Annotated in this window: 30 protein-coding genes (1 of these 30 only partly in view); 5 read left to right on the top strand and 25 right to left on the bottom strand. The window is 53.3% G+C overall.

What is annotated here, in order from left to right:
- From JAO32_RS08160 to JAO32_RS08180, 5 genes are all read left to right on the top strand, one after another.
- A protein-coding gene (locus tag JAO32_RS08160; protein ID WP_334239307.1) for a multicopper oxidase family protein crosses the window boundary here: on the top strand, nucleotides 1-15 show its end. It extends 1,407 nt beyond the left edge of the window; only the last 15 of its 1,422 coding nucleotides appear in the window; the start codon falls outside the window, past its left edge; it ends in the stop codon at nucleotides 13-15.
- A 13-nt stretch (nucleotides 16-28) separates the two neighbouring features.
- Nucleotides 29-1,501 (top strand): metallophosphoesterase, encoded by a 1,473-nt coding sequence (locus JAO32_RS08165; RefSeq protein WP_334239309.1) that lies wholly within the window; start codon nucleotides 29-31, stop codon nucleotides 1,499-1,501.
- 838 nt (nucleotides 1,502-2,339) lie between these two features.
- Nucleotides 2,340-3,974, top strand: coding sequence for a CehA/McbA family metallohydrolase (locus JAO32_RS08170; RefSeq protein ID WP_334239311.1), 1,635 nt, complete (start codon nucleotides 2,340-2,342; stop codon nucleotides 3,972-3,974).
- A 596-nt stretch (nucleotides 3,975-4,570) separates the two neighbouring features.
- On the top strand, nucleotides 4,571-6,817 hold the full coding sequence (locus tag JAO32_RS08175) for a tetratricopeptide repeat protein (RefSeq protein WP_334239314.1): 2,247 nt from the start codon (nucleotides 4,571-4,573) through the stop codon (nucleotides 6,815-6,817).
- Complete coding sequence (locus JAO32_RS08180) at nucleotides 6,814-8,040, top strand: hypothetical protein (RefSeq protein ID WP_334239316.1); 1,227 nt, start codon at nucleotides 6,814-6,816, stop codon at nucleotides 8,038-8,040. Before JAO32_RS08175 ends, JAO32_RS08180 begins: the two co-directional genes overlap by 4 nt.
- Here JAO32_RS08180 and JAO32_RS08185 read toward each other — a convergent pair.
- The 25 genes from JAO32_RS08185 to JAO32_RS08305 form a co-directional block, all read right to left on the bottom strand.
- The gene (locus JAO32_RS08185; protein WP_334239317.1) at nucleotides 8,024-9,076 is read right to left on the bottom strand and encodes a bifunctional glycosyltransferase family 2/GtrA family protein; all 1,053 of its coding nucleotides are present in this window, start codon (nucleotides 9,074-9,076) and stop codon (nucleotides 8,024-8,026) included. The genes JAO32_RS08180 and JAO32_RS08185 overlap by 17 nt on opposite strands.
- Nucleotides 9,077-9,088: 12 nt before the next feature.
- Nucleotides 9,089-9,658 (bottom strand): outer membrane beta-barrel protein, encoded by a 570-nt coding sequence (locus JAO32_RS08190; protein WP_334239319.1) that lies wholly within the window; start codon nucleotides 9,656-9,658, stop codon nucleotides 9,089-9,091.
- A 17-nt stretch (nucleotides 9,659-9,675) separates the two neighbouring features.
- Entirely contained in the window at nucleotides 9,676-12,021 is a 2,346-nt protein-coding gene (locus JAO32_RS08195) for an NHL domain-containing protein (RefSeq protein ID WP_334239320.1), read from the bottom strand.
- A gap of 212 nt (nucleotides 12,022-12,233) precedes the next feature.
- Complete coding sequence (locus JAO32_RS08200; protein ID WP_334239322.1) at nucleotides 12,234-14,471, bottom strand: DNRLRE domain-containing protein; 2,238 nt, start codon at nucleotides 14,469-14,471, stop codon at nucleotides 12,234-12,236.
- Between the two features lie 463 nt (nucleotides 14,472-14,934).
- Entirely contained in the window at nucleotides 14,935-16,383 is a 1,449-nt protein-coding gene (locus tag JAO32_RS08205) for an eCIS core domain-containing protein (RefSeq protein ID WP_334239323.1), read from the bottom strand.
- 11 nt (nucleotides 16,384-16,394) lie between these two features.
- Entirely contained in the window at nucleotides 16,395-17,306 is a 912-nt protein-coding gene (locus tag JAO32_RS08210) for a DUF6734 family protein (RefSeq protein ID WP_334239324.1), read from the bottom strand.
- Between the two features lie 21 nt (nucleotides 17,307-17,327).
- Nucleotides 17,328-19,580, bottom strand: coding sequence for a DUF6519 domain-containing protein (locus tag JAO32_RS08215; RefSeq protein ID WP_334239325.1), 2,253 nt, complete (start codon nucleotides 19,578-19,580; stop codon nucleotides 17,328-17,330).
- Nucleotides 19,581-19,608: 28 nt separating this feature from the next.
- Nucleotides 19,609-21,876 carry a hypothetical protein gene (locus JAO32_RS08220; RefSeq protein WP_334239327.1) on the bottom strand — a complete coding sequence of 756 codons (2,268 nt, stop codon included), beginning with the start codon at nucleotides 21,874-21,876 and terminating at the stop codon, nucleotides 19,609-19,611.
- Nucleotides 21,867-24,536, bottom strand: coding sequence for a hypothetical protein (locus JAO32_RS08225; RefSeq protein ID WP_334239329.1), 2,670 nt, complete (start codon nucleotides 24,534-24,536; stop codon nucleotides 21,867-21,869). The genes JAO32_RS08220 and JAO32_RS08225 overlap by 10 nt, the downstream gene beginning before the upstream one ends.
- A gap of 140 nt (nucleotides 24,537-24,676) precedes the next feature.
- Complete coding sequence (locus tag JAO32_RS08230; RefSeq protein WP_334239331.1) at nucleotides 24,677-26,974, bottom strand: hypothetical protein; 2,298 nt, start codon at nucleotides 26,972-26,974, stop codon at nucleotides 24,677-24,679.
- Between the two features lie 149 nt (nucleotides 26,975-27,123).
- The gene (locus tag JAO32_RS08235) at nucleotides 27,124-27,489 is read right to left on the bottom strand and encodes a GPW/gp25 family protein (protein ID WP_334239333.1); all 366 of its coding nucleotides are present in this window, start codon (nucleotides 27,487-27,489) and stop codon (nucleotides 27,124-27,126) included.
- A gap of 33 nt (nucleotides 27,490-27,522) precedes the next feature.
- Nucleotides 27,523-27,840 (bottom strand): hypothetical protein, encoded by a 318-nt coding sequence (locus JAO32_RS08240; RefSeq protein ID WP_334239335.1) that lies wholly within the window; start codon nucleotides 27,838-27,840, stop codon nucleotides 27,523-27,525.
- A gap of 23 nt (nucleotides 27,841-27,863) precedes the next feature.
- A complete protein-coding gene (locus JAO32_RS08245; RefSeq protein ID WP_334239337.1) occupies nucleotides 27,864-28,370 on the bottom strand; it encodes a phage baseplate assembly protein V in 507 nt (168 codons plus the stop codon).
- A 14-nt stretch (nucleotides 28,371-28,384) separates the two neighbouring features.
- Nucleotides 28,385-29,518 carry a hypothetical protein gene (locus JAO32_RS08250; protein ID WP_334239339.1) on the bottom strand — a complete coding sequence of 378 codons (1,134 nt, stop codon included), beginning with the start codon at nucleotides 29,516-29,518 and terminating at the stop codon, nucleotides 28,385-28,387.
- On the bottom strand, nucleotides 29,511-29,876 hold the full coding sequence (locus tag JAO32_RS08255; protein ID WP_334239342.1) for a LysM domain-containing protein: 366 nt from the start codon (nucleotides 29,874-29,876) through the stop codon (nucleotides 29,511-29,513). Before JAO32_RS08255 ends, JAO32_RS08250 begins: the two co-directional genes overlap by 8 nt.
- Before the next feature lie 13 nt (nucleotides 29,877-29,889).
- Nucleotides 29,890-30,492, bottom strand: a complete 603-nt coding sequence (locus JAO32_RS08260; protein ID WP_334239344.1) for a hypothetical protein — start codon at nucleotides 30,490-30,492, stop codon at nucleotides 29,890-29,892.
- Nucleotides 30,485-30,769 carry a hypothetical protein gene (locus JAO32_RS08265; RefSeq protein ID WP_334239346.1) on the bottom strand — a complete coding sequence of 95 codons (285 nt, stop codon included), beginning with the start codon at nucleotides 30,767-30,769 and terminating at the stop codon, nucleotides 30,485-30,487. The genes JAO32_RS08260 and JAO32_RS08265 overlap by 8 nt, the downstream gene beginning before the upstream one ends.
- An 83-nt stretch (nucleotides 30,770-30,852) precedes the next feature.
- A complete protein-coding gene (locus JAO32_RS08270) occupies nucleotides 30,853-32,766 on the bottom strand; it encodes an ATP-binding protein (protein WP_334239348.1) in 1,914 nt (637 codons plus the stop codon).
- Complete coding sequence (locus JAO32_RS08275; protein ID WP_334239350.1) at nucleotides 32,763-34,031, bottom strand: Pvc16 family protein; 1,269 nt, start codon at nucleotides 34,029-34,031, stop codon at nucleotides 32,763-32,765. The genes JAO32_RS08270 and JAO32_RS08275 overlap by 4 nt, the downstream gene beginning before the upstream one ends.
- Complete coding sequence (locus tag JAO32_RS08280; RefSeq protein WP_334239353.1) at nucleotides 34,028-34,576, bottom strand: hypothetical protein; 549 nt, start codon at nucleotides 34,574-34,576, stop codon at nucleotides 34,028-34,030. The genes JAO32_RS08275 and JAO32_RS08280 overlap by 4 nt, the downstream gene beginning before the upstream one ends.
- Nucleotides 34,577-34,695: 119 nt before the next feature.
- Entirely contained in the window at nucleotides 34,696-35,406 is a 711-nt protein-coding gene (locus JAO32_RS08285) for a hypothetical protein (protein ID WP_334239355.1), read from the bottom strand.
- Nucleotides 35,407-35,514: 108 nt separating this feature from the next.
- Nucleotides 35,515-36,042 carry a phage tail protein gene (locus JAO32_RS08290; protein WP_334239356.1) on the bottom strand — a complete coding sequence of 176 codons (528 nt, stop codon included), beginning with the start codon at nucleotides 36,040-36,042 and terminating at the stop codon, nucleotides 35,515-35,517.
- Between the two features lie 15 nt (nucleotides 36,043-36,057).
- Entirely contained in the window at nucleotides 36,058-38,265 is a 2,208-nt protein-coding gene (locus JAO32_RS08295; RefSeq protein WP_334239359.1) for a phage tail sheath family protein, read from the bottom strand.
- A gap of 344 nt (nucleotides 38,266-38,609) precedes the next feature.
- Nucleotides 38,610-41,876, bottom strand: a complete 3,267-nt coding sequence (locus JAO32_RS08300) for a hypothetical protein (protein ID WP_334239361.1) — start codon at nucleotides 41,874-41,876, stop codon at nucleotides 38,610-38,612.
- Between the two features lie 168 nt (nucleotides 41,877-42,044).
- On the bottom strand, nucleotides 42,045-42,487 hold a 443-nt coding region (locus JAO32_RS08305; protein ID WP_443082581.1), incomplete at its 5' end, for a DinB/UmuC family translesion DNA polymerase.

Here is a 42,487-nt window from a genome sequence, read left to right on the forward strand (position 1 = left end):
CTCTCCATCTCTTAGAAAGCACGCTCTGATGAATTCATTACGCACAACATTGCTCTTTACGCTAGCTGCCTGTTCCGTTTGTGCCTCAGCGCAACAAAATAAGGCTCTCCTTCCGGAACTCGTACCTACGATCCCTACGCCGTATCTCAATGAACTCAACAATCTCCACATCACTATCCCTGTGGAAGAACAGCAGGCAGCGCTAAAGAAGATTGCCGCCCAACCAGAAGCGGGATTCATCCTTGCACTAAAGTACATTGGGCAACAACCGCAGGCCTTTGATTTTCTGACGACACAGCTTGAAAAAGATACGGATGCGCAAGACCGACTGCTTATCCTCACGCAAAGTCTGCGTGGCCAGGTTCACTCCATGCAAGCTTCCTATCGTCCTCTCCATTCGCCCGCCGCTGTTCATAGCGAAATTACAGAGCAGCCCACAAAGCGACGCCAGCTTCAAGCGGTTCTGGAACATCTGGTTGCAACTGACACAAATGCAGATGTCGCTCTTGAAGCAGCGCGCGATCTCCGCAAGCTGAACTGGGGTCTCAATGGGCAGTTTCTTCTGGAAGCTGCAGAAAATGCGCATCAGCGGAAGGATTCTGCCGGAGAAGCTGCGCTGCGCAAGGAGGCCTACGATTGGCTCACCTACGACGAGCAGGTTAATCTCCCTTCATTCCTTCGCACACCACCACCTGTTTTTGCAGCAGCACCAGATGGCAAAGCCATCCGTGTTCTCGCCTTCGGTGATTTCGGCAACGGTTCTCCCGCGCAGAAACAACTTGCTGTGACGATGATCGCTTACAGCAAGCAACATCCCTTTGACTTCGGTATTACGGTTGGCGACAATTTCTATCCGCGTGGAGTGACCAGTCCCAATGATCCTCATTGGGACAATGATTGGGAAAAGGTTTACGGGCCACTTGGAATTCCGTTTTATCCCACTCTTGGTAATCACGATTATCTGCCCGCCGACGGCCCCGCTGCCGAAGTGATCTACACATTCAAAAGCAAGACATGGCGGATGCCAGCCACGTTCTACACGTATACCGCTGGTCCGGTTCAGTTTTTTGCAATCGACACCATGGAGATGTCGGATACCGCCCTGTACCAGCAACAACTCGCATGGCTTGATGCTGAAATTGCCAAAAGCAAGGCGCGTTGGAAGATCGTCTACGGCCACTACCAGGTCTATTCCGCTTCACGTGGCGACGAACAAAACTTGATTGATCGTCTTATGCCCGTGCTGCGCAACCGCGTCAATCTGTTCCTGTGCGGCCATGACCATAACCTGCAGGAGTTGAAGTCAGACGGCGGTGTGAATTTTTTGGTAAGTGGAGCAGCAGGTGCCTCTCTGTACGACTTCACCCAAAAGAACTACGCTCGTTCGACATTTCAAGCAAAGCAGAATGGCTTCAACGTTATCGAAGCGGATCAAAACACGCTGAAGCTCTCGATTGTTGGTCTTGATGGAAGCATCCTGAAGAGCGTGGATATTCATTAGCAAATGAGATGCCTGCGAAGTTGCACTCTTCAACTTGCAGGCCTTCTTACGTTTGTTCACTAAAAGATGAGTTGAGGATCGAATGGCTACCTTCCAAACAGGTCTTACGCGTCGGCGTTTTTTGGTTATAGGGAGTGCCTTTGCCAGTGGGCGTTTTTGCAACGCGCTTGAACCTATCTCTGAACGAGTTGCCCCTCAGCCCTATTTCGCAGCCGTAAATCGGGCAATTCAAGCCCTGAAGCATCTCGGGGCTCCCATTAGCGTCGCCGACGCGAATACAATCGCAGACCTGACACAGCACAAAGATGCCGCAGCCGTTGCGAAGGCGGAAGAGATACTCAGTTACTACACACTAGCCCAACTGTCCCTTGGACCTGACGGAGCGCCGCAAATCACAGGTGGCAATGCTTCACGGCAACTTGTCGAACAGGGATGGCGAATGTTTCTTGTCCGGGTCGAGAATACTAAGAACCAGAAAGGCTCACTGCTCTTTACAAGTGGGACACGAACAATAGGTAACCTGGAAATTGTCAGCAAGGGAGCAGCGCAACGTACAGCCCTTGCAGACGTTTTATATAAAGGGCCGATGATCGAAAAAATGTGGTTCGTCATGGAGCTGTACGAACCGACACCGATCCTCAGCGGAGGCGTTGACGTTCAGACGATACCACTCCCAGAGATCCCTATTCAGTATCACGTTGTACAACTGTTCAGTCGCGATCACGGGCAACGCACAACGAGTTTTTCTTTGAATGTTTTGCCAACATCAGACGGGCATTCGTTTCACCCGGCACGCCTCCAGGTCGATTTCGAGTGTCTGCCCTCTCACGAAGTCCCCTTGCACATTCTCGACACAGATGGCCGTACCTGCTTCGCATCTCTGACCATTAAGGACAGGCTCAATCGCCTCTATCCTCCGAAGGCGATGCGCCTCGCTCCAGATTTGTTCTTCCAAGAACAGATCTACCGTGCCGATGGCGAAACCGTACGCTTGCCAGAAGGCGAATACATCGTACAGAGCGGACGTGGCCCGGAGTATCTGCCTGTCATGCAAGCTGTGAAGATTGATGCTCAATCATCCATTCGTGTGAAGCTGGCGAGATGGATTGATCCTTCGAAGTGGGGGTTCTACTCAGGCGACACACATATCCACGCTGCAGGTTGCTCGCACTATGAGAGACCAACAGAAGGCGTCGGCCCTGAGACATTAATTCGCCACATCCGGGGTGAAGCTCTGACCATCGGAGATGCTCTCAACTGGGGACCAAGCTGGTATTACCAAAAGCAATTCTTTTCAGGTACCGCAGAAAGCCCTACCGCGATGCTGGAACATCCTGAACTGCAGAAGGCATACGGTGTCACGCTTCAGCCACAAACGACCCGCGAAGATACAGAAAGCATCATTCGCTATGACGTCGAGGTGTCTCAATTCCCTTCTAGCCATGCGGGTCACCTGCTGCTGTTGCAACTCAAAGAGCAAGACTATCCTGGTACGCAGCTCATTGAAGATTGGCCTTCATGGAATCTACCGATTCTGAAGTGGGTTAAGTCTCAGGGAGCCTACGGCGGCTACGCGCATTGCGGGCTGGGAATGGAGGTGGAATCTAAAGAGCTGCCAAATTACGAAATTCCTCCCATGGATAGCATTGGTACTCAGGAAGCCATCATCGACGTAACTCATGGACTCGTCGACTTTCTTTCTGGATGCGACAGTCTTCCTGTTGCGGAACTGAACGCCTGGTACCACATGCTCAACTGTGGCTTCCGCATGGCCATGCTCGGCGAGACAGATTTTCCCTGCATGAGCGATGGACGCGTGGGAGCAGGTCGTAGTTATGTAAAGCTCCCAACTCGTCCCAGCGGTAATCCAGGCTACACATCCTGGATTGAAGGCCTCTTTAAGGCTTATCAATACTGCGGCGATGGACGCAGCCATATTCTGGAATGCAAAGTGAACGGCCAACCACTCACAGATTCCGACCTTGCCTTAGAATCCGGCACAAGTATCAGCGTTGAAGTATTAGTGGCTGCACGGCTGGAACCAGAACTTACGCCAGAGACGAAGGCACGTCGAACAACTGAATCCGGATACGACATCGAAAAAGCCCGTATCGGCAATACGCGGGAAGTTCCACTCGAACTGATCGTCAACGGATTGTCCGCTGCAACTGTGAACATCGTGGCGGACGGAGTACCGCGCGTCGTTACGCTAAAGGCAAACATCACTCGCAGTTCCTGGTGGGCTCTTCGCATTCTTCCCTCCCTGCACACTCATCCCAATTTCGTACAGGTGGACCACAAGCCCATTCGAGCTTCAAAAAAGAGCGCGGAATGGGGCCGTGCATGCGTCGACAAAGTATGGGAAGTAAAGTCGCCGTTCATGCGCGAAAGTGAACGTACGGAAGCGGCCGCGGCATTTGAACATGCTCGCAAAACCTATGAGAAGATCGCTGCGGAGTGCGAGGTGGCATGATGCGCTTCGCACAGTTCGTCACAATATTCTTTCTAATAACGCCACTCTGGAGCGACGCTCAGAATCACCTCAGCCATGGCGGAAAGCCTGAGGATACGGCACCGATCACGATCACCATCAATCCAGAATCGCGAGTTAGTGTCGTCCTTTCCGGCCCCCTCCCAGCGCCAACGAAATGTGGTGTCTCCACAGCCATTCCAGTCAAAATCATCAACCAAAGCTTTTCTACCCTTCGACTGGAGGCGAGTCTCATCGGCGACTCGCCATCTTCAGAAGTCGCAATCGACTTTCATCCAAAGCCCTTAGGTGGAACACCAGAAGAATCCCGAAGCCTGAGCGTCAGACTTTCGCACCCAGGCCCGGTGGACATCACACTCTCCTTTGGAGCGCGACACGTCGCCCACGACTTGGGCGGGCGAGATCAAATTCACTTTATGATGGATTGTTTGCCGCCAATCTGAACGCGCACATGAAAATCCAGCCCTGAGCGGCACAAAACCTATTGGCTCATGGAGCAGAAACAATGGCGGATAGCGACGCATCGTTTTACCATGAAGCTATCGGAACTGTGAATGTTGGGACGGTGCGTGTTCGCCTTGAAGCGAAAACAGATCATTGCTTTTTTATGTTGTGTGATTGCCGTTTGCATCGTGTATGCGAACCACTGGCATAACGGATTTCATTTCGACGACTTCCATACCGTCATAGATAATCCCCACATTCGCAGCCTCGATAACCTGCCAAAGTTCTTTACAGACACAGCCACCTTCAGCGTGCTCCCCGCAAACCAGACCTACCGCCCGTTGGTATCGGCATCGCTTGCGCTGGACTATTCTCTGGGCAACGGATATGTGCCCGTGTGGTTTCATCTGAGCACGTTTCTAATCTTCCTCATTCTACTTGCAAACATGTTTGTCCTTTGCAAGGAAGTTCTGAGGCGAGCGGGTGGCGGCGAATATAGCTGGATTCCCGCCTTGCTGGCAACGGCATGGTTTGGTCTTCACCCTGCTATGGCTGAGACCGTCAACTACATTATTCAGCGCGGCGATCTGTACAGCACCTGCGGCGTGGTGGCAGCTTTGGCCATATATGCGCGCTGGCCCAATCTTCGGCGCACTGGCCTTTACCTGCTGCCCTTTGCGCTGGCCATGCTCAGCAAACCGCCAGCGGTGGTATTCCCTGTTCTTCTACTCTCATATTCCCTGCTCTTTGAAAACCAGAAGAAGGCTACCCCGAAGACTCGACTGCTGGCATTACTACCCTCAATCTTAGTTGCCGCAGCAGCATTGATTTTGCAATCGGCGATGACGCCAAAATCTTACGCGCCGACTTCTATTCCCAGCTTTTCCTATCGCATCACGCAACCGTTTGTTCTACTGCGATATTTCGGATCGCTGTTCCTGCCCGTTCATCTCAATGTAGATACAGACCTGGCCGCAATCGATCATGTGAGCTCAGATGTTCTTTGGGGGTTCCTGTTCTTAGCGGTCGTGATCGCCGCAATTATTGCATGCACACGTCGCACAACGCTGCGCCCCATAGCATTCGGACTGATTTGGTTTCTGATCGGCTCGTTCCCGACATCGTTCTATGTGCTTTCCGAAGTGGAGAACGACCATCGGATGTTCCTGCCCTTCGTGGGGTTGATGCTGGCTGTCGTTTGGGCCATATGGCTTGCAGTGGTACTGCTTGCTGTGCGCAGACAAGACCTGCCAGTGTGGAAGATCGCGGCTGCCTGCACTGCCACCTTGCTCTGCGTCTATGGGTATGGAACCTGGCAGCGCAACAAGGTTTGGCACAATGAGGATTCGCTCTGGCTGGATGATGTTGAGAAAAGTCCACGGAATGGCCGCGGCCTGATGATCTATGGGCTGTCGCAGATGTCGCATGGTAACTATCCTGTAGCGCTTGCTTACTTCGATCGAGCCGCGATCTACACGCCGAATTACCCTTCACTGGAAATCAATCTCGGTGTAGTGAATGGCGCGATGTTCCGTACAGTGCCTGCAGAGCAGCACTTCCAGCGCGCTATCGCACTAGCCCCTGCTGACGACCAAACACACTTCTTTTACGGTCGTTGGCTTCACACACAAATGCGCTTGCAGGAAGCGCTACAACAGCTGAGTGAGGCAGTACGACTGAACCCGGCACGGTTGGCACAGCGAGAAGAGCTAATGCAAACCCTCGCCATCAGCGGTGACCCAACCGCAGCTCACGCTGCAGCAGATGCGATCCTGGCGATGAATCCTGGCGATGTACAGGCTCAGGTATATCTTGCTCACCCGACTGTTGCCAACGCAGACACATGGCTGAATGCGTCACTGGCGCGCTATCAGGCGAAGGATTATCCCGGAACCATTGAAGCAGCAGACAAGGTGCTGGCCATAAATCCAAGATCGGCTCCTGCATACAACAATATCGGTGCCGCATATGCCGGTATGGGCCAGTGGAAACAGGCCGTGGATAACGTGCGACACGCGTTGGAGATCGATCCCAACTTCCAGCTTGCACGCAATAACCTTACGACTTACTCAGCCGCCGCAAGCCAACACAACACATCAGATAAAACGCCGGAAGCGCTTGTGAACGATTCGCTGGAGATGTATCGCGAACGTAACTTCACTGGAAGCATTGCGGCGGCAAAAGCTGCATTGGCTATGCGCCCAAACATGGCGGAAGCATGGAACAACATTGCCGCCAGTGAAGCCGAGTTAAAACACTGGGATGCAGCAGTGAATGCCGCAAAGCAAGCTGTTGTATTGAAGCCGGATTTCCAATTGGCAAAAAACAATCTCGCATGGGCGCTTGCAGAGCAGGCAAAAGCTGCCGGGGAAGCACGATGAAAACAAACTCGCGATCCCTGCCTTTTCTACTCTGCGTGCTTGTCATGCTTTTCGGAACAGCGCTTCGTGTCATCGATATGGGCAGTGTTCGATTCCGCTCACCAGACGAAAACGTATACGCTTCCCAAGCGCAGAAGTGGTCCGCCAGCGGTATTCGTTCCGTTGCCGATGAATGGGAAAACCGCACAGAACTTGCCGTATTTCCCTCTCCTGTCCGCATAGGATATCTGCTGCCATTGCGCATTGCGCAGGCGATCACCGGCGATGCCACACCCAATGCAGGTGCAGAACTCTCCTGCGTTGCCAGCATCCTTTCCCTTGGCTTGGTCGGCGTTATCGCGTGGAGGAATCTTTCACCAACCGCCGCGCCGATTGCAATGGCATTGTTCGCCGTCTGTCCTCCAGAGTTGATGGCTGCAAGACGGGCATGGATGGAGTCCTTCACGGGATGCTTAGGAACTCTATTGCTCCTACTCATGTTGGAATGTCTGCGCAGGTCGGAACCAAGAGCATGGTTGGTGGCAGCCGGTGCACTCGCAGGCTGGACAGTCACCGTGAAGGAAACATCCGTGAGCCAGGCCGGCCTGTTGCTTTTGCTACTTTGCATCGCATATGTAAGACAGCAGCGATGGCGTGATATCGCTATCGCAACAGCGGTATTCGCAGTCACAGCGACGCTGGGAGCATGGTGGGTGAGCTACTCCATCGGAGGCTACAACCGTACGGTGGAATTCTTTCATCGATCCTATACAGCCGTTGCTAACGCACCCTACGGACGCATGTACGAGACAGGCACCGCTGCATCGTGGATAAAGGCAATCTGGATTGCCGACCCCTTGCTTGTCTCATTGGCTGTAATTGGTATCGCGCTGCTGATCGCAAACCGGAACACGCTGCTGTTTTGGAGTGCAGCCACAAGTCTTCTGTGTTTTTCACTTCCACTGACCACGGAGCACAGGATGAATCTGCGTTATGCGTCGCTTGGCTGGGTACCGCTTTGCTTCCTTGCTGCAGCAGCAACTGTTGCTCTCTGGCAATGGCTAAAACGGCACGCTTCGACTAAAGAACAACTTTGGGCAAAGGGTTTTGCCATTGTGGTGTTTTGCCTTGCACTCGTAGCGAACTACATGAGCTTTCGTGAACGGTTTGTTAGCACCGATCTGCAGGATCTGTCTCTGCGCATGGTGTTGAACCGACCGCTGCCGATTACTCCTGAACGTTAGACGGTGGAAACACAAACAAACGCTGTAATGCAAAGCTAGCCAGCGACAGCACTGTCTCAGTAACGATCTTCGCCAGCAGAACGGGGACATGCAGCCAACGCGAAAGACCTGTTATGGCGCCATATCCAATAACACCAAAGACCGCGACAAGAGCGTAATAACGCCAGAGCGCGCCTCGCACTGACGCACGCGAATGGAAGACGAAGCGACGGTTCAACAGGAAGTTAGCAATTGAACTGAATCTTCCAACCACCATGGAATAGAGCACGTTATGCGTGAGTGCGAAGGTTGCTGAGAAGAACACGAAATCAATGCCTGCCGCAATGAGCGATGAAAAGTAAAAACGCAACAGGACGAAGTAAATCCGCATGGAATCACGGATCGGATCAAAGTGCGAGGAACGGTTGTTCTCGATGTAGATGGTACGAATCGGCACTTCAACCGGCGGTGCGCCACTGCGGCAAAGATGAGCGAGCATGTTCATCTCGTACTCGTAACGTTCTCCGTTAAGCTTCATCAATTCGCCAAGTCGATGAATAGGAATAGCACGCAAGCCACTCTGAGTATCCTTAATGCGGTGTCCCGCCAACATCCAGAAGAGATTGCGTGTGATGCTGTTTCCCATTTGGCTTCGGAATGGAACATCGCCATGAAAGCCACGCGAACCAAGAATGAATCGTCTGGGCGCCGCGATCAGCGCTTCGGCTACGCTAACAATGTCGTCTGCTGCATGTTGTCCATCCGCATCTGCTGTTACCACACCGATAGCAGTCGGCAATTCTGTAAGAATCCAGTTGAAGCCCGTCTTCAGAGCGCGCCCTTTTCCAAGATTCGCGCCGTGCTTCAGCAACGTTACATTTTCAAGATTCGTAAGGCTCTCTACGATCTTCGGATATTGCTCCAGATCACCATCAAGGACAACCAGAATGTGAAGACGCGGGTGCGTTTGCAGGTCCGTAATTAGCTGCAGCAGGCGTTCGTCAGGATGCCAGGCAGGAATAAGAACAACTACCGGAGGTAGGGGAGCTTCCACCATGCAAGAAACATCCTACCGCTTGCCGAAGCGAACCAGCGCTCCAAAGCCCAACCGGAGGGTGTTCTGAGAACCGTTGGCGTTAGTGTTCGGGAAAGTAGAACGCTCCCAGTCCACCTCCAGCGGGCGAATCGCAAAGCGGTTGGTAATATCCACGTCATACTGCACACCAGCATCCATAGCAAATGAGGTACTGCTGGATAGTGCATTCCCATTACCCGGGAAAACCGAATCGAAGCCGCGACCCAATCCGATCAGCCACTTGCCAGTAAGAGAATTGCCATGCTTTCCAACTGCTGGCAGCTGTAAGCGATAGCGAGGTCCAACGGTAAAGGTCAAAAGGCCGAGAGAGACATTCTGGGCACCCATGTGACTTGCATGAACAACAGTCATATTGGCAGCAAGACCAAAGCCATGAGACACGTTCACACCTGCCTCAATGCCACCACCTTGCAGCCAGAAGCAGCCACAACCACCTAGAAGGTTTGCGCGCTCAGGAGTGTAAGTGACAGCGACATCTCCTCCCTTTGATTGCGCGGAAGCAGCAAGGCTGAGACTCAGCAGCAGGATGGATAAAGTTCTCAAAGCGTGCCAGTTCCCTTCTACTGAACGGTGAGCGTCACTATGGTGGAATGTTGCACCGTAACGCCAGCGACATTTGTGCCAGTGCCGGTAACTGTAATGGTGGAGGAGGCCTGCGGTTGGCCAAAGAAGCCACTACTACCGCAACCACTCAGTGCCCCCGCGGCAGTTGCCAGTAACAGCAGCATGGCAAGACGAACCATGCGATGACTTGCACAACGTATCCTGCGATTGCGAACAAAGGGCAATAGGAGCAGTGCCAGTCCGAGCGAGCCACCTGCCAGATTCTGCATCTTCGCATGGAATTTCTGAGTTGCTACCGTAAGGACAAAGTTCGTCGCACTGGAACCCGGTGTCACCGACGTTGGCGTGAGCGTAGCGGTCGCGCCCGTGGGAAGGCCACTGACGGTAAACGCAATGGGTGAGGTAAACGGCCCACCTGCGGGAGTGACAGTAAAGTTAAAGGTCGCGGAATCACCAGGAACAATCGTCTTCGCAGCATAGGTTCCAGTGGTTGTAGCCAACGTAAAGTCTGGATCTGCCGCTACGGTTACAGTTGTCGCACCAGTGCTGGCACTCACGCTTCCGTTCAGGAAGTTAGTGTCGCCGGTATATGTCAAGGAGATGACATGCGCGCCAATTGACAGGCTGGTCGTGGAGAGTTGCGCCACACCCGAAGCAAGAGCCACAGTCCCAATAGCAGTGCCATTATCAAAGAAAGTGACACTGCCAGTCGGAGTGCCTGTAGTCGCGCTGGCGACAACAGCCTTCAGTGTGACAGCCACACCCGCGTATTGCGTGGTCGGAGTGGATGTCAGCGTGATGTTAGTGCTCGCCTTCGTAATCGTCAGCGAACCAGACGAAGGCGCAAGAGAAAGCGTGTAATTTGCAGCAGCCGCACCGGTCAGTGTGGCCGTAATTGGATATACGCCGGGTGCTGATGTCTGCGTGGCAGTAGTAGCGTAGACAGCGGTGACCGTGCCCGTATCCTGAGGCAAAACACCTGTCAGAGTTCCGGTAAGCAACGGAATGGCCGTACCGTAAGGCTGCGTGACGGCATGGGCTGATGCTGTGACAGCCACAGGTGTGACCGTCAGTACATAGATACCACTTACGATCGCAGGATTGTTGCTGTCACCGGCATAGCTCGCCACAAGTTGATGGACACCAGCAGAAAGTGTCGGGAGAGCCAGTGAAGCCGTATTGGAAGCTAGATTGGCCGTGCCAAGCGTCGTTCCAGCGGTGATATCCAGGAAGGTCACCGCTCCAGTGGCAGTATTGCCACCATAGCTAAAGGTAGCTGTAACGGCTGCTGTGCCATAAACAAGTGAGGGGGATGACGCAGCAACCTGAAGGCTTTCAGCACCGGCAGCAGCTGATCCCGCAATGGTTTGAATTGAGCCTGCAGTGGTCACCATACGAACACGATCATTGTCCGTATCCGCAACCGCAACACCTATCCCCGGCGCCGAAGCAACAGCTAAAGGCGAGTTCAGTGTTGCCACCGTAGCGGCACTGTTGTCGCCCGAGTAGCCCTGTCGACCATTACCAGCAATGGTTGAGACTGTACCGGTGGAGGAAATTTCTCGTACGCGGTTGTTGTTCGTGTCAGCGATGAAGAGGTTCCCGCTGGCGTCCAAAGTGAGCCCTGTGGGATACGAGAACGATGCGCCCGTGGCAGAACCACTGTCACCAGCAAATGCGGGCATTCCAGTTCCAGCAAGTGTCGTAATAACACCCGAGGAAAGGTTCACCGCTCGGATGCGATTGTTGTTGCTATCCGCGATATACAGTGTGGTGGAGCTGATCGCCAAACCCATCGGCCCGTCTAGCAACGCTGATGTTGCTGCACCGCCGTCGCCGCCAAAACCCTGCGCACCACTGCCAGCAATTACTGTTAACGTCGCGCCATTGAATTTGCGAATAACATTGTTCAGCGTGTCAGCGATATAGAGATTGCCAGCGGTGTCTACCGTCAAAGCCGTTGGACCAGAGAGTCCCGTGCTCGCGATCGTGCTGATGATGCCTGAAGGAGTAACCTCGCGTACCACATTGTTGCCTGTATCGGCGATGTACAGATTGCCAGCGGTGTCAACCGCAACTCCTGCCGGAAGATTCAGCATTGCGCTGGTGGCTGCGCCACCATCCCCTGCATAACCCTGGGCACCAGTTCCGGCCACAGTCTTCATGACACCGGTAGTCAGTACCTCAACCACAAGCTGATCGTTCTGGTCTGCGATATACAAATTACCGGCAGAATCAAACGCAAGAGCAGCAGGATTATTTAACTTCTGGTTAGTGGCTTCTAGCCCACCCGGTAGGGTAAGCGGACGCACCCCCAGCTGCTGCAACGCGCGCAGTTGCATGGGCGTCTGCCCGGATGTCCGAGCAGTAGCAGCACCAAGCAGCAACGCCGCGCAGGCACATGAAACCAGAAAGCGTGCATTCCGTATTGTTCTGAAGCGGCTCAAATGAGGACTGGCTCCGTTTTTGAATGTGGCTGCGGCAGGAAGCAGTTATGTAAACCGTCTCTGCGATCAAACTTCATCAATGGCAGTGATCGCTACGTTCTTGCGATCTACTGGCAAGCGAACGAAGTCATATGCGCTCCGGTATTTGCGGTCGAACTGCCACTCGTTGATCCCACAAGCACGGTGACATACGAACCGGCAGAGATTGTTCCAAGATCGATCTTGCACGATCCCCCCGCACTGGCAGTACAGGTTCCAAGACTTGTCGTAGAACCTCCGACCGTAGCGGTCGTCACAGCGTTGAAATAGTTTCCTGGCGCGGACGCAACAGCGAAGTAACCATGGCATGACGACGGGATATAAACGTAAGCCGGGATGGTAGCGGTAGTAGTTGAATTGGGCCCAATCGGTGCCAGATAAATAGCCGTGTTTGTGTTAATGGGATTCCTTGAAATCGTCAACGGAATCGTGGCGAATGAGAACGTGCTGGGGTCAGGTATGCTGCCACCACTGCTGCCACTCGGGAAGTTAATCGTTAGTGCCCCTGTGGAGCTGTTGACCGAAGCAGAACCTGTGACATTGCCATTCGTCACGGAAACCGAAGCAACAGAACCGGTGGCACCCTGGATTCCGGTAACACCCTGAGCTCCCGTAACACCGTTCAAGCCATTCACTCCCTGCGCCACAAGACGCGCCCAGTATGCATTAGGAGTAGAGCCAACTGTAGTCGGATCGTGGTTCAAGTTGCCATCCACTAAGGAAACCCATGCGTTGGCATAGCTCGCGTCGGAGACAACCGCTCCCTTTACATAGGTAACGGAACTACTCCACGCGGCCTGATAACTAATACCACCAGTCGCTCCTGTCGCTCCTGTAGCGCCTGTAGCACCAGTCGCACCCGTGGCTCCAGTGACACCCGCGGCACCAGTGACCCCCTGCATGCCTTGAATGCCCTGGTAACCAGTCACACCTTGAATACCTTGCGCTCCCGTTACACCGGTGGCACCGGTCGCACCCGCATTTCCCATGGCTGCGAGGACTGCCCAAGTCGTTGGATCTGTACCCGGGGTAACGTTGAAATTGCCTGCCGTAGCAATATAGGTAGAACCGTTCAGAGTCACTGCACTGTTGACATCGTAGATAGTCGAACTATTCCAGATGCCTCGATAAGTAAGGCCTGTCGCGCCGGTGGCGCCTGTAGCACCAGTCGCACCCGTGGCTCCTGTAGCTCCTGTCGCGCCAGTGGCACCTGCAACACCTGTCGCTCCAGTAACACCTGTGGCACCAGTAGCTCCTGTAATGCCTTGAATACCCTGGACGCCCTGCGAACCAGTCACACCTTGAACACCCTGAATACCTTGAGGGCCTAGTGGGCCTGCAATTCCTACTGCGCCAGTGGCACCGGTACTGCCCATGGCAGCTAACACACCCCAAACTGTGGGATCGGTCCCCGGAACGATATTGAGATTGCTCGCAATGGCGATATAGGTAGAGCCGTTCAGCGTTACCGCATCATTGACAACATAGACAGTCGAGTTATTCCAGGTTCCACGATAGGTGAGGCCCGTCGCCCCGGTAGCACCTGTGGCACCGGTAACACCAGTAGCGCCGGTGGCTCCAATAGCACCCGTTGCGCCTGTTGCCCCAACGGCTCCAGTAGCGCCCGTGACACCCTGGATACCTTGAATACCTTGTGCGCCGGTGACACCCTGAATACCTTGTATGCCCTGAGCACCGGTGACACCTTGGATACCTTGAACACCTTGCGCACCCGTTGCTCCGGTAGCTCCCATGGACGTAATCGTGACGTCAAGGAGTGCTGGATGCGCCGTCTGCCCACTTTCCTTAGAGTCAAGCTGGAGGTCTGCGCCCGATGTCGTCAGTGCGAGTCCCATATTCGTGGAGGGCGTAGTGATCCAGCCCTGCACAAGCGAGGTAACATCCACGGTGACAAACTGTCCCGCCGTAGTTCCCGTAAAACTTCCTATCGCCGAACCAAATGCCGGAGCGCTGTTATAAGTGACGCCTGCTTCTGTCCAGCTTCCTGTAACTGGAGAGACAGAGACAGTGCCCGCAGTATTTACGCGATTGATATAGAAAGTTACTGTCGCCTTGGAGACTTGGGAGGCCGTAATACCGGCAGGTAGCGGAGAAAGGCTGAACTGCACGAACGACGTATAACCGTTGCCAACGTTCAAATTGGACACGCCGCCAAGATTGACGCCTGGTCGAGAACTATCCACATGCGCATCAGCGGTAAGCGTGGCCTGCGTGGCGTGTGCGGGAAGAAGAGCTACAAAGCCAGCAAACACAACCGCAAGAGAACGGCGCAGAAAAGTCGTCATGAACGCTCCTAAGAAACGTGCGATCTCTTCGGTAGCGCGCAGATAGAGTGTCACCGCAGAGATCAAGGCAAGTCGTACAGTAAAAGCCCAAACAGCTCAGAAAAACATCTATGTGATCTTCTGCACAGTTGGGGAACAGAGAGGAGTCTCACAGATTCTTCAAGTGATGTCAAAACTTTTCTTTATTAAGCTCTTACATCAACTTTCTTTTCTTTATTTGAACGTATCCACAGAAGATTCGGGTATAGCCATTCCTAATAAGCTTCTTCCCAAATAGAGGATGAGCTCCAACCCCGCCCAGGGAGAACAACCATTCTGGGCACGGCCTTTATCCGGATATTGCTCCCGTTATCCCGTTCGCTTCAGCCTTAGGCCCAGCTGGCACACCATTAGGTACGGTCGGTTCGACTGTCAGCACTCTTCGTTCCGGAACGGAACAAGGTGCAACAGACACGCATCGCCCTTAATGAGCCGGTACGGTTGGAACTGCAGTGACTGAAGGCGCCGTCACACGTGCGGACGCAGCTCTACTTCGTTCTGCGATGAAGTCGTCCAGGCTGAGCCTGCGCTTGTCCCTCATCTGAACAAACACATGACCTGCCATCACGCCACCTCCTGTTGAACGAAGAACGTGGAAGATGCTGTATCCCTCCCCACTTCGATATCCAAAGACCATGAGGTTGTCACTGCGGTCTTCTTCAAAAACAAAATGGATGCTCGGGTCGCCAACCTTGTCTCGTAGCAGTTGAGTTTCCGTTTCAATGCCTGCTGCGTGCGCCTTTTGAAACTCTGGCGCATCCGCGGCGGTGAAAGTGCCTATGCGCTGGTCATAGCGAGACACGGTAAACCTTTCCCTAAGCAGATGAAGAAGGTTCATCTGAAAACTGTTGTCGTCGGATACACGCATATCATCCAGATCCAGATAGCCAAGATCGAAGCTATCGACATTCAGCGGCTGGAAGTGCGGACTTCCCTGCTGCACAAGAGCTGCCGCCGTAACCAAACGCAGAGGCACAGTCTCTGCACGATCGATAAAGCCGCGCATCTGCTGATCAAATGGCGTTAGGTGCGATGCATCCAAAACCGTATAAGTTATTTGTGGTCCAGCCAATGCATATTGCATTCCAGTAGAGAGCCGATTCATGCGGTCTAGCAATTCCTGCCTTCGAGCTAACGCGGATGCCTCTCCTCGCCCTACCTGGCGGACCTCCACCTTGGGTTGCACCTGCTTCCGCGCTGCAGAAAGCTTTGGACGCTCTTCTCGCGATATCCTGACTCCTTCGCCACCCCGCTGCTGAATCGCATGCGCTATCTCGTGCGCTAACAGTTCCTGTCCATCCGCGGTCGCAGGGTTGTAACGTCCTGGTGCAAAGACGATGTCGTTCCCCAGCGTATACGCCTTCATGGATTGCTTGTCGGCATTCCGCGCATCATTCCTGTCCTTATGAATACGAATGTGTGATAGTCCACGCTCAAACCTGCGTTCCATCACAGCGCGTGTAACCGTGTCCAATGGCTCACCGCCTCCACTGGAGGCAGTACTCACTTCCTCGTGCTTCGTTGCGAACTCTTTCGCCCCTGTCTCGCGCTTCTGTCCTTGCATTTTCGGTGACAAGAGACGCGCCCCAACTTGTTGCTGAGCCACATGCTTCGCCATGCGGTCAGCCTCTGTCTCCAACTGCTCGCTACGCGCACTCTCATTCCGTGGGGAAGAGTGCGCCGTTAGTTTAGGCGCATGTTTACCGTTCGTTCCGTTGACAGAACGAATAGACGGCAACGCCAATGCTCCTGGAACTGCAAACTGCTTTAAAGCCTTTGGAACTGAAACAGCATGGAGGATGCCACCACCTTGCCAGCGTGCAGCAGGACCTTTGCTCTGTCTACTTGCCGCATTGGCATGTTTCAGACTCATCCCTGCGATCCTTAGGCGGTGGCATATCCGCTGGAATGAAGTCGGGTGCAATGACGGTAAAAGTTAGGCGACTCCCAACGCATCCGCTCCTCTAAGCGCTTCATAATCTCTGGATGTGACTTTGCATCGCCCAGCAGATGAGTAAATCCCGCACGCGCCGCACGATCTTCTTCATAGGCTTGCTCAAACGATGGGAAAAGATATGCCATATTCACACGAGAGAAAGGCGATTGCGGTTGAGCGCGATGATAGCGGACACAGGCATTCAACAGGAATTGCTCCACAATCATGTTGAAGCCTTCCTTTTCTGCAAAGCGATCCCATGCAGGCAGATTCTGCGGATTCGTTATCAGATCCATGGCAAGACCGGAGAAGTATCTCAGAAACTCAGTATCGATTCCGCCCACGATCCCGCAGTTATCCTCACAGAATCGTTCTGCATGAAGCGAGCGCGCCCACGTCCACTCCGCCGGCAAATCCAATGTATGGGCCTGAAAAGCCTCTTCTATATAGGCCGGCCCCGCCCACTCCTGAGCAGTGTGAAAGAACTCCGGGCATTGTGTGAATACAGGTGAGGCTAGAAGCGCAGCAGGTAACGGCTTCCACAAAAACACGTCATTATCAATGTGACAGAAAGGCTCTGTCTGCATGCTGTAAGCAGCCAGTTTCCCAAACGCCCACCAACCTGGGTCTACACCATGGAATTGCTGTAAATCTTCGCTTACATCAGAGAATGTCAGCCCCAGGCGGTCTACCAGTAATGCCTTCCCGGGCTTGTCTGTAATCAGGACAACCTGATCAAAATGCTGTTGTGCCAACCTCACCGACAATCCCCAGGACAAGAGATGATGCAAGGGAGATGCCCATATGCGGCCCTTGTATGCGGTAAACGGCTTGCTCCAAAAGGAAAATACGGCACGCATAGGAAGCCCCTTTCATTCGGGTCAAGTAATAATGATGGGTTGCTGCATACCGGTGATGGTGAAGGTCGTAGTTTGCGTATCGTTTGGCGCGGAACTCAATGCTGCCGTTACTGAGTAAGAGAGCGTCGTCGGCCCGGGGTTGCTTTTTACATTAATGGCAACTTGCGCAGTGTTCGCACCAGCCGGTACCACAATAGAAGAAGCAGCAAGAGTGGCCACTTGCGTGTTGCCCGAGAGGCTCAGGCTTACCGTCGCGCCCCCTGCGGGGGCAGCAATATTCAAAGTGATAGATATGAGTGGTGATATGGTCTGCGGGGGTATTCCCGGTGTAACCACGGCCTGCACGGCTGTTACCGCATTGTTCGCGTTGACGGCGACTGAATACGCTGAATAGTTAGCAGCTACCGACTTCAATATCAACGCCGCAGACAGATAAAACCAGCTTTCAAAATCTGCTGCGGTGTCGTTGTTTCCGGAAGGTAGTTGCAGATCGACGCGTTTTGTTCCATCCGCCTGAATCGACGCAACAGCAAATGTTTCACCGTCCAGGTAGATGCTTTTCCGACCGGAACTCCCGAAAATGCGATTTCCCAACAAACGTACGCGCACGCGCGCATACGCATTGAATCGGGAATTTGCTGTTAGCACCGAATTCAGGTAATTCAGCATCTGCGGGTTCTTGGAGATATCCCAAAGTAAAACTGTTCCCGATGAGGTAACAACTCCGTCCACTATCAACGGCTGGCGAAGAGTAATCGGATTAAGAACGGGTTTCTGGTCGAAATTCACGACGTTCTCTATCGTTACGACGAAAACCGCAGCGGACAGGGGAGACGTTGGCGCAATGTCTAAATCCACCTCAAGACCGTTCGCTGCGAGTTGATCCAGACTCATCAAGCTGTCATTTACCCAACTCGTCTTGGTCACATGCATTGCCGGCTTTACAGCATTTACACCAGTAAGCGGCGGGAATATGCGCCTGCAATCATCCACCTGAAAGCCACCCTGTTGCAAGTGGGTGTAACTCTCACCACGTTTTCCGATCGTGATGCAAGCCAGCGGCGCGCGCACAATCTTTGTTCTGTAGGCAGATTGATACAACTCACCATCCGACCCACAAGGAGGCCATTCGATGGATCCAGTTGCAGCTCGCGCAGGGATCGTCCACGCATCTCCTGTATGAAACGTCCCCTTCTGAAAACAAACTTCGATTCCGTTTTCCAGCGCAACCCATGCACCTCCTCCAAGTGATAGACCGCTGGAGGAAGCGTTGGCCCCAGATTGATCCCAACGACGGACACGTGCATTTTGCGTGGTGTCTACCGGAAGCACAGTAGTGAACATAGTCAAAGTTCGTGATGGGACGTCGATGCTTTTTATCTGATACAGCGCGCCGCTTGCATTCGGAGTTACACCAAATAGGTTTGTGTCATCCGAAATCTCTACCCATTGATTAGGCGCGAAACCCAGATTGGCATCTGGCCCCAGAGAATCGATACTGACGTCTGCTCCCTGCACGGAAATGATGCTCGCGACTACAGAACCGTTCTCACGGGACCATTTGAACGTAGCTGTCGCAAGATCACCTTCCTGATGAATTTCCACGCGATAGAGTTGATTTTCCAAGCCTACATATCCACTAGAGGCAAGCGGATTGCAGCCGCACGTATCCGACGAAGGATTCGTCTGGGCCGCCATTCGGGGCGGCATCAGTTCCCATGTGTGTAGATACATGCCATCACAGCATGTGCTGTTCGTTGTCGTTCCCCTTCCCAACTCTGCGACAACACGCCACACCGTTTGCCGTCGTGCGGTAGTTTCAGCAGCCTGACCCAGCGCAGGCTCCAACAGACACGAGTCTTCGCGAGCGGTAACAAATCGTTCCCACACCTCCAACCAAACACGTATCGATGCGCGGTCTTGGTTCTCGGGAAGCATTTTTAGTAACTGCGAAGCGCTGTATTCCGGATGAATGAGGAAAGGCTGTTCGTCATAGTAGCCATCCTCTGTCGCCTCGCATAACAGCCCATTCACGTAATAACGCCCGGCACCGAACTGAAGCTTCCCTTCCTTGATGAAGATGTCAAAGCCATCGTCACCTTCTGGCCCACCAAACTCACCAATAACGTCTACCGTCTCTGTGGTGCGCAGGTAGGCATCAATGTCGCGCTGCTCATTCGCGTGGGCATCAAGCGTCACACGGCCTTGTTGCTCCAACACGGCCGTATAGTTGTTTGCCGGGTTAAATCGGATCCGGCTGAAGTCGCCTCTCATGTCCTTCACTCCTTACGAATCAGACCGTTTAAAGCAACCTGATTCCAATCCCGCTGACGCCCTCGGCGGACTCACTATCCCCACAACAATCCTGAGAGATCTGTACGCCATAACGCGCATGTCTGCGCGGTCCTTCGCAACATACTTTTGGCGTTACAAGGAATACTCCCGCTTCCATACCTGTAGGAAGATATTCCGGAATACGAAGCTGTGTGTTTTGCACCGCTTCTGTCTCCTGTATTCCGTGCATCACGCCGATCTGCCCACCATCGTCCGCACCGTGCCATACAGCCAGCGGGGCCCACGTTGATAACAAACCGTAAGCCGGATGTCCGCACCGAAGTGAAGCAAACACGGGCGCAAGTGCTCCTTCTGTAGCAACCGAAGTTGCTAAACACTCATAACGGCGTGGCGTGATAGACGTAAAGGGTAACGAGCAAAACCGTACGCAGCCTGTTTGTGAACGGCTACACCACACCGCTGCTGCCCATGAATCGTTCCTCGCCAAGCGTGATCGAAAGATCGTGTTTGACGCCAAAGGCATCGTGCGCGTATGCACTTTGCCAATCACAGTACTGTTCTCAATCTGGAGATCGCCACCCTGCTGCGAGGGCACATCACCTGCATAGGCAATACAGCAGGGCGAACCCGCATCCAACAATACTTCGCAAAGCATCGCGGTGGCGCTGTCAGTTAAAGCAAGAGGGCCGGTCAGCGTGTTTTGTATCGTAAGCGACGTGCCTTCTGAACGAACCGTCACACTGGGTTCACGCGGACCTTCTGTGCCTGCAGCGTGTAACTGCACCGCACTTGGAAGTAATGTGCAATCCTCTACCGACATTGCAATCGCTTCGCCGCTGACATCGATAGAGCCAAGGATGCGCAACCCATTCAGAGTCAGACGCCCCGTCGTCCCGTCAGAAACAGGAGCCTCCGCAGTTACGGCAATGTCCGCTCCAATGGTGGCCTGTGATTGTGTCGCTGTATATCCACTATTGACGCCCTCTGCCACATGTACTGTGGCAGAAACAATTGTGAGCGCATTTCCCGCAGCAATGTGAATGTTCAGTCTGTCTGCACAATCAACGCGCGCATAATCCAGAATCACAATCGATCCAGTAGTCCCAGCAGGTTGCACGTTCCATGCCGCAATCGCGTCTTCCAGCTTTGGAGTTATAGGTGAGCCTACTACCGCAAGAAATGTTCCCGCCGCAGAGTCATTCGTCAGGCTAATGGAACGGTCATACGTGCCACCGCCAATTTCTGCAGCAAAACCGTATGCATAACGCACCAGGACTTCTGAAGGAGTCCCCCACTCTTCCGCCAAAGCTATGCGCCCACATTGCACGTCAATCGTTACCTTATGCAGAACGCCACAGCGCCATGCGCCCTCTTTGCCCGAGAGACGTTTCCATGCAATGTTCTCCGTCTCAACCACAGCCCCATCAATCCACACGCAAAGACTCTTCGACTCGCCATAAAAGTCTTCCGTAGCTGTACGAATCTCATGCAGTGAAATAGGTTCAGGAACATCCATCCGTCCCGTAATGTGGTCAAACGGAGTACGCAACGGAGGTACTGTAAAGAGTGGGATATCCAGACCTGCGAGGTCGAATGAATATCTCCTTTCTCCCACTTGCAGCGCGGGAGCCTTATTCACCAGGAAGCTGCGACACCGCCAGATATGCAGCGCAATATCCGGTAGATTGAACTGGCCTCCGCCATGCAATGCAATATCAACCGCAGCCAAATCAGGATCTGCAATGGCTCGCGCTCTCGGCGAGATGCTGCGCACATCGACTCGATGGCTAACACTGTCGAACGGTCCAGAAACTTCCTCCATAACCTGCTGCTCTCGCACCAAAGCAAGCGCTGGTTGTGAAGGTGTTACACATCGCATACTCTGCAGGGTGAGTGTGGTCTTGAAGCGTTCGGAAAGATGTACCGGTCGCGCAGACACGTCGGAACACACTTGCTCCAGTGCAATGGCTGTTCCCTTGCGTCTGCGATAGCCGATCGTGTTTGCGACTTCAGCGCGTGGGCTGTATGAAGCACCATCAACCGCACGAATAGGTAAATAACCGATCAAATCGCCGATATATGGCACGGCCCATGTGGAACTGGTCTCTATGAATTGATCCTCATAAAGCTGCAGAATGTTGTCCTGAACAATCTCAGCCTGTTCTCCAAGTACGGCCAGCAAGGCCTCCAGTGGGCCGCCAGCAGCAGCATCACGAATGCCGTAGATCGCGGGCAAAAGGCGCATTAAATCCTGGCCGGTAAGATTCATTGCCATGCCCCCAGTCCTGCGCGAGAAGCGGGATCCAGCAGGAGCAGTTCGGCTCCCAGCAATGCGCTGTTCTGAGTAGTGGATGGGCCGCTTGCCCGCAACATTCCGCTGCCGGGCACACTTAGATCATTGCCACTGCGATATAGCCCCTGCAATTGGACTGCCTGCACACCTGTGCAGTTTTGTATGCGTTCCATCACATCGCTTGCAGCTACGCCCTGCTGGAAGTCACGGTTCGCAAAGCTGAAGACTTGTAGTAGCGACGCCCAGACCTGAGCGATCACATTGTCCATTGCATATTGCGTGGTATCGATCCTTACACCTGCTGCAATCGAAAAGAGAACTGGACGGTATGGGGCCACGCGCACCGGGATGCGCCCCGTTCCATAGTTCCGAAGATCATCCAACAGGTGCAAAGCAACAGGATCATCCGAAGTGAGGATCGATCCGTTCGCGCCAGAGACAGTTACCAGGATGCCACGTTCGCGTCCTAACCAACTCCATACTGCTAGTGCCTTTCCAATACCCGGAAATGCACTGGAGTATGCCTGAAAGTCCTCCAGCGTTACCACTCGTCCCAGTGTCAGCGTGGGCAACGGCGCCGAGGTTCTTGCGTCGGCTGGCGTTGCAGGATCAGCTCCACCGCTAGCACCGCTGGGATTAGCAACACCTTTTAGTCCTTGCGGTCGATCCAGTAACTGTGAAATCTGGCCAGCACTTACCGTCCCCGCAGAACCAATGCCTTTGCGATATACCGCACGGAGATTGGATTGTCCTGTGGGTGTACGTGCACCGCGGAGGCCATCGCCGAATTGCACAAATGTATTTCCACTTTGGTCGGCACCAGTTATATACACGCGATCCGCAGGACCAGAAGTTATGAAGTTTGGCACCGCAGCCCATTTCTGGCTGTTCACCCAAACCTCCAGAGTAGATGTGATGCCACCACCAGAATCCGAACTTAGATATGTCAGAGGTGATTGCTTCAAGATGAATGACAACGTGGCATTCGTGCCATCGCCATTACCTAAAATCTCATGCACTGTTTCACCGTGTGTCGCGTCCATCGTGTTGGCGTTCACCGTCACAGTTCTCGTGTCATAGATGCCCTGCAACGCAGAGATCAATTGCAACGTCGTTATGTCTCCCTGAACTGTGATATCTCCAACGCGGGCAGCTTCCCCCACTACAGCATCGTCGCTTGAAGATGGCTCCAGACGGAAACTGCTTTCAGCCGCAAGATGCAATGTGCCGGTGATGCCGCTAAGCGTGCTTACCTGCCACGCAGTTCCCTTACCTTCTGCAACAGGCGGATAAGCATTCACGAGGAAAACCTGGTTATCTGTGATGGGTTGATTTGCGGCAGTGTCTTTCGGAACAAAACTTGATGCGCTTGCAACCAGCACGCGCAACCGCACTGCTTTTCCCTGAACCGCAATTGGCACGCCTGCCGCAATGCCTTGACCACCGGTGATCGCAATAGTGCTACCGAAAACAGGCACCAGCATATCTGTTGTAACTGAATACGGCGGCAGTGATGCCGAATCCACATAGGGTAATTTCACCGGGAGATTCGCCACAGCAAGCTGCTCACTCGCCGCATACACGGTTGCTGTGCGCGATGACGAAATGACTGTGCCAAGCAGACCATCCATCGATTCAGCAGCAGTACCTTCGATCACCGCATATGAAGAAAACGTCAAGGCAGTGGACTTGGAGGTCAATGTGTACAGATTGGGACTCAGGTCGCGAACGCCGCTGACTTGCAACAGCGCTGTACTTCCGCCTCCCGACAGTACAGCCCACTGCGCGACATCACCCGAAGGAACAAGTCCTGCATACTGGCTATCCAGATACACCTCACTACTCCCACTGCTGTACTGGAACTGCCAATCTGTCTGACCATCTGAGGGATATCCCGTTGAACCCATAACCCCTGCGTTGGTAAACAGAAGAGGGTTCGGTGCCTGCGATCCAAAAAGCGATGCTTTCTTCCGCAAGGCATACACCACGACCTTATCCGCACCCATGCCTGCGCTAAAGGACGAAGACAACTCACGATTCCAACTCACTTCGGTAATACGATCACTGCTCTTCACATTCACCGCAGTAACAACGCGCAGATCCGCAGGGCCGCTTGCACTTGGAACACCACTGGTCGCGGCAATGAATAGCAATGCATCGCCTACTTGTAAGCCTGTACCCACTCCAGATAGACAGGTTCGCGTATCGCTTCCTGCCAGGCTCCAAGGCAGCGATGACACCGCAGGCAACGCGTTCCATCCAATGTGAGCCTGCAAGTCGGTTGCAGTCTCAAATACCTGTGGCAGGCCTCCCGGTGGAGGTATGCTTTGTGCGCGTGTCCCTGCCGGAATTACGACAGACTCCGGTGCTCCGGGTGCGCTATTCAATGTGAATGCGAGTACTGCCGACGCGGCAACGCCGGGTGAAGGAACATACCCAACCAATCGTGTCAGCTCAAAGATGGAACGCCCTTGCACTGCTGTCCGTAAATAGGCTTCGTTGGCAAGTCGCTCCTGATAGAACGACAACACATCCAGCGTCACCGCCCAGCCATCCAGCAATGCCATCGTAAAGTCGGCGCTGTCCCTAGTTGTTAGTCCTTGCAACGCAGGAAGACTCGTATCAGAAAGCGCAGCACTCATACTTTCAAAAAACGTTCCGTACCTCCCCACGCGATAACTAATTCCAGTTAAAGCCGGCGCATTGGTAATGGTTTCGGGTGTGGAGCGTGTCTCACCCGTGCAACATCCGCACAATGTCAATTCAAGAGAATGGCATCCACTCATCGCCCACCCTCCATCTGTAAAGAAAAGATTCCATGATCGCGACGATTCGGATCGTTATCGCAACGTGCAATCTCAAGTCTTCCCATCGTGAGGTAACCCTGTTGCCGCGGTGTACTCGAAGGCTGATCCATACGTTCGAACCGCACCAAACGTACGGACACTACGCCGTCCACAGCCTGAGCGGCAGCAATCAGCGGGCTTGCGTACACTGTCTGACCGAAGGAAAAGTTTTCAGCTTTCAATATCGCCACAGTCCCATCGCAATTTGATCCTGCAAGAAAGCGCCGCATCAGCGCGGTATACACATCACTCTGAAAGTGATTCGGCGCTACACAAACAGCCAGCGTAATACGTAGTCCCACCACGATGGCATCTTCTACGGCTAATCCTGTGCCCATCATTCGCAGCAACTCAAGACGTGTCAGCGTCTGTGTAGCCAAGTCTGACGGCGCAGTGGATGCAGGCTCCACAGATACGAAACCCGCGTACCATGAACCTGTCCATCGCATGGTGCCTCGCGCCTGCGTGATATCGCTGTCTTGCAAAGCGGCAGTCGCGTAGTCATCCTCCGTCACACACCTTAGCTGCGACTGGAACGCAAAAGGCGCATGTTGACGGATACGCTCCGGCGACTCCGCGTCGACCGCGGCCGCGGCCGGCAGTGGATTACGCACGGACAACACCGGCAGGGTTGTCACCACGTGCAGCAACGCATCGGAACCTACAAGGCCATCACGCCCATTGCCGATGCGATACGTTGCGAAGAACTGTTGCCCTGGATCTACCGAGGCACCATATTGGCCATCGCCAAATCGCAGTGATGCTGCCCCGCCCTCTTCAATCTCCAGCACAAAGACCAAATCCTCTTCATCGCTTGCCAGCAAATCTGGTTGAGATACCCATTGCCCATCGTTGTCATCAACCAAAATAATCTGCGGCTTGGCAGCCGATGCGTCCATGGTTGGGTTTAAAAATGTGCTTGCTGCAGTCTCCGCATCAAACGGAAGCTGGAATGTAACCGGCGCGGAAGCAAGTGTTGGACGAAACCGAACCAATGTCGTTCCCGCATCTGTACTTCCATTGCATGTGCATCCACTTAAGACTGGCGCTTCCGGAGCATCCGGAACAGTACCAAGCGACTCTGATGTAACCCACACGCCTTGGTCTGCGGGAACAACGTTGCCCCATGCACGGCTAACACCAGAAACCGTATTGCCCCCATGCGCTGCATCTAACGTAGAGGAAATGCATAGAGAAAATGGCAACGCATCCGCCGCGCCCCACGTCACCTCTGTCACTGCAGCATCGTTTAACGGATCCTCTAAAGGTCCGCCGTAGTCATTTGTTGTACGTACACCTGTAAGACGAACCGCCCAGCGATGTGCAGGATTAGCATCTTCTGGCTTGCCTGTCTTCGCACCTAGGACCTCTTCAAAGATAAGCACGCTTCCCACCTGCAGCGTGGTCAGATTGCCGGACAACGTGGCCGCCACAGCGCCTTTCGGCAGACAACAATTCGTATCGCTCCACGTATAAAAGTCGATCGCATTTTGCTCTTGGTAAAGCACCGCATCGGCCATGCTGGCATATACCGGTTGGCCATTTGATAAGAGTGCTTTCAGCAAAGCGGTTTCCGAAGGGTTGTCCGGCGACAAGACGGGTGGCACACCCGCCGTACGGACATAGAAGTTCGTTCCCGCTGGCAGTAGCAATGCATCTTTCGCCGTTGCCACACAAACCCACGAACGCGCGTTACATCCTTCTCCCACGCGATAATCCACTAAGCGCGCATGGCGGCGAAGCGAAATCCTGCTGCGCGCCGTATCCAGATACGCTTCAGTATTGACAGCATCCTGCATGTAGCTCAACCGGTCGGCGATGTATGCCATAGCTTCCACCAGCGTGATTCCCATGTCAGCGGCGTGTGACTCGGTCCACGTGGGCATCAACACAGACATGCGATCCAGCATTGCCTGACGAAATCCGTCATAATCCTTCGCCAGATAGTTGATCGCTGGTGCCGTCGGAAAATCTTCACCACAGCAACTTTCGGCATAGCAATCCGCGACAGAGGGACATCCAGCTTTAAATGAAAACGTAACTTCAGATAGCTCCGGATCGAATGTCTCTGGAGGATCCAGCGCATTCTCCCCCGCCCGTAGACTCAGTGTGTACGTTGAGAAATCACCTGTGCTATCCAGATGAATGCGCATTGTGCGCGATGAGACGCCTCCACTCATCGCCACACTCAACACACGTACCGGAGCACCGCCGGAAATGTATATCTGATCCACGCTCGGAAGCACGAGGGGCGGACGCAGTAATGTCAAATCCAAATCCGTCCCGCAACCAGGATTACCAATGACTTCTAAGTAATCGATGCCATTCAAAGAAGAGTGCGCTAGAACCTGCGCACGGCGCCGCTGCGTCGAACAGAAATACGTCATACGGCCCCCTCTCCCACTTGGAATTGTTCCGTCTGCGTTTGGCCCGTCTCCAATACGGTGTACTGCACAGTGATCGACACCGTTGAATCGTCACCCGCTACAGACACAGATTCAACACGCACTATATCCAGCAACCACTGCTGCAAGGCGCCTTGAATTAACTGATTCTGGGCAGCCAGCATCATCGCGCTATTGGGTTCGAATACCAGCCGCGATGCTCCGCTGCCAAAACTTGGCCGGTTCACGCGTTCTCCCGGAGCCGTCAGTAGAATCTGCTCAATCATCTGGCGTACATGCGCAAGACGAGGCGTCCGAGCTGTATTGCCGGTGCTGTCGAAGCCGTAGGGATAGCGCAGATCCATATCAACCTCTCCGATTGCTTTACAACGAATCGCTTACGTTGCCATCACACGCACTTGTGTCACCAACGGCATCAGCGGTGTTCCTGTGGGAATACAAACCGCTTGCCCTGACTGCACCACTAACGGCTGCCCTTGTGAAAACACCCGCGTCGTTCCTGTTACCCACTGCGCAGTAACACACGGCGGTATGGGCGGAGGCACAAGTGGACATCCCGCAACCACCCATGGAACAGAAATCAGACAGGATGGCGCACCGCTCAACATCACACGTGGATTCGGTGCCGTAGGTGTAGCCTGCCCACCGTGGCTACATAGAACCGTTGCTCCCACCTGCACCAAAGGTCCCGGCATCGCTGTCTCCTTTCTGTTCTGCTTTACACCACCTGCAGAGCACCTTCGTTGATCGTCACGGACGGCCCCGTCATCATGATGGTGGCCCCCTGCCCATTGCTGATGGTGATACCCGTCTCATTGATCGCGATCATGGCGCCTGCAGCCGTCTTCAGCAGAATTCCGCCTGTTGGCCCGGGAGTATCGCTCACCATCAACGTGTTCTGCGATGTAGTTTGGATCACTAGCTGCTGCAATCCTGGAACACCCGCAAGCGCAAGGGCCGGTACTTCTGCACTGCTTCCCCAGAAGCCACCGACCCAGATTGGGTAATCTAGATCGCCTCCCTCAAACTCAATCCACACTCCAGACTGCACTGCAGGCATAACAAACATTCCACTCTGAATACCGGCAAAAGGAAGACATGGCATCGCCCATGTCGAAGGCAGTGCGCCAGCGACGCCCGCCACCTGCACCATTAAACGTCCCATCTGCATTGGGTCCACGTTCGCCAGTACCGTACCGCGATATTTGCCAAAAAACTTCGCCAAACGTCGTGCTCCTTTCAATAAGGCATCGTTGGAACCAGCGGAATATTTGCAATCAGTCCGTTTCTTTTCAGCGTGAAGCTCTGCTTGTACTGACCTGCTTCAATCGTGTGTGTGGTGCTGTCAACGTAATGAAGGCCATCAAACCCGACACCCGCCCCACGCACGCCTACCAATGCACGAGCCTTCAAGATGGCACCGTACCGCTGAACATCCAACGTGCCATCACCCGTAACCACATCACCTGTCTCAACTGCTTTTGCCCACAGTCGCATTAGCGTTGTTGCAACGGACTTGTTCGATGTGTCTTCCAGCATCTCGATCTTCTGCTGTGGTGGAATCACCAGGCCGAGTGGTGGGCTAAATGGAGTTACTGACGTAGAAGGCACAGGAATGACGGCCTTCGTCGTCGGATCCTGGATGTAGGCCACTGGCATTACGGACGACTGTGTTTCAAAGCGGAAGTTCAATGACTCAACGTTTGTCCAACTATCCATGTTCGCGTTTAGCGCAGGCTGCGGAACACCATACCGCATGCTTGGCCCCCAATAGGCTGTACTCATTCCAGGCTCCGGCCCCGGCTCGACGTAGAAGACATACCCCACATCGTCCGCCAGCTTGCGGATATAGTGCAGATCTGTACCCTCTTGCATCGGAATCTTTTCGACAGGAACTTCTACATCCGGTGCAGGAACGGGTATCACCATCGGCACAATGCCAAACGCCGCATACTTTGCAAGAATGGCCAGCACACGCAGGTCCGGTGTCATTGCGGGATACGGCAAGCCTGTCATGTCAATGAGGTCCATCATGCCTGACAGATCCTGCCCGGTGATTACCAGTTTGGAAGATCCACGCATCGCATCGGGGGCAATCTCGTGGTGCTGGATCACGCCATCCATCACCACCTGCGGAATGCCTCCGAACGTCACAAGCAAGATAACTCGCAACATTGGAATCGGACTTCCAGCAGCAAGCAAAAACAGTGTTTGCAAAATCGAGTTATTCGCCAGCGTAAATGTCAGCTGAAATCCGCTGCGGTCAGAGGACGTTGTAACCTCAACAGATGTCAGCGCATCTGTTACAGGCTTCGGCACAGGAACCGCTACCACTGGCCCCGCGAGCAACGTCAGATAAAGTCCGTTAGCCATTGCGCGCTCCAGGGGGAAGACTCGAGGCCAGCGGTATGCGAATCACACTACCAGCCTGTTCCGTAAGAGCTTCTGCGTCTGTCGCTGCATTCGCATCGGCAATCATCCAGAACAACATCGGATCGCCAAGAAACTTTGCGGCCAGATTATCTAAACGATCGCCCTGCACCACGGTATAGCTGCGCGTGGAAAGATAGACTGCTGCCTGCGGAAGAATCCGACGCGCAAGATAACGGACTGCAACACCATCGGGTCCTACATACTCCTGTGTTGCGGCACCGTAGTAGCGGCTCGACGCGCTTGTCGGCGCTCCGGTTCCTGCAGCGGACTGAATCAGCGATGCGAGTGCGGTATCCATTCTTCAGCCCTCCCTAGGCCCTGCGAGCCATTGCTTCCTTGCCCATCTGATACGCTATGTACACCGCTCCTGCAGGTGACAGGAACCCTGTATCGCTGACACTCAACACACGCAGATCCAGCGCGATCTTTGCGCGAATCGGATTCAACTGCGGATCAAACGCCTCTTCTGTAATTTCGAAGCCTGTGATTCGTACCGGCGTCACCCGATTTGTCCCCCATGCCAGCAACGTCAACGGCGACGACATCGGCAGAATCTCAATCGTCCCAACAAGCGAAAGAATTTCGTTCGCGATCAGTTCTGTACTTGTCGGATAGACCAGCGTCTCTAACAGCGCCATCTGCGGTTGCAGTCCAACGCTCGTCGCTGTTGCATCTCCTGTTTCCAGGCTATCCGTCGCATCCAGTTCCACCGTCAGCCGTATTGTCTCGATTGGTGGTCCTTTCAGACGCAAGACCTCACTTCGGTCCGGTTCTTCTCCCGGCGTTTGTGGAGTCAATGAACGCGTAATGGTTTCCGGGTTGTACTGCAATGCAATTCGCCCCATAGGAATACCGGTGTTGGGCTCGAGCAGGACAATCGCACCTTTCTGCAAACGAGGAGAAATATTAGCCATGAGCACTCTCCCCTCTTTCCTTCTCATTGCTCTCGTCTGCCTGCTTTTCCAAGGTGCGCAGCAATCCACGAGCTACTTGGCGGGCTGCATCTTCCACAGTCGCACCTGCGGCGAGAGGCGGTATCGATATGCGATCCAATTGCAAATTATGGGTAAATGAAAATTCGGGCCGCTGTTGCATGCCCTGCATCATGGCTTCCTGCAACGCGTGGTGAAAGCGGGAGCCAGCATTGTGCCCAAAGCCACGCAGCACCACGCTTCCCACATGCAGCTTCATCCTTTGCGGCGATGACGGATGAGTCACATTCGTAGCTTGCAGTGCGGCATTTGATGACAGAGGCACTTTAGGTACAAGTAATTTCATGCCCAGCCTCCAATCTCTGCAGGCGTCAGTACTTTGTCCATCTTGGTGTATTCCGTACGCACACCCCCTGCAATGTGACTCATATTTACAGGCTGATTGTCTTCAGCAGCCAAATAGGCGGCATGCACTGCAATGTTGCGAATTACGGCACCCGAGATATGCAGCTGCGCCAGCTTATCTGGCTGAAGTCCTTCTGTCGGCGTCGCCGATGGAAAAACGCGTGACCACATCTGGCGTCGAGATAATTCATCCGGAAATGGAAACTGCACGATGAAACGAATCCTTCGTAAAAACGCTGGATCGATTGATCTCTGCATATTCGTTGTCAGGATGGCAATACCGCTATACGCCTCCACGCGTTGCAACAGATAGCTCACTTCCAAATTTGCATAGCGATCGTGGCTATCCTTTACCTCACTGCGCTTACCAAACAACGCATCCGCTTCATCGAAAAGCAGAACGGCACCACTCTTCTCCGCAGCATCAAAAATGCGCTTCAGATTCTTTTCCGTTTCACCGATGTACTTACTCACAATGGCAGCCAGATCAATCTGGTAAAGATCCAGCCCCAGTTCACCGGCCAGTATCTCGGCAGCCATAGTCTTGCCTGTGCCACTGGGCCCCGCAAACAAAGCTGCAAGTCCCATACCACGTCCATAGCGCGAAGCGAATCCCCAGTCCTGATGCACGCGATGGCGATAGCGAACATGCACCATCAACTCACGTAATGTCTCTTTCTGTGTGTCTGGAAGAATCAGGTCTTCCCACCGCGCCCTAGGGTCAATGTGTCGTGCAAGATTCTCCAAGGGACGGCGTGCGTGCTCGCGGCAACTTTGCTGAAGGCTCTCTACAAAAGACACAGAATCATTTAAGGATTGCCGGGAAGCTACATCCAAAGCGGCTAACTGAATCGTTCCTTCATCAAAATGGAAAGCATCCACCAAACTGTCAAGCTGCCCATTTAAGGACGCTGCTGGCGCTCCCAAACTTTTCAACCAAAGCTGCTTACGATCTTCACGCCCCGGTTGCGACAAACGAATGGGTAAGCTTTCAATATGCTCCATCGCACTGCCAGGCTCTGCATAAATTGCCAACGGTACTTCAATGGAACGCGTCCAGGAGAGCGCCGCCGCAACCGTATCGGCGTTATCGGTGGATGATGTCTCCAACAGTAACGCCGCTCCTGTAAGTACAGCCTCGCGTGTCCAGTGCCGCGCGGTAATTTCACGTTCAGCTGTATTTGTAGGAATATCCGCTGCACGTAACACAAATGGGAGTAAATCCACTTGTCCGCATGCTTCCTGAAAAACCCGCTTTGCAGCCGACCAGTCACTTCCCTGCATCACCACTGGCTGTACAACTAGCGATGCTTCCCTCTGCCAATGCATCGCAATTCGCCGCGCATCCTCATTGAGCGAATCGGCCTCAGGCTTAGCGAGCGGACGCACCATCCATTCCAGCACACAATCCAACGAGGGTACGCCTAACAGATACTGCAAGATGCGCTCGTCCAGCTTCAACGGAGCCTGCAACAGGCTCTGAGATGGCCCTTCCTCTACCAAGCGCCAATAGCGCAGCGGACGTAAGCGGCTCAACGCGCTCCAATGCGAACCTTCCAATAACGTCATGGCTATTGCAAATGTGGGCCAATAGGCTCGCTCATCACCATTGGCCCGCGCACACGCTTGTAAAAAGCGCGACTCCAGTGCTGCCCCCGTACACAGCAGCAATACATCGCGCTCAAACGTACTTAAACCGAGCTGCGTTATAAGTCGAAGTAGCGGTCTGCAACTTATAGCGGAAGCATTGTCCATCGTGACAGATGTCGCCACCTCTTCTCCGCTCACCAACGCATAGACGCGGTCAAGCTCATCAACCAACATGGTTTCGGTTTGTACTGCTTCGCTCATACCGTCACCTTTAACTGCGGAAAGAACTGGCCTTGCGTCGGGCTGCCGTCTGTCTGGTCAACCACAAGAAGGCTCTGTGCCCCATCAACCTCTACACGCAGCGGAGATTGAAATGGCCCCCAAGTTGTCGGAATTGGAAAGGTCAACTGTGCGGATGTGTCCGGTGCACTCGGCGCACGAGCGGGAATTTCAATAGAAAGATTTCCTGCGAACAACCGCGCTCGCTGATTGCGTCCCACCTCAGGCTGAAGCGTTAATGTAAGATTTGTGCCGTGCACAACAGTGATCACCGATGCAGGTGTTACAGGCGTGACATCCTTTAAGGTGGGCACCAACTGAAACACAGAGCTTCCGGATTCAAAGGCACGGTGAGGATCAGCCGCTGTACCAAACTCGACCGACCGCACAATACGAACAGGCACGGCCCCTGCCTGCACACTATCTGGAATCGTTACTCGCACGGTTGTAGCCTGCACCGGTGCAGCGCTGACAGGTGCTGCATCGGCAAAAGAAACTTCTGTATCTTCCGGAGCATCACCCAGCAGATTGCGCCCCGTAATCGTCAGCGTGTCACCAGTGACAGCAACCGCAGGTGTAATCACGTCGATCACCGGAATATCCCATGGCAATACAGCAATATTGCGCGACTGCACCGGAAGATTCGAACGTACAGGCTGTGTGTCGCGAATCAGGACCACGGACACCTGATATGAGGTCGTAGGCCGATAGTGCGTGGAAAATGCCATCCAGAGCCGCGAAATCTCTTCGTTGGATAAGGCTTCCGGCGTAATTTTCAAAAGTTCAAATTGGCTTGCTAGTGCGCTCTGACTTACGAGCTTTGCTTCTTCTGTAGCAGAGCCTAACGCCGCCAATGCATCCGCAATCGTGTTACGAGCGATGATCGGGCTATTGTGAAACACCTCCATCGCCCATCCAAGCAGAATCTCTGGATCAAACTGATTGCCACCATATGCTGAAACAAGATAGTGAAGATTTAGCGCCAAGGGAGGGTTTGTTAACAACCCACCTGCCGAATCGCGGCTGGGAAGCTGTACATTGCGATATCCCGTATTGAAGCTGGCGTAATACATAAACAGATTCAACCTTGGCTGCTCATCAGATCCTGTCGGAACCAAATCCGGCGATGTCGCACTAATCGAAGTTGGAGACGACAACAATGTGGCGGGACCGCCGTCGGTAAGCGCACCTAAAAGTAACGACCGTAGCACTGCGCTGACTCCACCAACTGCCAAATATCCGTTCATCGCCGTCCGCTCCTGGCAAGAAAGTCGTGCAACGACACACGCGGACGGAAAGGTGGCATGCGAGGACGCTCCTGAACTTTCACAGGAGCCTGTACTTCGATATGTCCAATGGAGATTTCTAGCACGGGCAGTATTTGAGACTCTGGCGAATGCGAAGTCTCCTGCTTATCCGCTACTAGACGAGAATCAGCTGGTTGCATTTGCGCCCGCTCGATCAACGGTCTTGATGTCGCAGTTTCGGTTCTTTCAGAATGCGCCCTGGAAGGACCCACCTGCTTTCCGTCACCGACAGAGGCTAGCAACTCACCATTGGTAGAAACGGCGGTGTTCACTGTTCCCCACTGCGCCACCTTCTTCCGGAAGCTATCATCGGTTATTCCATCTGTTAAAGCATCTTCCACTCGTGGCTTAGGTTCAGCATGCGATGCAACGATCTCTCGCCGTTCCAAAGCCATATTTATTGCAGAACTCATGGGTGTCGCGGTGGCTTCTATGCGTGCTTCAACACTTGTCATCACACGCGCTGGAACAGCCAGTTCACGCACGTCTTCTACTGGAAATGTTCCCGACGATACGCTCTTCGGGCGCACACGCGTGGCGCGCAACGGCTCCAACCCTCCACCAGGCTGTGTGGCACGTTGGAGAACGCGTGACAGCAGATCATTCATGCCATCGCCCCCTCTCCTGCAATTCTGGCTAGGTACACTTCGCGACGTGCTGAAGTCATGGTGAGAATCGAACTTTCTGTCCAGCCATATGCACGCGCGATATCGTGCACATCCGCCATCAATGCGGAAGCGCGATGCCGCACGGCCAGCCAAACAAAATGAGCCGGATCGAAGTCGATACTGTTTAATTCATCGCACTCTGCACACTGTATCCGGCAGAATATTTCAGTATCTGCATTGGTCACAGAAACATTGGAACGAAGCTTTTCCAGCGACGATCCCTCTAACGCATTCGCGGTATCAGGCTCAACACCACTGCACAACACCAGCAGCGCATGTTCTCTACTCAGCGCATTCTGTTCCTGCAGAGCGCGGAGCAGCATACGACTGGTAATTGCATTCGCAGAACATCCCTTCACGTCGTCTGATTCAGGAAGAGCATTCAGTAAATCTGCAACATAACTATGAAACTCCAACGCAGAGCCGCAGTGCTGACAGGTCGCATATCCCTGTAGCTGCGGTCCAAATGTGGTTGCATACAACTCCAGCAGCAAGCGATTGCGCTGAAGTAACGATACGTCTTCCAGGGCGCTGACATCCATCTCAGGCATGGCATGCACAAGCATGCGCAGGGGACGCCGCACAGGGTCAGATGCTGAAGCATCTTCCCATGCCTGAAGCAGACGTTCTCCTTCCAATGGATGCATGATGCTCTCCGTCTCACGCAAACGCGTGGTGAATCAGGCATATGCTTCGTGGAGCAAATAACACTACAGAGTCAGTGTGACCCTGTGGGGGATTCACGCGATCGCCCATCAAGCGCGTGTTGAAGTGAAACTTGGCTCCGTTGGCTCTGTAACCGATGTATCGCGCTCCCAGCCCTCGTTCTCAAGTTTCAAATGCTGTATGGCAACGGCATTTGCATTAGCATCCAGATCCGGAAGCGCCTGATATTCGGAAACCCATGCTCGATAAATTTTGTAACTAATCGCCAGTTGGCCTGCTTCGTTGTAAAGATCCAGAATGATGTCTTTGCGAAAATCCTTTAAAGACACTTCTGCTCCTAATCCAGCCTGCAGTTGCCACACCTTAGCCGCCCATGCCTCGAAGTCAGGGTCATGCGTTACACCACGCTCAAGTGTGATCGCATCGTATTCTGTGCGTCCTGGTGACTTACGACTTGTGCTAGCATCGCCACCTTCGCGATGCTTAACAACTTCGGTCGTCCGCTTCAGAGCAGATACCTTGCTCACGCCTGCTACATAACGGCCATCCCACTTCAGCCGGAATTTAAAGTTCTTGTACGGATCAAACCGCTGTGCATTCACTACGAATTCCGCCATGGTCTCTTCCTTTCCTTAGGACGACGACTGACTATTCATCTGCTGAATCTGAATCACGACAAACTCGGCAGGCTTCAACGGAGCAAAACCAACCAGTATGTTCACCACGCCGGAATCAATATCCGTTTGTGTCGTCGTGGTGCTATCGCACTTCACGAAGTAGGCCTCTTGCGGCGTCATGCCTTGGAAAGCACCACGCCGGAACAGAGTGTTCATGAACCCCTCTACATTCAGCCGGATCGACGCCCATAGAGGCTCGTCGTTCGGCTCAAATACAACCCACTGTGTTCCGCGGAATAAGCTCTCTTCCAGGAACAACGCCAGTCGACGCACGGGAACGTATTTCCATTCATCTGCGCGAGCATCCGCACCAACGGTTGTGCGCGCCCCCCACAGTACCGATCCATACACGGGGAAGTTTCGGAAGCAGTTCAGCCCTAACGGATTCAGTGATCCATTCTCCGCATCGGTCAGCTTGTACACCATGCTCTGGACCCCCATCAATTGCGCATCAATACCGGCAGGCGCCTTCCACACGCCCCGCGATGCATCGGTACGCGCATACACCCCCGAGGTCACACCAGAGGGTGCAAAGGTACGTAACTGATAGTCGTTCAATGGATCTGGAAGACGCAGCCGCGGGAAGAATGCAGCAGCATTCCGATCCTGCACATTCAGCTGTGTTGAGATCCAATCAACTGCAGATGCCGGTGTATTCACGTTTGGCGGAGGATCAATCAATAGAAACGCACGTCGCGCATCGCAAAACGAAATCGCAGCGCTATAGATTGAGTTCGGATCAATATTCGAATCCAACGATGAAGGATCGCCAGGATTCGCTCGCGTGGCATCGGGAATGCTTAGCAGGTTAAATAAATCTACTTTCTCCAGCGCATAGATCCCTGTGAAAGCCAACTCATCGCCAATCAGGTCGCCTGTCTGCGGCAGACCCGAGCCGTCGCCACCTTCAGCAGAAGCTGTTTGTGATCCGAAGACATGCCCTGTTCCTAACGAATACTGAGCAACATTTGCAGATGTTCCCAGCCCCAACAACGCCGAAGCATCATTGCCGCCACCAGACGATGCCCCTATCGTGATCACCGCATCGGGGTTTTCCGGCAGCGTAACGACCACGCGCAGTCTATTATCCGTTGTTGTAGTCGCCACGCTAACGGTTGCAGTGCTCCCCGGAAGCTTCGACTGCAAGGTCGTATTCAGAGCACGTGCCAACGCTTGGGCAATACCTGTAAGGCTTTGCGGAATCGTATTGCCGTCAGCAAACACAGTGACATTTACAGGAAGCGGAGACAGTGTCGCGGGACTGCTTACCCCGAGACTCAGAGCATAGTTTCCGTTGGCAGTGGATTGGAGAATATTGCCCGTCGCCGCTGCATTGTCATCGCCTGTAAAGGGTGTTCCGAGAGTGACTGCTCCAATGGTCGCATCCAGCTTTGTGATTGTATATACGCCGTTCGTCGTATCGCCATTGAAGGTGAGAAATTGCCCCACGCGAAGTGCCTGCAAATTGAGTGGGTCAGATGCGGTCGCTGTCGCTGAATTCTTTACGACAGCAAACGTTCCGGTAACAGCCTGCTTCTTGGATGAGCTTCCAAGAATGCCGGCTACAGTGATTGCATTCCCCACCAATCCTGTGCGCACTGGAGGTGAAGTAGGCGCAGGGCTTTGCACCGCGACCTTCACTAACTGCGATCCTGAGTCAGGATCATTTACAACGGTTGGCGCGAAATCCTTGCGCGATGGATCCAGCGAAAGGCCAGGAAATGCTTCCACGGTTCCATCAACAAGATTCATAATCGTCAAGTTGAACGCCGTAGCGACCGCGGTCTGATCAAGATTGTTGTAGCTTACGTCCGCGATCAAATTTCCATTCGCCCATGTACCACTACTCAGCGCAGTGAGCGTAATACCACCAAAGGCGGAGGAAGCATATGTCGCGCCATGTTTTGGGACACGCACCACATACGCTTCACTGCCACCATTTTGAAAGAACTGCTGTACCGCATAACTGAGTTCACTATCTGAGGCAAGGCCACCAAATACCCGCTCAAAATCTGCAAAGCTGTACAGGTGTTCCGCACGATTATCAATGCCGCTTTGGGTATACCCCACAAACGCCGTGATGGAAGTGGCAACCGACGCAATGGTGTGCACCGGTGATTCGATTTCCTGAATGTAAACGCCGGGATACGTATACGTTCCCATGGGATTCGCCTTTCCGTGAAAATTTCAGCGGTTATGCGGCGTTATGTGTTCCACGAGTGGGGAATGAACTCGCAATGACGTTGGGGGCTTACTAGAAGTCGATTCCTTGTATGCCGCCGCAATATCCGAGTCAAGAAAAATTGCTCAAAATGGCGTCTCTAAAAAAGTCAGGAATATCCCTACAAAAACGGCTTAAAACGGGCGATTTCGTGGCAAACAATCCCAAATCAACAAAACAAAAATAGTGTTCACACAAGTCGTAAGACCTTCTCAACAACAGACGTTAAGGATGGGCCATACGAATGCATCAACGTAAGGACGCTTTTATGCTGCCATCGCGTGAATTAGGAACGCACCAGATTGTCTTTCAGCCAAGCTGCAATCGTTTCCTCAAGTGCGACATGCTGCCCCAGACGCCGATAGCTTTCGAATTGCGATTCGGTAAAAAACTGGTCGAGCGTTGTATCAAACGGGAAGTTCGGATGAACCCGATGGTAGTTAAGGATATCCGGTGGCTCATTGCCATTCAGCGAACTCTTGATATAGAGCAATCTTGCTGGTTCGGTCTCATCGCCATCTTCTGGATAGATGATTTCTCCCTTCAGCGCGTGAAAGAGATTGCCTGGAAAATGTTTGAACTCAAGCAGGCCCTCAGCCCCGGTGGGAGCATTGTGACTCGGTGTATCTTCAACGGCTAAGTGGGATGTTGCGATGGTCACAGCATTTGGTGCCGGCGATGGTGCCAAAACACCGGTGATGTTGATCTCAACTCCAAAATCAATGCGCGCCTTTCGAATTGCCATGCCGATACCTTCGAAACAAAGATCGCTGTCAGCTTCGGCATCACATACGACGATCGTGCGGCAACGGCGTCGAACCAGCTCATACAGCCCCATGTTCTCGAAGTGTCCGCCATCTGATAGGTAGACATAGCGTGACGTATCGTCTGTAGCGCCTCTGAGTTCGTTAAGTAAGTAGAAGAGACCGAAAGCGGGTGAATCATATGCCTGCCGATGACGCGTGTTCCGCAACCACCAGCCAAGTCGTACGTTGAACACGGTCATGAGAAACGCCATCGGAGGACTCGAATGGAATCCCATATTGGGCGATGCCGCAGCTCCTGAGATGGCAACCGCACTCGCCATCGTGATCCCATTGCTTGCCTGCTTGATGTGCCGAGCTGTAGGTACAAATCCGTTGTATTGCAGCGCGCAATTTGTAGCATCTGTCCAGCCCGTCGAATACCCCGAGTAAAGCGGCGTGATCGCAAAACTTGCAGCCTTGCGTTCCTGATAGGCCAACTCACGCCCCGTCGTGATATTGAGTGCCGTGCAGAAAATTGGAAATGGCCCGTCGTAAAGTCCTGGTTTTCCATCCAGTCCCGTCCACGACTTCGGCAGCAGCCCTGTGACCCTCCATTTGTTATCTCGATAATCAAAGCCTGTAAACAGATTTGGCTTTCGTTCACGGTTCGATGCTCCTGCATAACAACGAGCGAGGCGATCGCGGTAAAAGCTGTTCATCGAAAACTCGTTAATATCCACTCGCCACGCCAGTAAGCCTCCCGTGATGCCGAGTCCGAGCATCAGAAAAACCCATCGCGCAGTGGGTTCATGGGGCTGGCCGACATGATCGCCCGCAAGAAGCCATCCGGTCAGATCGCTAAGCAGTAGAAAGAGTCCCAGGGTGAAAACAGGAGGCACGATCTTAACCACCAACTCCTGAGCACTCAGACCATTGCTCTTTTCGCCATCAGCAGAAGCCTTGGGTTTCCCATTTGTAGACCGACTCTTTCCAAGAATTACGCCCGAGATGGTGCTGATGCCCCAGGCGCTCCAGACACTGTATTTCACTGCGGCATAGTGTCCAATCCAATGGACCACGTGTGGTCCTTCAAGTGCAATCAAGCCGACCACAAGCCAACCTACACCGAGCTGAAATGAAACAGCTCGTAGACGAGCGATCCATTCACGCTGAGCGCTTGCGTACAGCGTTCCCATTAATCCGCCATAAAACTCGAGCGCTACAAATGGCACGGCCAGCAGAAACGACGGAAGGAAAGCAACCCCAAGTGCCGTGACGTGCTGCTGATTCACCGCGAAGGACAGCGCAAAAAAGAGATGCTCAATTACGTAGACGACTACGGTTGCAAAAACAGCAGCTGGAAGTGGACATAAGAAGCTCAATACGCTTCCAACTGGTCCAGTCGTTTCTTTGCGGCTAGGCCATAGCGCCCAGCAGAACAAAGCGTACAGAAGCGGCAGTGACTCATAGAGCCAGATCAGAGGAGACTCCTCCGACCAATTCACAGGCCTCTTACGCTCAGGATGTTGCCTTTCCGATTTAGGGCGGAGTGCGTCGCTTGCCTGATTGTCAGGAGTCAATCGCTGCTTTCCATATACCAGCCTCGCTTGATGCTTCGCAGGAAGACCCGGTAGCCAAGCGGGCAATGCAAGCGGAGGCTTATCACCCCATGCACGACCAATGCGAGTTTGTTGTTTGTTAGGCGAAGCGCTATAAGCTCGTTGGGCAATCTTGTTATACGGGTTGCCGCCTGGCAGTGACATCCGATAAGCAACACCAGAAGAGAACACTGAGACGATTAGCCATGCGATCGTAATCGCATATGGATGCCAGGGCTGGGTCTTGTCCTCGGGGCAACTATCGTTTCCTGCTTGCATCCCCTCATGCTCAGCTTTCGCGCAATATCGGGGAAAGGCATACCAAAGAAAACCAGCGGCCCCAACGCCGGTAAGCAACAGAAGCAAAAAGATAAAGCATCGCGCTACGAACGCTTCAGGAAGATGCAGCTTAAGTGCCCACTCTGTAAGCGCCAGATGCGGCACCAGGAGGAGACACATAATCGTGCAGGTCAGGATAGAAAAGTTGAGAGCTGTATTTCTGATCCAAACCTCCACCATCGTCCAAACGTCCGCACCGAAAACGCTGATCGATGGCGAGAGATAGTTGGAATAACGTCGTAACCAACGGATAGGTTCGGGGGCATTGATCCGTCCAGAATCTGCATCTGGAATGGGAATGAGCTTCTCTTCAACAGAAGTCAGGCCATTGTCTACTTTCGCACTCTCATTCTTGATCCAGGCCGCAAGAAACTGGTGAACATAGCCACCTCCTGAGACACTGGAGATGTAATCAATCTCAGATAGCTTCCGCAGCTTAGCCAGACCCTGGAGAATACCGAGATTGAAAGTGGCACTACGAATGCCACCTCCTGAAAAGCACACGCCTACTGCCCTAACATCTTTGGCTCTCTCATACGCGTCCTGTCCCGGCTGCATCTTATGTCGCGCAAGAAGCTCTTGCTCCAACAACCATTTGCTGGTGCTGTATTCGGTAAGCAAGGCGAGCCGAGACTGAAGATCCGGATGGTCACGTAGCTTTTTGGATAGTGCAATGACATCGCTTTCAAGAAGACTGGAAGCAGCTCCATCGAACTGCCCACCATACATCGAGCTATGGATGAGCTGACGCACTTCAGAACGTTGCTCTACTTCTGTTAGAACAGTGCTTCTCAAAAGTGATTGAACGGCTTCCGCCAGCCGTGCACGGTATCCTGCATCCGAATCAAACGTATCCATTCCGCTCGACATGCCCGACGCTCCGAGTGCGTTCTAATTCGCGCACGCACATAAATTGGGTTACCAGGAGATGCGAGCAATGTAGTACAGGGAATGCTATTCGTCGAGAAAAATCTAACTTCTTCCCGTATGCACTACGGGCAAGATGACGTCAGGATGACCTTAAATCGAGCTCAATGATTAAAACGACAATAAGACATTCTGTGTCATTGGTTCTTCCTGATCAAGCTCGAAGTTGCTCAAACCAACACCCACGAGTCGATACAGCTGAGTAGAAGGCAGATCGATACGCTCTCTTAGCTCAAGGGCAATCTGCAAAAGCGCTTCCTGGCTTGCGACGGTCTCACGACAAGTAAGGCTGCGTGTGAGGGAGGCAAACTCTTTCGTCTTCAGTTTTAAGACGACTGTTCTTGCCCGCCGTGCATTGCCATGTGATGCGATCCAAATCTTTTCTGCAAGCCTGGAGATATGTGCTTCGCACTCAGACAAAGGGATATCTTCCGGAAAGGTATCCTCGGCCGAAATTTGTTTCCGGATACGATTGGATACCACAGCGCTGTGATCGACACCATATGCAAGCTCGTGAAGGCGGTGTCCGTAACTTCCAAAACGCTCTACCAGAG

Origin of the sequence: Terriglobus sp. ADX1 (assembly GCF_036877645.1) — a bacterium.
Lineage (GTDB): Bacteria > Acidobacteriota > Terriglobia > Terriglobales > Acidobacteriaceae > Terriglobus.

Excerpts from the sequence above, each read along its gene's own strand:
- JAO32_RS08165 (WP_334239309.1), top strand. The coding sequence starts at position 29 with ATGAATTCATTACGCACAACATTGCTCTTTACGCTAGCTGCCTGTTCC.
- JAO32_RS08180 (WP_334239316.1), top strand. The coding sequence starts at position 6,814 with ATGAAAACAAACTCGCGATCCCTGCCTTTTCTACTCTGCGTGCTTGTC.
- JAO32_RS08185 (WP_334239317.1), bottom strand. The coding sequence starts at position 9,076 with ATGGTGGAAGCTCCCCTACCTCCGGTAGTTGTTCTTATTCCTGCCTGG.
- JAO32_RS08195 (WP_334239320.1), bottom strand. The coding sequence starts at position 12,021 with ATGCAACTGCGCGCGTTGCAGCAGCTGGGGGTGCGTCCGCTTACCCTA.
- JAO32_RS08200 (WP_334239322.1), bottom strand. The coding sequence starts at position 14,471 with ATGACGACTTTTCTGCGCCGTTCTCTTGCGGTTGTGTTTGCTGGCTTT.
- JAO32_RS08205 (WP_334239323.1), bottom strand. The coding sequence starts at position 16,383 with ATGAGTCTGAAACATGCCAATGCGGCAAGTAGACAGAGCAAAGGTCCT.
- JAO32_RS08210 (WP_334239324.1), bottom strand. The coding sequence starts at position 17,306 with ATGCGTGCCGTATTTTCCTTTTGGAGCAAGCCGTTTACCGCATACAAG.
- JAO32_RS08215 (WP_334239325.1), bottom strand. The coding sequence starts at position 19,580 with ATGAGAGGCGACTTCAGCCGGATCCGATTTAACCCGGCAAACAACTAT.
- JAO32_RS08220 (WP_334239327.1), bottom strand. The coding sequence starts at position 21,876 with ATGGCAATGAATCTTACCGGCCAGGATTTAATGCGCCTTTTGCCCGCG.
- JAO32_RS08225 (WP_334239329.1), bottom strand. The coding sequence starts at position 24,536 with ATGAGTGCTGCGCTTTCTGATACGAGTCTTCCTGCGTTGCAAGGACTA.
- JAO32_RS08235 (WP_334239333.1), bottom strand. The coding sequence starts at position 27,489 with ATGGATCTGCGCTATCCCTACGGCTTCGACAGCACCGGCAATACAGCT.
- JAO32_RS08240 (WP_334239335.1), bottom strand. The coding sequence starts at position 27,840 with ATGCCGGGACCTTTGGTGCAGGTGGGAGCAACGGTTCTATGTAGCCAC.
- JAO32_RS08250 (WP_334239339.1), bottom strand. The coding sequence starts at position 29,518 with ATGGCTAACGGACTTTATCTGACGTTGCTCGCGGGGCCAGTGGTAGCG.
- JAO32_RS08255 (WP_334239342.1), bottom strand. The coding sequence starts at position 29,876 with ATGGATACCGCACTCGCATCGCTGATTCAGTCCGCTGCAGGAACCGGA.
- JAO32_RS08260 (WP_334239344.1), bottom strand. The coding sequence starts at position 30,492 with ATGGCTAATATTTCTCCTCGTTTGCAGAAAGGTGCGATTGTCCTGCTC.
- JAO32_RS08265 (WP_334239346.1), bottom strand. The coding sequence starts at position 30,769 with ATGAAGCTGCATGTGGGAAGCGTGGTGCTGCGTGGCTTTGGGCACAAT.
- JAO32_RS08270 (WP_334239348.1), bottom strand. The coding sequence starts at position 32,766 with ATGAGCGAAGCAGTACAAACCGAAACCATGTTGGTTGATGAGCTTGAC.
- JAO32_RS08275 (WP_334239350.1), bottom strand. The coding sequence starts at position 34,031 with ATGAACGGATATTTGGCAGTTGGTGGAGTCAGCGCAGTGCTACGGTCG.
- JAO32_RS08285 (WP_334239355.1), bottom strand. The coding sequence starts at position 35,406 with ATGCATCCATTGGAAGGAGAACGTCTGCTTCAGGCATGGGAAGATGCT.
- JAO32_RS08290 (WP_334239356.1), bottom strand. The coding sequence starts at position 36,042 with ATGGCGGAATTCGTAGTGAATGCACAGCGGTTTGATCCGTACAAGAAC.
- JAO32_RS08295 (WP_334239359.1), bottom strand. The coding sequence starts at position 38,265 with ATGGGAACGTATACGTATCCCGGCGTTTACATTCAGGAAATCGAATCA.
- JAO32_RS08300 (WP_334239361.1), bottom strand. The coding sequence starts at position 41,876 with ATGTCGAGCGGAATGGATACGTTTGATTCGGATGCAGGATACCGTGCA.